Source organism: Rhizobium sophorae, from assembly GCF_013087515.1.
GTDB lineage: Bacteria > Pseudomonadota > Alphaproteobacteria > Rhizobiales > Rhizobiaceae > Rhizobium > Rhizobium sophorae.
The window spans coordinates 57,672-113,413 of sequence record NZ_JABFCN010000012.1 but is presented as its reverse complement, the minus strand read 5'-3'; the positions used below and the strand labels follow the sequence as shown (position 1 = coordinate 113,413).

Annotated in this window: 57 protein-coding genes and 1 riboswitch (1 of these 58 only partly in view); of the genes, 22 read left to right on the top strand and 35 right to left on the bottom strand. The window is 62.3% G+C overall.

All coding sequences use genetic code 11. The annotated features are described in order from the left end of the window. Positions 1-100 precede the first annotated feature (100 nt). The 8 genes from G9X64_RS07730 to G9X64_RS07695 all read right to left on the bottom strand — a co-directional run bounded on the left by G9X64_RS07730 (position 101) and on the right by G9X64_RS07695 (position 8,135). Complete coding sequence (locus G9X64_RS07730; RefSeq protein ID WP_171376304.1) at positions 101-865, bottom strand: fumarylacetoacetate hydrolase family protein; 765 nt, start codon at positions 863-865, stop codon at positions 101-103. Positions 866-944: 79 nt separating this feature from the next. Further along, positions 945-2,324, bottom strand: a complete 1,380-nt coding sequence (locus G9X64_RS07725; protein WP_171376303.1) for an FGGY-family carbohydrate kinase — start codon at positions 2,322-2,324, stop codon at positions 945-947. Then, entirely contained in the window at positions 2,321-2,641 is a 321-nt protein-coding gene (gene rhaM, locus G9X64_RS07720; RefSeq protein ID WP_171376302.1) for an L-rhamnose mutarotase, read from the bottom strand. The genes G9X64_RS07725 and rhaM overlap by 4 nt, the downstream gene beginning before the upstream one ends. After that, positions 2,638-3,645 carry an ABC transporter permease gene (locus G9X64_RS07715; protein WP_171376301.1) on the bottom strand — a complete coding sequence of 336 codons (1,008 nt, stop codon included), beginning with the start codon at positions 3,643-3,645 and terminating at the stop codon, positions 2,638-2,640. The genes rhaM and G9X64_RS07715 overlap by 4 nt, the downstream gene beginning before the upstream one ends. Further along, a complete protein-coding gene (locus G9X64_RS07710; protein ID WP_171376300.1) occupies positions 3,642-4,643 on the bottom strand; it encodes an ABC transporter permease in 1,002 nt (333 codons plus the stop codon). The genes G9X64_RS07715 and G9X64_RS07710 overlap by 4 nt, the downstream gene beginning before the upstream one ends. Positions 4,644-4,668: 25 nt before the next feature. Further along, positions 4,669-6,204, bottom strand: coding sequence for a sugar ABC transporter ATP-binding protein (locus G9X64_RS07705; protein ID WP_171376299.1), 1,536 nt, complete (start codon positions 6,202-6,204; stop codon positions 4,669-4,671). Positions 6,205-6,278: 74 nt separating this feature from the next. Further along, positions 6,279-7,274, bottom strand: a complete 996-nt coding sequence (gene rhaS, locus G9X64_RS07700) for a rhamnose ABC transporter substrate-binding protein (RefSeq protein ID WP_018497178.1) — start codon at positions 7,272-7,274, stop codon at positions 6,279-6,281. A 48-nt stretch (positions 7,275-7,322) separates the two neighbouring features. Then, positions 7,323-8,135, bottom strand: coding sequence for a DeoR/GlpR family DNA-binding transcription regulator (locus tag G9X64_RS07695; protein WP_171376298.1), 813 nt, complete (start codon positions 8,133-8,135; stop codon positions 7,323-7,325). Between the two features lie 198 nt (positions 8,136-8,333). On the opposite strand from G9X64_RS07695, the gene G9X64_RS07690 reads away from it, so the two are divergent. Next, the gene (locus G9X64_RS07690) at positions 8,334-10,430 is read left to right on the top strand and encodes a bifunctional rhamnulose-1-phosphate aldolase/short-chain dehydrogenase (RefSeq protein ID WP_171376297.1); all 2,097 of its coding nucleotides are present in this window, start codon (positions 8,334-8,336) and stop codon (positions 10,428-10,430) included. Between the two features lie 63 nt (positions 10,431-10,493). Here G9X64_RS07690 and G9X64_RS07685 read toward each other — a convergent pair whose 3' ends face one another. Next, positions 10,494-10,652 carry a YqaE/Pmp3 family membrane protein gene (locus tag G9X64_RS07685; RefSeq protein ID WP_017958027.1) on the bottom strand — a complete coding sequence of 53 codons (159 nt, stop codon included), beginning with the start codon at positions 10,650-10,652 and terminating at the stop codon, positions 10,494-10,496. Between the two features lie 76 nt (positions 10,653-10,728). On the opposite strand from G9X64_RS07685, the gene rhaI reads away from it, so the two are divergent. Beyond that, on the top strand, positions 10,729-12,021 hold the full coding sequence (gene rhaI, locus G9X64_RS07680; RefSeq protein WP_171376296.1) for an L-rhamnose catabolism isomerase: 1,293 nt from the start codon (positions 10,729-10,731) through the stop codon (positions 12,019-12,021). Positions 12,022-12,115: 94 nt separating this feature from the next. Here rhaI and G9X64_RS07675 read toward each other — a convergent pair whose 3' ends face one another. Continuing rightward, positions 12,116-12,574, bottom strand: a complete 459-nt coding sequence (locus G9X64_RS07675; RefSeq protein ID WP_171376295.1) for a carboxymuconolactone decarboxylase family protein — start codon at positions 12,572-12,574, stop codon at positions 12,116-12,118. Between the two features lie 108 nt (positions 12,575-12,682). Between G9X64_RS07675 and G9X64_RS07670 the strand changes: the two genes are divergently transcribed. Together G9X64_RS07670 and G9X64_RS07665 are read left to right on the top strand one after the other, a co-directional pair. After that, complete coding sequence (locus G9X64_RS07670; protein ID WP_168312213.1) at positions 12,683-13,552, top strand: sigma-70 family RNA polymerase sigma factor; 870 nt, start codon at positions 12,683-12,685, stop codon at positions 13,550-13,552. Positions 13,553-13,757: 205 nt separating this feature from the next. After that, positions 13,758-14,966 carry an amidohydrolase/deacetylase family metallohydrolase gene (locus tag G9X64_RS07665; RefSeq protein ID WP_168312214.1) on the top strand — a complete coding sequence of 403 codons (1,209 nt, stop codon included), beginning with the start codon at positions 13,758-13,760 and terminating at the stop codon, positions 14,964-14,966. A gap of 23 nt (positions 14,967-14,989) precedes the next feature. Here the strand turns inward: G9X64_RS07665 and G9X64_RS07660 are convergent, their stop codons facing one another. Next, positions 14,990-15,838: an IclR family transcriptional regulator gene (locus G9X64_RS07660; RefSeq protein WP_168312215.1), complete on the bottom strand. Its 849-nt coding sequence runs from the start codon at positions 15,836-15,838 to the stop codon at positions 14,990-14,992. A 247-nt stretch (positions 15,839-16,085) separates the two neighbouring features. Here G9X64_RS07660 and G9X64_RS07655 point away from each other — a divergent pair, with 247 nt between their 5' ends. Then, positions 16,086-16,943, top strand: coding sequence for an SDR family oxidoreductase (locus G9X64_RS07655; protein ID WP_129419120.1), 858 nt, complete (start codon positions 16,086-16,088; stop codon positions 16,941-16,943). Between the two features lie 179 nt (positions 16,944-17,122). Here G9X64_RS07655 and G9X64_RS07650 read toward each other — a convergent pair whose 3' ends face one another. Next, positions 17,123-17,338, bottom strand: coding sequence for a hypothetical protein (locus G9X64_RS07650; RefSeq protein WP_168315086.1), 216 nt, complete (start codon positions 17,336-17,338; stop codon positions 17,123-17,125). A gap of 127 nt (positions 17,339-17,465) precedes the next feature. On the opposite strand from G9X64_RS07650, the gene G9X64_RS07645 reads away from it, so the two are divergent. Both G9X64_RS07645 and G9X64_RS07640 read left to right on the top strand, forming a co-directional pair. Beyond that, positions 17,466-18,089, top strand: a complete 624-nt coding sequence (locus tag G9X64_RS07645) for a TetR/AcrR family transcriptional regulator (protein WP_168315087.1) — start codon at positions 17,466-17,468, stop codon at positions 18,087-18,089. 82 nt (positions 18,090-18,171) lie between these two features. After that, positions 18,172-18,360: a hypothetical protein gene (locus G9X64_RS07640; protein WP_003547852.1), complete on the top strand. Its 189-nt coding sequence runs from the start codon at positions 18,172-18,174 to the stop codon at positions 18,358-18,360. A gap of 41 nt (positions 18,361-18,401) precedes the next feature. On the opposite strand, the gene G9X64_RS07635 is transcribed toward G9X64_RS07640, so the two are convergent. Both G9X64_RS07635 and G9X64_RS07630 read right to left on the bottom strand, forming a co-directional pair. Continuing rightward, positions 18,402-18,842 (bottom strand): DUF1810 domain-containing protein, encoded by a 441-nt coding sequence (locus G9X64_RS07635; RefSeq protein ID WP_168312218.1) that lies wholly within the window; start codon positions 18,840-18,842, stop codon positions 18,402-18,404. Between the two features lie 72 nt (positions 18,843-18,914). Continuing rightward, positions 18,915-19,193 carry a hypothetical protein gene (locus G9X64_RS07630; protein WP_062940326.1) on the bottom strand — a complete coding sequence of 93 codons (279 nt, stop codon included), beginning with the start codon at positions 19,191-19,193 and terminating at the stop codon, positions 18,915-18,917. 274 nt (positions 19,194-19,467) lie between these two features. Here G9X64_RS07630 and G9X64_RS07625 point away from each other — a divergent pair, with 274 nt between their 5' ends. Both G9X64_RS07625 and G9X64_RS07620 read left to right on the top strand, forming a co-directional pair. Next, entirely contained in the window at positions 19,468-20,838 is a 1,371-nt protein-coding gene (locus G9X64_RS07625) for an amidase (protein ID WP_168315088.1), read from the top strand. 66 nt (positions 20,839-20,904) lie between these two features. Further along, entirely contained in the window at positions 20,905-21,765 is an 861-nt protein-coding gene (locus G9X64_RS07620) for a TIM barrel protein (protein WP_168312220.1), read from the top strand. Between the two features lie 18 nt (positions 21,766-21,783). On the opposite strand, the gene betC is transcribed toward G9X64_RS07620, so the two are convergent. Further along, positions 21,784-23,298: a choline-sulfatase gene (gene betC / locus G9X64_RS07615; RefSeq protein ID WP_171376294.1), complete on the bottom strand. Its 1,515-nt coding sequence runs from the start codon at positions 23,296-23,298 to the stop codon at positions 21,784-21,786. Between the two features lie 143 nt (positions 23,299-23,441). Between betC and G9X64_RS07610 the strand changes: the two genes are divergently transcribed. The 4 genes from G9X64_RS07610 (at position 23,442) to G9X64_RS36980 (ending at position 26,299) form a co-directional block, all read left to right on the top strand. Continuing rightward, entirely contained in the window at positions 23,442-24,344 is a 903-nt protein-coding gene (locus tag G9X64_RS07610; RefSeq protein WP_171376293.1) for a choline sulfate utilization transcriptional regulator, read from the top strand. A 120-nt stretch (positions 24,345-24,464) separates the two neighbouring features. After that, complete coding sequence (locus G9X64_RS07605; RefSeq protein WP_168312223.1) at positions 24,465-24,668, top strand: hypothetical protein; 204 nt, start codon at positions 24,465-24,467, stop codon at positions 24,666-24,668. A gap of 99 nt (positions 24,669-24,767) precedes the next feature. Then, entirely contained in the window at positions 24,768-25,562 is a 795-nt protein-coding gene (locus tag G9X64_RS07600; RefSeq protein ID WP_168312224.1) for an HpcH/HpaI aldolase family protein, read from the top strand. 110 nt (positions 25,563-25,672) lie between these two features. Further along, positions 25,673-26,299, top strand: a complete 627-nt coding sequence (locus G9X64_RS36980) for a CatB-related O-acetyltransferase (protein ID WP_171376292.1) — start codon at positions 25,673-25,675, stop codon at positions 26,297-26,299. A gap of 20 nt (positions 26,300-26,319) precedes the next feature. On the opposite strand, the gene G9X64_RS07590 is transcribed toward G9X64_RS36980, so the two are convergent. From G9X64_RS07590 to G9X64_RS07500, 19 genes are all read right to left on the bottom strand, one after another. Then, the gene (locus G9X64_RS07590; RefSeq protein ID WP_168315091.1) at positions 26,320-26,997 is read right to left on the bottom strand and encodes a spermidine synthase; all 678 of its coding nucleotides are present in this window, start codon (positions 26,995-26,997) and stop codon (positions 26,320-26,322) included. A 69-nt stretch (positions 26,998-27,066) separates the two neighbouring features. Then, positions 27,067-27,966, bottom strand: coding sequence for an ABC transporter ATP-binding protein (locus G9X64_RS07585; protein ID WP_171376291.1), 900 nt, complete (start codon positions 27,964-27,966; stop codon positions 27,067-27,069). Then, complete coding sequence (locus G9X64_RS07580; protein WP_168315093.1) at positions 27,963-28,766, bottom strand: ABC transporter ATP-binding protein; 804 nt, start codon at positions 28,764-28,766, stop codon at positions 27,963-27,965. Before G9X64_RS07580 ends, G9X64_RS07585 begins: the two co-directional genes overlap by 4 nt. Next, positions 28,763-29,641, bottom strand: a complete 879-nt coding sequence (locus tag G9X64_RS07575) for an ABC transporter permease (RefSeq protein WP_033183630.1) — start codon at positions 29,639-29,641, stop codon at positions 28,763-28,765. Before G9X64_RS07575 ends, G9X64_RS07580 begins: the two co-directional genes overlap by 4 nt. A 1-nt stretch (position 29,642) precedes the next feature. Continuing rightward, the gene (locus tag G9X64_RS07570; protein ID WP_168315094.1) at positions 29,643-30,620 is read right to left on the bottom strand and encodes an ABC transporter permease; all 978 of its coding nucleotides are present in this window, start codon (positions 30,618-30,620) and stop codon (positions 29,643-29,645) included. A 55-nt stretch (positions 30,621-30,675) separates the two neighbouring features. Beyond that, the gene (locus tag G9X64_RS07565) at positions 30,676-32,319 is read right to left on the bottom strand and encodes an ABC transporter substrate-binding protein (protein WP_171376290.1); all 1,644 of its coding nucleotides are present in this window, start codon (positions 32,317-32,319) and stop codon (positions 30,676-30,678) included. A gap of 43 nt (positions 32,320-32,362) precedes the next feature. After that, positions 32,363-33,385: a glycoside hydrolase family 3 N-terminal domain-containing protein gene (locus tag G9X64_RS07560; protein ID WP_168315096.1), complete on the bottom strand. Its 1,023-nt coding sequence runs from the start codon at positions 33,383-33,385 to the stop codon at positions 32,363-32,365. Between the two features lie 24 nt (positions 33,386-33,409). Then, positions 33,410-33,889, bottom strand: a complete 480-nt coding sequence (locus tag G9X64_RS07555; protein WP_171376289.1) for a GNAT family N-acetyltransferase — start codon at positions 33,887-33,889, stop codon at positions 33,410-33,412. Between the two features lie 219 nt (positions 33,890-34,108). Continuing rightward, the gene (thiD, locus tag G9X64_RS07550) at positions 34,109-34,918 is read right to left on the bottom strand and encodes a bifunctional hydroxymethylpyrimidine kinase/phosphomethylpyrimidine kinase (protein ID WP_171376288.1); all 810 of its coding nucleotides are present in this window, start codon (positions 34,916-34,918) and stop codon (positions 34,109-34,111) included. After that, a complete protein-coding gene (thiE, locus tag G9X64_RS07545; protein ID WP_168315099.1) occupies positions 34,915-35,550 on the bottom strand; it encodes a thiamine phosphate synthase in 636 nt (211 codons plus the stop codon). Before thiE ends, thiD begins: the two co-directional genes overlap by 4 nt. After that, entirely contained in the window at positions 35,547-36,350 is an 804-nt protein-coding gene (gene thiM, locus G9X64_RS07540) for a hydroxyethylthiazole kinase (RefSeq protein WP_168315100.1), read from the bottom strand. Before thiM ends, thiE begins: the two co-directional genes overlap by 4 nt. A gap of 49 nt (positions 36,351-36,399) precedes the next feature. After that, a riboswitch (TPP riboswitch) is annotated at positions 36,400-36,496 on the bottom strand. Positions 36,497-36,655: 159 nt separating this feature from the next. Further along, positions 36,656-38,344, bottom strand: coding sequence for an ABC transporter ATP-binding protein (locus G9X64_RS07535; RefSeq protein ID WP_171376287.1), 1,689 nt, complete (start codon positions 38,342-38,344; stop codon positions 36,656-36,658). Next, entirely contained in the window at positions 38,341-39,285 is a 945-nt protein-coding gene (locus G9X64_RS07530) for an acetamidase/formamidase family protein (protein WP_168315102.1), read from the bottom strand. The genes G9X64_RS07535 and G9X64_RS07530 overlap by 4 nt, the downstream gene beginning before the upstream one ends. 66 nt (positions 39,286-39,351) lie before the next feature. Further along, a complete protein-coding gene (locus G9X64_RS07525) occupies positions 39,352-40,971 on the bottom strand; it encodes an ABC transporter substrate-binding protein (protein WP_168315103.1) in 1,620 nt (539 codons plus the stop codon). A gap of 25 nt (positions 40,972-40,996) precedes the next feature. Further along, entirely contained in the window at positions 40,997-41,917 is a 921-nt protein-coding gene (locus tag G9X64_RS07520; RefSeq protein WP_024320038.1) for an ABC transporter permease, read from the bottom strand. Next, complete coding sequence (locus tag G9X64_RS07515) at positions 41,917-42,765, bottom strand: ABC transporter permease (protein ID WP_168315104.1); 849 nt, start codon at positions 42,763-42,765, stop codon at positions 41,917-41,919. Before G9X64_RS07515 ends, G9X64_RS07520 begins: the two co-directional genes overlap by 1 nt. Continuing rightward, positions 42,765-43,346 (bottom strand): ANTAR domain-containing response regulator, encoded by a 582-nt coding sequence (locus G9X64_RS07510; RefSeq protein WP_168315105.1) that lies wholly within the window; start codon positions 43,344-43,346, stop codon positions 42,765-42,767. Before G9X64_RS07510 ends, G9X64_RS07515 begins: the two co-directional genes overlap by 1 nt. Next, the gene (locus G9X64_RS07505; RefSeq protein ID WP_168315106.1) at positions 43,343-44,476 is read right to left on the bottom strand and encodes a transporter substrate-binding protein; all 1,134 of its coding nucleotides are present in this window, start codon (positions 44,474-44,476) and stop codon (positions 43,343-43,345) included. Before G9X64_RS07505 ends, G9X64_RS07510 begins: the two co-directional genes overlap by 4 nt. Positions 44,477-44,700: 224 nt before the next feature. After that, entirely contained in the window at positions 44,701-45,285 is a 585-nt protein-coding gene (locus G9X64_RS07500; RefSeq protein WP_168315107.1) for a DUF1349 domain-containing protein, read from the bottom strand. Between the two features lie 228 nt (positions 45,286-45,513). On the opposite strand from G9X64_RS07500, the gene G9X64_RS07495 reads away from it, so the two are divergent. The 6 genes from G9X64_RS07495 to G9X64_RS07470 all read left to right on the top strand — a co-directional run bounded on the left by G9X64_RS07495 (position 45,514) and on the right by G9X64_RS07470 (position 52,630). After that, positions 45,514-47,040 (top strand): ABC transporter substrate-binding protein, encoded by a 1,527-nt coding sequence (locus tag G9X64_RS07495; protein WP_168315108.1) that lies wholly within the window; start codon positions 45,514-45,516, stop codon positions 47,038-47,040. 80 nt (positions 47,041-47,120) lie between these two features. Continuing rightward, positions 47,121-48,062: an ABC transporter permease gene (locus tag G9X64_RS07490; RefSeq protein WP_168315109.1), complete on the top strand. Its 942-nt coding sequence runs from the start codon at positions 47,121-47,123 to the stop codon at positions 48,060-48,062. Continuing rightward, entirely contained in the window at positions 48,062-48,931 is an 870-nt protein-coding gene (locus tag G9X64_RS07485) for an ABC transporter permease (RefSeq protein WP_168313079.1), read from the top strand. The genes G9X64_RS07490 and G9X64_RS07485 overlap by 1 nt, the downstream gene beginning before the upstream one ends. Positions 48,932-48,981: 50 nt before the next feature. Further along, on the top strand, positions 48,982-49,494 hold the full coding sequence (locus G9X64_RS07480; RefSeq protein ID WP_168313080.1) for a RidA family protein: 513 nt from the start codon (positions 48,982-48,984) through the stop codon (positions 49,492-49,494). A gap of 68 nt (positions 49,495-49,562) precedes the next feature. Beyond that, the gene (locus tag G9X64_RS07475) at positions 49,563-50,759 is read left to right on the top strand and encodes an aminotransferase class V-fold PLP-dependent enzyme (protein ID WP_168315110.1); all 1,197 of its coding nucleotides are present in this window, start codon (positions 49,563-49,565) and stop codon (positions 50,757-50,759) included. Between the two features lie 35 nt (positions 50,760-50,794). Beyond that, positions 50,795-52,630 carry an ABC transporter ATP-binding protein gene (locus G9X64_RS07470; RefSeq protein WP_168315111.1) on the top strand — a complete coding sequence of 612 codons (1,836 nt, stop codon included), beginning with the start codon at positions 50,795-50,797 and terminating at the stop codon, positions 52,628-52,630. Between the two features lie 31 nt (positions 52,631-52,661). Here G9X64_RS07470 and G9X64_RS07465 read toward each other — a convergent pair whose 3' ends face one another. Next, the gene (locus G9X64_RS07465; RefSeq protein WP_168315112.1) at positions 52,662-53,876 is read right to left on the bottom strand and encodes a polyhydroxyalkanoate depolymerase; all 1,215 of its coding nucleotides are present in this window, start codon (positions 53,874-53,876) and stop codon (positions 52,662-52,664) included. A gap of 123 nt (positions 53,877-53,999) precedes the next feature. On the opposite strand from G9X64_RS07465, the gene G9X64_RS07460 reads away from it, so the two are divergent. The 3 genes from G9X64_RS07460 to G9X64_RS07450 all read left to right on the top strand — a co-directional run. Continuing rightward, on the top strand, positions 54,000-54,653 hold the full coding sequence (locus tag G9X64_RS07460) for a glutathione S-transferase (RefSeq protein ID WP_168315289.1): 654 nt from the start codon (positions 54,000-54,002) through the stop codon (positions 54,651-54,653). Between the two features lie 117 nt (positions 54,654-54,770). Next, positions 54,771-55,589, top strand: a complete 819-nt coding sequence (locus G9X64_RS07455) for a bifunctional allantoicase/(S)-ureidoglycine aminohydrolase (RefSeq protein ID WP_168315113.1) — start codon at positions 54,771-54,773, stop codon at positions 55,587-55,589. A gap of 16 nt (positions 55,590-55,605) precedes the next feature. Continuing rightward, a protein-coding gene (locus G9X64_RS07450) for a GNAT family N-acetyltransferase (RefSeq protein ID WP_168315114.1) crosses the window boundary here: on the top strand, positions 55,606-55,742 show its 5' end (the start). The gene runs 397 nt beyond the window's last position; the window shows 137 of its 534 coding nt (coding positions 1-137); it begins with the start codon at positions 55,606-55,608; its stop codon lies off the right edge, out of view.

Below are 55,742 nucleotides of genomic sequence, written 5' to 3'. Positions count from 1 at the left end.
GTTAAACTTTCAAATAATACTCAAGTTTATTACCGCAGGCGGAAGCGGATGGCAATTCCCAATCCGGCACCAGATCGGCCCGAATCCGGGGAAAGCGGCGTCAAATCGAATCCTTCGACACAGAGAAGCTGAGGTGGGCATTGCCGAGCATGATGTCTATCTCGCCGGGTTCGGTCAGTTCGATCGCGCCGCTCAACGTGCCCGTCGTGATCAGCGCACCGGCCATTAGCGATGTCTCGGGGCGCACGCCGTCATTGGCATAATCGACGAGCCAGGTGAGAACGTCGCCTTTCGGATGCTGCGCCGGACCATCATAGATCGTGCGGCCGGCATGGGTGACCTTGAGCGGTGTGCCGGCGGCAGTATCGACGACGCTTTTGTCGACCTCCGGGCCGAGCACGTAGCCGCTGTTGCCGAGCCGGTCGGCGACGAACAGCAGAAACGAAACGCTGCCGCTTTCCTTCACGGCGCTGACCAGCAGCTCGGCGCCGAGATAAACAGCGGAAATCGCCTCGACCACCTCGGCGCGGCTGTAGGGAACACCCGCGCGGACCGGCAGGTCGCCGCCGAGACGGACGGCGATCTCGGTCTCGAATTTCAGGCCCGGATACCAGGGAATGTCAGCGCCCGAGACGGCTTTGGCATAGGGATACAACGGAGCGGTGACCGCCTGGCCCTGCGGCGAGACCGTGACTTTCCAGGCATTACTCGAAATATGGTCTGCAGCAGTGAGCAAATTCTGCGCCTCCATCGCCTGATGGAGATCGGCGGGCAGCGCGAAAGTGTCCGTTGCCTCCTGCCGGCCGGCCTTTCGCAGGCTGTGAAGCCTGGCTGCAAGGGTGCGCGGATCGAATCTCTCTGTCATGCTATCTCCTCGACATGATTTTCGAGGTGCCACACTAACGAGAAGGCAGGGACGAACAAGGTCGCTTTTGGAAAGACTCCTATTCCATCGCCGCGTACCAGCGGGTGCGATAGGCGGCCAGCCCCGGGATATCGGTCGGCGGAATATGCGTTTCGGCGCCCGATACCGGCCGGATGCCGGTGAGAAGGGCCGCCCCCTGGCTGGTGCCGGTCGAGCCCGGAAGGGCCATGACTTCGCGGCCGGTCAGGGCGGCCAGCAGCTTGAGATAGGTCCCATTCAGCGCAAAGGGCCCTTCGACGATAATTGCCCCCTTGGCGCTGACCAGTCCGAGGCAGGCATCGGTCATCAAGGCGAGATAGAGACGGGCAGCGGCAGAGCGCTCCTCGCGGCTTGCCTCTTCGGCGCCGATCCAGCGGCTTGCCTTTCCCGGAAAAGGCCCGGAACCGGAGGCGATATTCGGCAGCAGCATCATGCCCTTGCCGATGACGGGACCGATTGCCGCCTGAGCGGCTTTTTCGTCGGCAAGGCCGATCTCGGCCGACAGGATCTCGAATTCCCGGCCGCCCATGAAACGGGAAGAGGGGACGGCCCGGCCATAGGCATCGACATTGGCGAGCGTATCGCGGCTCGGATCGAGATGATCGAGATCGCCGCCGACGCCGAAATTGATGACCCATGTGCCGGTGGAGACGACGGCGAAGGGTGCTTCCCGATGGACCAGATGCGGCAGCAGCGAGGCATTGGAATCGTGAATGCCGCAATAGACCGGCACGGGTGCGGCGAGGCCGAGCTCCGTGGCGATATCCGGCAGGACCGGGCCAAGCGCATCGAAAGCGGAACGGATCGGCGCCATGAGGTCGCGAATGCCAAGCCTGTCGACGAGCGAGGAATAGTGGCCCTCCCTCGGGTTCCAGAGGTCTGTATGGCAGCCGAGCGAGGTCAGCTCATTGGCGGTGACGCCGGTCAGCCGCGCCGTCCAATATTGCGCATAGGTGAGGATGGTCGCCACCTCGGCGAATTCCTCGGCAAACGCGGTCTTCTGGTAGTGCAGCTGCGCACCGACATTGAGACCCATCGCGAGGCGCGGTGAGAAGGTTTCGTCGAAGGAGGGGCGCAGCCCCGTATAGGCGTCGCGGATTTCCTGCGGATATTCGTGTTCATAGTCGATCACCGGCATGGCAAGCACACCGTCTCGGCCAAGGAGTGCTGCGGAAGCGCCATGGGTGGTGATCGAAATGGCGTCGAAGCCGGGCTCGCGCGCAAGGCTCTTCAGCGCATCGAGCGCAAAGGACCAGAGAGCCTCTACGTCGTAATGCGGATAGGGACCGGATTTGATCGCGATGTTCGGCCGTTTCAGGACGGCGATCTCGGCGCCCGTCTCGCTGTCGAGCACGACGACCTTGGCATTGGTCTTGCCGATGTCGAGGACGGCGATGCGGCGATAGGAGGTGGCGTTCATGGCATATGGAAGACGGTGACCAGGTCGCTCTGGACCGGCGAATTATCGGGATTGGTCGCCATGATATCGGCCATGTGAGCCCACCATTTTTTCATGACCGGATGGTCCGGCAGGCTCGCCATCGTGTGGTCGGTAGGCCGCGTCAGCACGCCGAACAACGTGTTGGTCTCACGGTCGAGATGAATGGAATAGTCGCTGGCGCCTGACTTGTGCAGGAGATCGACCAGTTCCGGCCAGATCTCGTCATGCCGCCTGCGGTATTCGGTTTCCATGCCGGGATTGAGCTGCATTTTGAAGGCGTGTTTTTCTAAAGTCATCGGGAGCTCATGACCTTGATGCGGCGGGCGATGATCGGGATGGCGATGGTGATGATCAGAAGCAGGCCGATGAAGATCGACATGACGATGCCGGGCACGTTCAGCAGGCCGAGGCCGAAGGTGACGAGGCCCATGACGAAGGCGGCGATGACGACGCCGACGATCGTGCCGGAGCCGCCGAGGATCGAGATGCCGCCGAGCACGACCATGGTGACGACCTCGAGTTCCCAGCCCTGGGCGATCGACGGCCGGGTCGAGCCGAGGCGTGAGGTCAGGCAGACGGCGGCAACGCCGCTCATGACGCCGGTCAGCAGGAAGAGGATGAATTTGACGCGCTCGACCGGGATGCCGGAGAAGCGGGCCGCGAAGTCATTGTTGCCGATCGCATAGACCTGCCGGCCAAAATTCGTCGCATGCAGCAGCACGGCGAAGAGGATCGCCAGCACGATGAAGAGCACGAATTCGAAGGAGAACACCCAGACGACATAACCCTGGCCGAAATAGGCGAAATCAGCCGGGTATTTGCCATAGGCCTGGTCGCCGAGCACGATATAGGAAATGCCGCGGAAAAGGCTCATCGTGCCGATGGTGACGACGATCGACGGCAATTTCAGCACCGAGACCAGCACGCCGTTGAAGATGCCGCAGGCAAGGCCGGTGCCGATGCCGATCGCGACCAGGCCCGGTGTGCCGATGCCGGCCTGCGCAGCCGCGCCCATCGCCGTCGAGGCGAGCGCGATGATCGCAGCGACCGAGAGGTCGATCTCACCCGATATGACGAGCAGCGCCATGGCGAAGGCGATCATAGCCTTTTCGGTGAAATTGAAAGTGGCGTCCGAGAGGTTCCAGGCGTCGAGGAAATAGGGCGAGGCGAGCGAATTGAAGATGAAGATCAGCACGGCGACGGCAAAAAGCAGCACTTCCCAGCTCGCGAGGATGCGGCGGAAGGGCGTGCCGAGGCGGTCGGGGATGATCCGCTTTTCGTGTGTGGACACGGTGCTCATGCTGCGGCCTCCGCTCTGATCTCGGCTGCGGCGCGGTCGCGCAGGATGATGCGGCCGCGGTTGCGCTCGCGCCTGGCATTGAAGGCGACGGCGAGAATGATGACGGTTCCGGAGATCGCCATCTGTGTGAAGGGTGAAATGCCGATCACCGGCAATGCATTCTTGATGACGCCGAGGAAGAGCGCGCCGAGCACGGTGCCGGCGACCGAGCCGACGCCGCCGGCAATCGAGATGCCGCCGATAACGCAGGCCGCGACGCTGTCGAGCTCGAAGCCGTTGGCGATATCGACATAGGCAACAGCATAACGCGACACCCAGAGATAGCTCGCAAGGCCGGCGAGCGCACCCGACAGAACGAAGGCCAGGAATTTCGTCCAGCCCGTATCGATGCCGGCATAGACGGCCGCAGTCGGATTGCCGCCGGTCGCATAGGCCGAGCGGCCGAACTGGGTGTATCGGAGCAGGACATACATCAGAAGCACGATGACGATGCCGACCCAGCCGAGAACGGGCAGGCCGAGGATCGGCGTGCGCGGCACCGACAGAAAGACCGGCGTCATCTGGTGGGCGTTGACCCACGCTCCGCCCGAGAGCACGAAGGCCATGCCGCGATAGATGGTGAGCGTGCCGAGCGTGACGACGATCGGCGGGATTTCGAGCGCCCAGACCAGGAAGCCGTTGATGGCGCCGAGGCAGGCGCCGATGACGATCGCGGCAAGGATCAGCACGACGAGCGGCAGGTCGGGATAGGCGGCATTCATCATCGCGATCGCCATGCCGGTGAAGGCGAGGTTGGCGGCGACCGACAGGTCGATCGATTTCGTCAGGATAACCGTCATCTGCGCGAGCGCCAGGATGATCAGGATGGAGGTATCGTTGAAAATGCCGGCGAGATTCTCCGGCGTTGCGAAATCGGTAGCGCGTGTCGAAAAGATCGCGATCATCACCACGATGATGAGGAACAGCAGGGTTTCGCGTTTTCTGATCAGTCTTGCCATGCTCTTACCTTATGCATTGCGGGCCTCATGCATTGCCGGTGGCGGCGCGCACCAGCGCTTCCGGCGACAGCTCGGCGCGGTCGAAAATTCCGGCGGCGAGACCTTCCTTCATCACCAGGACGCGGTCCGACATGCCGATGATCTCGGGCAGTTCGGACGAGACCATGATGATCGACAGGCCCTCGGCGGCGAGTTCGCTGATGAAGCCGTGTACGGCTGCCTTCGAACCGATGTCGATGCCCTTTGTGGGTTCATCGAGGATGATGACCTTCGGCGCCGTCGCCAGCCATTTGCCGATGACGACCTTCTGCTGGTTGCCGCCGGAGAGCGTGCCGACCGGGACGGAAAGGGCCGCGGCGCGTAAGTCCAGCCGCTCGGCATATTTGCGGGCGAGCGCGAATTCTTCTGCCGCCCTGAGGAAGCCCCGGCGCGAGGTGCGGGCGAGCGAGGGCAGCGTCATGTTCTGGAAGATCGGCATCGGCAGCGCCAGCCCGTGGCGGCCGCGTTCCTCCGGCACATAGACGATGCCGGCGCGGATCGCATCCTGCGGCGAATGGATGATGATTTCGCTGCCTTCGAGCATCATGGTGCCCGAGAGCGGCCTGGTAATGCCGAAGAGCGATTGGGACAGTTCCGAACGCCCGGCGCCGATCAGGCCGTAAATGCCGAGAATCTCGCCCTGGCGGAGCGTGAAGGAGATGTCGCGGAATTCGGTGCGATGGCTGTAATTGCGGATCTCGAGAACCGGGCCGCCGATGACGACATCGACCTTCGGAAAGGCATTCTCGACGTCGCGGCCGACCATCATGCGGACGATCTCGTCCTGCGGCGTTTCCTTGAGCCGGCCCTGGCCGACAGCGCGGCCGTCGCGGAAGACGACGAAATCGTCGGCGATCTCGTACACTTCGTCGAACTTGTGGCTGATGAAGAGGATCGCCTTGCCTTTTTCCTTCAGGCCACGGACGATGCGGAAGAGATCGTCGATCTCCTTGCGGGAAAGGGCTGCCGTCGGTTCGTCCATGATGACGATGCGGGCCTCGATCGACAGCGCGCGCGCAATCGCCACCAGATGGCGCTGCGCGATCGAGAGGTCCTTCAGCCGGATCGTCGGATCGATATTGCTTTCGAGCGCGGTCAGCAGCGCCTTCGCGCGGCTGTTCATCGCCTGCCAGTCGATGGTGCGCAAACGTGTGCGCGGCGCATGGCCGAGGAAAATGTTTTCGGCAACCGTCAGCTCGTCGAACAGCACGGTTTCCTGATGGATGGCGGTGACGCCGGCGTCGATTGCGGCCTGGGCGCTGGCAAAGGTCACCGGCTGGCCGTCGACCAGGATCTCGCCTTCGTTCGGCCTGTAGATGCCGGTCAGGATCTTGACGAGCGTCGATTTGCCGGCGCCGTTTTCGCCAATCAGCGCGGTGACCGTGCCGGGATGCAGCGCGATGCTGACATTGTCGAGCGCCTTCACGCCCGGGAAGATCTGGGAGATGCCGCGCATTTCCAGAATGGCGGGCGCATCACCGGTTTTGCTGTCCGTGGCGGTTTGTTGAAAGGCGGCGTTCATCAAGCTTCTACCAGTGTCGAATGAGAAATCCCGGCGGCCATCGGGCCGCCGGGCTTTTATGGGTCGGCTCCGGATCAGAAGACCTTGGAGAACTGGTCGATATTCGAAGCATTGTAGACGAAGGGATCGGCCATGGCGGCTTCACCGTTGTCGCCGACCTTGATCTTGCCCATGCGGCCGGCTTCGATCTCGCTGCCCGGCTTGCCGTCGGTCTCGCCCTTGACGAGGCGATAGGCGATCTGCGTTGCGGAGTAGCCGAGATCGATCGGGTTCCAGATGGCGAATTCCTTCGTGGCGCCCGACTTGATCGCGCCGGCCATTTCGGACGGCAGGCCGAGACCGGTGACGTAGACCTTGCCGACCAGGCCCTTGTCTTCGACGACCTTCGATGCGGCGAGAACGCCGACCGTCGTCGGAGCGACGATGACCTTGATGTTCGGGTTTGCCTTCAAGAGGCCCTCGGCTTCACGATAGGACTTGTCCGAGAGGTCGTCGCCATAGACCGTGGTGACGAGGTTGAGACCCGGGAAATCCTTGAGCTGCTTCTTCATCTGGTCGATCCAGATGTTCTGGTTGGTCGAGGTGGTCGTTGCCGACAGGATGGCGAAGTCACCCTTGCCGCCGTCGAGATGGTCCTTGACGAGCGTCAGGCACATCTTGCCGATCAGCTCGTTGGACGACGGGTTGAGCTGAAGGATACGACCTTCAGGTGCGACGCCGGAATCCCAGGAGATGACCTTGATGCCGCGCTGCGTAGCCTTCTTCAGCGCCGGAACGAGCGCGTCGGGATCGTTGGCCGAAACGGCGATGGCGCTGACGCCCTGGGCGATCAGCGAATTGATGACTTCGATCTGGCCTTCGGCCGTCGTCGTCGTCGGACCGGTATAGATGACCTCGACGCCGCCGAGTTCCTTGGCGGCTTCCTGTGCGCCCTTGTTGGCGGCATCGAAGAAGCCGTTGCCGAGCGACTTGACGACGAGACCGATCTTGATGTCGGCAGCACTTGCCGTGCCGGCCATCATGGCGACGGCAAATGCCACGCCGATTGCAAGTTTCTTTGCGAGTTTCATGCTTTCATCCTCCCACTTGATTGACACTCTTCACACCTGGCCGGCGCCTTATGCGACCGACGAGGAATCCTCCTTGATTGCCTGGGTGACCGGGCTCGCGACGATGAGCCTGATGCCGGCATTCTCGATCATCCTGACGGCTTCCTCTGGAATGCCGTCATCGGTGATGATTGTAGACACACGATCGAGCGGGCACAGAATGAGGCTCGACCGGCGATGGAACTTGCTGGAATCGGCCATGACGACCAGTTCGTCGGCCTGATGCATCAGCTTCTGCTCGCTCTGGATGATCAGCGCGTCGGCTTCCATGATGCCGAGCGGGCCGACGCCCTGCGCGCCGATGAAGAAGCGGCGAGCGTAGAAATTGCGGATCGCGTCATTGTCGAAGGGGGAGAGGATCAGGCTCTGCTCGCGATAGATCGCGCCGCCCGGCACCGTTACCGTGTTCTTCGAATGCTTGACCAGATGTTCGGCGATGGCGAAGGAATTGGTCATCACCTGCAGGCGGTGCGCCGCCATGAAATGCACCATCTGGAAGGTGGTCGTGCCACCGTTGATGATGATCGCATCGCCAGGATCGCAAAGCTCGACCGCCTGGCGGGCGATTGCGCGTTTCTTGTCGATGTTGACCGATTCCGAAACGCGGAAAGGGCGCCCGGCGAGATTGCCGAGCTGCGGCGGATGCACGGCCTCGGCGCCGCCGCGCACACGGCGGATCTTGCCCTGAACATGAAGAGCCGCGATGTCGCGCCGGATCGTCGCCTCGGAAGCCTCGGTCAGTTCGGAAATATCCTGAACCGTCACGACGGACTTTTCCTGAACGGCGCTCAGAATGATGCGATGGCGTTCGCGTTCGTGCATGGGGCTCCTCCTTCGATCGTTTATTTCGCACATATGACAATGTGTCAATCAAAAACGATCATAAATTTTCATATTGCGCTGCACAATAATCGAATTTGATCGTTTTCGATTGACAACCTCCGTTTTGATGAGCGATACCGTCAGCGAAAAGCGGCGCGAACTTTGCGTCTCGATGAAGATTTCATATGGGAGGATGACATGGCGGCGAACGTCCGGCTTCTGGAAAACCGGTGGGATGATGCTTACGCGGCAGGCCTCGATGAGCCTGGCAAGCTGCTCTATCGTTCCAACCTGCTCGGCGCCGACAAGCGCATCACCAATTATGGCGGCGGCAACACCTCGGCGAAGGTGCTGGAAACCGATCCGCTGACCGGCGGCAAGGTGAAGGTACTCTGGGTCAAGGGCTCGGGCGGCGACGTCGGCACGATCAAGCTCGACGGTTTCGCGACACTCTACCAGGACAAGCTGGAGTCGCTGAAGGGCATCTACAAGGGTGTCGAGGACGAGGACCGCATGGTCGGCTTCCTGCCGCACTGCACCTTCAACCTGAATGCCCGCGCTGCCTCGATCGACACGCCGCTGCATGGTTTCGTGCCTTTCACTCATGTCGACCATATGCATCCCGACGCGATCATCGCGATTGCCGCGTCGAAGAATTCGAAGGAATTGAAGCAGCAGATCTTCGGCGACGAGATCGGCTGGCTGCCCTGGCGCCGTCCCGGCTTCCAGCTCGGCCTCGACCTCGGCGCTTTCGTTGCCGCAAACCCGAATGCCAAGGGCGTCGTGCTCGAGAGTCACGGCCTCTTCACCTGGGCGAACGATGCCAAGGCCTGCTACGAACTGACGCTCGATATCATCAACAAGGCAATCGTCTGGTTTGTCGAAAAGACCGAAGGCAAGACCATTTTCGGCGGCGCGATCACTGAGAGCCTGGCCGTTGCCGAACGCCGCGCCATCGCCGCCCGGCTGATGCCGGAGATCCGCGGTCGAATCGGCAAGCAGGAGCGCAAGCTCGGGCATTTCGACGATCAGGACGCCGTGCTCGAATTCGTCAATTCCAGCGATCTGCGCCCGCTCGGCGCGCTCGGCACCAGCTGCCCTGACCACTTCCTGCGCACCAAGATCCGCCCGCTGATCGTCGATTTCGACCCGGCGAAGCCGGATGTCGACGCGATCGTCGCTGGTCTCGACAAGGCGCTGGAAGACTACCGCGCCGACTACGCCCGCTATTATAACGACTGCAAGCACGACAATTCGCCCGCCATGCGCGACGCCAATCCGGTCATCTTCCTCGTGCCCGGCGTCGGCATGCTGTCCTTTGCCCGCGACAAGGCGACGGCTCGCATTGCCAGCGAATTCTACGTCAACGCCATCAACGTCATGCGCGGCGCCTCGACGGTCTCGCAATATCAGGGCCTGCCGGAGCAGGAAGCCTTCGACATCGAATACTGGCTGCTCGAAGAAGCCAAGCTGCAGCGCATGCCGAAGCCGAAGAGCCTTGCCGGCCGCGTCGCCTTCGTCACCGGCGGCGCCGGCGGTATCGGCCGGGCGACCGCCGCACGCCTCGTCGGCGAAGGGGCCTGCGTGGTGCTTGCCGATATCGACCAGGCAGCGCTCGAGGGCACTGAAGCCGATTTCGTCAAGAAGTTCGGCGCCGACGCCGTGCGCAGCGTCCGGCTCGACGTCACCAAGGAAGATGCGGTGATCGCCTCCTTCGCGGAAACCTGCGTCGAATTCGGCGGCATCGATATCCTCGTCTCGAATGCCGGCATTGCCTCCTCCGCGCCGATCGAATTGACCGAACTGGCGACGTGGAACCGCAATATCGATATTCTCGCCACCGGCTATTTCCTCGTCTCGCGTGAAGCCTTCCGCCTGTTTCGCCGTCAGGCACTCGGCGGCAACGTCATCTTCGTCGCTTCGAAAAACGGTCTTGCCGCCTCACCGAACGCGTCGGCCTATTGCACCGCAAAGGCTGCCGAAATCCATCTCGCCCGCTGCCTGGCGCTGGAAGGCGCGGATGCCGGCATCCGCGTCAACACCGTCAACCCGGATGCCGTCCTGCGCGGTTCGAAGATCTGGAGCGGCGAATGGCGCGAGCAGCGCGCTGCCTCGTCGAAGATCGAGGTGGACGACCTCGAGGAACATTACCGCAAGCGTTCGATGCTGAAACTCAACGTGTTTCCGGAAGATATCGCCGAGGCGATCTATTTCCTCGCATCGGACCTTTCGGCAAAATCGACCGGCAACATCATCAACGTCGATGCCGGCAACGTGCAGAGTTTTACGCGCTAGAGCAATTCCAGCAACAGTGTGCAGCGGTTTTGCGTCCGGAACGCGTAAAGCAAACGGATAGAGCTATTTCCGGAGGATCACCCATATTGCGTGGATGATCCCCGGCAGATAGCCGCAGAGTGTCAGCAATATATTGAGCCAAAAATGCAGGCCGATCCCGACCTGCAAGAATACGCCAAGGGGCGGCAGGATGATCGCAAGAAGAATGCGGACAACGTCCATCGTAGCTCCTTCGTTGAAGACATTTAAGCGTTTGAACGCGAACCGTGCCCTATGGTTCGCGACCAGGGAGGAATAGATGACAGATTCCAGGATTGCGCCAGATCTGGTCGCGACGGATAACGACACGCGGGCAACCGCGCTGAAAGCCGATTACGAGGCACTGGGCGCGACGCTTGCCCGTCGCGGCGTCGATATCGAGGCGGTCACCCGGAAGGTTGCGGAATTCTTCGTTGCCGTTCCCTCCTGGGGTGTGGGCACCGGCGGCACGCGTTTTGCCCGTTTCCCCGGTACCGGCGAGCCGCGCGGCATCTTCGACAAGCTCGACGATTGCGCTGTCATCAATCAGCTGACGCAGGCGACCCCGAACGTCTCACTGCATATTCCCTGGGACAAGGCGGATGCTAGCGAATTGAAGGCCAAGGGCGAGGCGCTCGGCCTCGGCTTCGATGCGATGAATTCGAACACCTTTTCCGATGCGCCCGGCCAGGCCCATTCCTACAAATACGGCTCGCTCAGCCACACCGATGCGGCAACAAGGGCACAGGCAGTCGAGCACAATCTCGAATGCATCGAAATCGGCAAGGCGCTCGGCTCCAAGACGCTGACAGTCTGGATCGGCGACGGTTCGAACTTCCCCGGCCAGAGCCATTTCACCAAGGCTTTCGAGCGTTACCTTGCCTCGATGGCGGACATCTACAAGGCGCTGCCCGACGACTGGAAGCTGTTCTCCGAGCACAAGATGTACGAGCCGGCCTTCTATTCCACCATCGTGCAGGATTGGGGCACCAACTACCTGATCGCTCAGACGCTCGGCCCCAAGGCCTATTGCCTCGTCGATCTCGGCCACCATGCGCCGAACACCAACATCGAGATGATCGTGGCCCGGCTGATCCAGTTCGGCAAGCTCGGCGGCTTCCACTTCAACGATTCGAAGTATGGTGATGACGATCTCGACGCTGGCGCGATCGATCCCTACCGGCTGTTCCTCGTCTTCAACGAACTGGTGGACGCCGAGCAGCGCGGCGTCAACGATTTCAATCCGGCCCACATGATCGACCAGTCGCACAATGTCACCGACCCGATCGAAAGCCTGATCAACAGCGCCAACGAAATCCGCCGCGCCTATGCGCAGGCGCTGCTCGTCGACCGCCGGGCGCTCGCGGGCTATCAGGACGACAATGACGCGCTGATGGCGTCGGAAACGCTGAAGCGCGCCTATCGCGCCGATGTCGAGCCGATCCTGGCCGAGGCCCGCCGCCGCGCCGGCGGCGCGATCGACCCGATCGCTGTCTTCCGCGCCAGCGGTTATCGCAAGATGGTAGCGGCCGAACGCCCTGCCTCCGCTGCCGGCGGCGGCGGCATCATCTGAACACCCGATTGTTTCGCATGGCCTGAAGCCATGCTGATTAGGGATGGTGGTTGCCGGCAGCGCAGGGGTGACGCGCTGCCGGCAACTTCGCCGTTTACGGCTTCCAGGCCCCGGCGATCTGGCGGGTGGCGATGTTCAGCCGGTTCCAGACATTGATGTTGGCAATGGCGATGACGAGTGCTGCAAGGCTCCTGCCGTCATAATGCCGGGTCGCTTCGTCCCAGACATCATCCGGCACAGGGTCGGCGCGGTCGCTGACGCGGGTCACCGCCTCGGTCAGCGCAAGGGCTGCCCGCTCGGCATCGCTGAAATAGGGCGAGTCGCGCCAGGCGCCGATGGCGAAGAGCCGTTCGTCGGTTTCACCGAGCTTCTTTGCGATGCGGGGATGCCCGTCGACACAGACGCTGCAGCCGTTGATCTGGCTGGCGCGCAGGTTGACGAGTTCGAGCAGCTTGGGCGAAAGGCCGGTTTCGGCCGGCATCTTGCTGAGAGCCGCCAGCGCCTGCATGGCTGCGGGAAGGACGAGGGCGGGATTTCCCATTCTCTCCTGCATGATAAGTCTCCTCTACAGGTTTACTGTTTGACGATCCGCCGGCGCTGTCACATCGGCCGGGGTTCATTCGTCATGGCCTTGACGGGATGCAGCGGAGGAATGTGACAAATGGACGAGAAAAAATGGCTGACCGAAGAGTTCGAGGCGAACAGAGCGCATCTGAGGGCCGCAGCCTATCGCATGCTCGGCTCGGGCAGCGAGGCGGAGGATGCCGTTCAGGAGGCCTGGCTGCGGCTTAGCCGCACCGATACGACAGGGGTCGGCAATCTCGGCGGCTGGCTGACGACGGTGGTGGCGCGCATCTGCCTCGACATGCTGCGTGCCCGCAAGACCCGGCGCGAGGAGCCGCTGGAGGCGCCTGTTCACGCTGGGATCGCCGATCCGGCGAACGATCCCGAGCGCGAAGCCGCCTTTGCCGATTCGGTCGGGCTGGCGCTGCTCGTCGTGCTGCAGACGCTGGCGCCCGCCGAACGTGTCGCCTTCGTGCTGCACGACATGTTCGACCTGCCCTTCGACGAGATTGCGCCGATCATCGGCCGTTCGTCCGCCGCGACCCGCCAGCTCGCAAGCCGCGCCCGCCGCCGAGTGCAGGGGGTGGACGAAGCGCCGGATGTCGATTTCGGCCGTAAACGGACGATCGCCGAGGCCTTTCTGACGGCGTCGCGCAATGGCGATCTGGAGGGATTGATCGCGGTGCTTGCCCCTGACGTCGTCTTCCGGCCGGATGCGACGGCCGCCCGCTTCGGCACCATTGGCGAAATGCGCGGCGCAGCTCACGTGGCCGAAGCCTTCAAGGGGCGGGCGCAGGCGGCAGAAATCGCCATCGTCGACGGTGAGCTTGGATTCGTCGTGGAGATCAAGGGCCAGCTCCGCGTCGTTGTGGCGCTGACGATCGCTGATGGCAGGATCGCCGCGATCGACGCCATCGCCGATCCGGATCACCTGGAACAGCTCGATTATTCGATCCTTCGGAATTGAAAACACACGCGAATTTGCCGGACCTTCGATATAGGCGTGCTTTAGAAGGAGCGCCCCGCTGACATTTCCTGAGCGGTGTCGCCCGCGTCATTTTTCTTGACAGCAGCATCCTCGGCTTTATTCTATTATAAAGATTTATATAACATAACTATGGAATTTTGACCGAGGAGCGATCCCGGTCCGAGACTTCGAAAGGAATGCATTCATGTCCGGCGACCAGGCGAAGAAGCCGCTTCTTCTCACCAATGTCAAACCGATCGCTTTCGGCTCTGACGCAGCAGAGGGGGCGATCGACATTCTCGTCAATGCCGATGGGAGGATCGCCGAGATCGGTTCTTCGCTTTCCGTCTCGCAGGATGTGACGCGCATCGACGGCAAGGGGGCCTTCATTTCGCCGGGCTGGGTCGATCTGCACGTGCATATCTGGCACGGCGGCACCGATATTTCCATCCGCCCGTCCGAATGCGGCGTCGAGCGCGGCGTCACCACGCTGGTCGATGCCGGCTCGGCCGGTGAGGCGAATTTCCATGGCTTTCGGGAATATATCATCGAACCGTCGCGCGAGCGCATTAAGGCTTTCCTGAACCTCGGCTCGATCGGCCTTGTCGCCTGCAACCGCGTCGCCGAACTCAGAGATATAAGAGATATCGATCTCGACCGCATCCTCGAAGTCTATGCCGAAAACAGCGAGCACATCGTCGGCATCAAGGTGCGCGCCAGCCATGTCATCACCGGGTCCTGGGGCGTCACCCCGGTCAAGCTCGGCAAGAAGATCGCCAAGATCTTGAAAGTGCCGATGATGGTGCATGTCGGCGAGCCGCCGGCGCTCTATGACGAAGTGCTAGAGATCCTCGGCCCCGGCGACGTCGTCACGCATTGCTTCAACGGCAAGGCCGGGTCGAGCATCATGGAAGACGAGGATCTCTTCAATCTCGCCGAGCGTTGCGCTTCCGAAGGCATCCGTCTCGACATCGGCCATGGCGGCGCCTCCTTCTCCTTCAAGGTCGCCGAGGCGGCGATCGCCCGCGGGCTTCTGCCGTTCTCGATTTCGACCGATCTGCACGGCCATTCGATGAACTTCCCGGTCTGGGATCTGGCGACGACGATGTCTAAACTCCTCAGCGTCGGCATGCCTTTCGACAAGGTGGTGGAAGCCGTCACCCATGCGCCGGCATCCGTCATCAAGCTGTCGATGGAGAACGGCCTAGCGGTCGGCTCGCAAGCGGAATTCACTATTTTCGATCTGGTCGATTCCGATATCGAGGCGACGGATTCCAACGGCGACGTTTCGGTCCTCAATAAGCTGTTCGAGCCGCGCTATGCGGTAATGGGCGCCGATGCTTTCGCTGCCAGCCGCTATGTGCCGCGGGCGCGCAAGCTGGTGCGCCACAGCCACGGCTATTCCTACAGGTAGGATCCGCGGGCCGGGCGCAATGCTCAGCGGTTGCGCCAGCCCATCAGCTTTTCGATCCGTTCCGCTGAACTGCGCACATGCGCCGTATAGTGGTTCTCGTCGGAAAACGCCTTCTGTTCCGGCAGCACGATGGAAATGGTGGCGACGCACTGGCCATCGCGATCGCATATCGGCGAGGCGATGCAGGCAACCGCATAATCCGATTCCCCTGCCTGGATCGACAGGCGCGACTCGAAGGCCTTGCCGGCGGCTTCCGACAGCGTGCCCGGATCGATCTCGGCGCGGCCGGTCGGTGAAGAGCGGGCGCAGCGCTTGAACAGTTCGATGCGCTCCTCCTCGGCCAGGTGGCCGACGAGCAGGCGGCCGGAGGCCGTCCAGTTCAGTGGGACCCTTGTGCCGACGCGGGATGCCACCTGAAAATGGCTCGGGCCGTCGGCCATGGCCAACACCAGCATATAGTCGCCGTCGCGGCCGCAGACCTGCACGGTTTCGCCGGCCTGGCGGCAGAGATCGTGCATTTCGTGGGTGGCGATGCTCATGAAATCCAGCGACCTGGCATAGGCAAGGCCGTAATGGTAGAGCCGCGCGCCGAGCCAGATCGAGCCGTCCGCCTGGCGTGTCAACATGTTCTTCTCGACGAGATCGTCGACGATGACGTAAACGGTCGACAGCGGCGCCTTCACCGCCTTTGCGATGGCATAGACGCCGGCGGGCGATCCGGTTTCATAAAGATGATCAATCACCTGAAGCGCCCGGTCGATGCCGCTGACGCGCGCGCGGCGCGCACCCTTGCCACCGATCTCGCCGGTAACGCCCTCATCTTCGGAGTAAACTGCGGCTGATGTCTTTCCGTCCAATTCCACGCACCTCATGAAAACGCGATTATGTTACATTACTATGGCATAGCTGTCGCTGTGGCAAATGGCAACATTTCGCGGGTTGCTAGTCGGATTGAGCCGACCAGATGAAGCTCTGTTTTCAATATCACCGGAAATTTAGGATGTGGCGACGACCGCGAGCGTGCTCAGCGCGCGCGGTTGCTCGAGTAGTCATTCCGCGGCGAGACTTGGAACAACAAGCATCAGCCCGAGTTTGACCCCCTGAACCCAGGAGGTCACCATGCCAAATTATCCCACACCGCCTTTCCCATCCCAGAAACAGCCGATGCCAGGTTTTACCGCGCAGATGGACCCTGTCCCCGACCACGGCGAAAAGAGCTATCGCGGTTCCGAGCGGCTGAAGGGCAAGCGGGCGATCATCACCGGCGGCGATAGCGGCATTGGACGGGCTGTGGCAATCGCCTATGCCAGGGAAGGTGCCGATCTGGTGCTCTCCTATCTCGACGAGGATGAGGATGCCGACGAGACGAAACGGCTGGTCGAGCAGGCCGGCCGCAAGGCTATCCTCGTCAGCGGCGACATCCAGGATCCGGCCCACTGCCGGCAGATCGTCGAGACGGCGGTCAAGGAGCTCGGTGGTATCGACATTCTCGTCAACAACGCCGCACATCAGGCGAGCTTCAAGAGCATTGACGAGATCAGCGATGAAGAGTGGGAACTGACCTTCAAGGTCAATATCCATTCGATGTTCTACCTGACCAAGGCAGCCGTCGCCCATATGAAACCCGGCAGCGCCATCATCAACACCGCCTCGATCAATTCGGACAGTCCAAACCCCACGCTGCTTGCCTATGCGACGACCAAGGGCGCGATCCAGAATTTCACCGCTGGCCTTGCGCAGCTTCTGGCCGAGAAAGGCATTCGCGCCAATGCGGTGGCGCCCGGGCCAATCTGGACACCGCTCATCCCTTCGACACTGCCTGAAGAAAGCGTCAGCAATTTCGGCAAGCAGGTGCCGATGAAACGGCCGGGACAGCCGGCCGAGCTTGCGACAGCCTACGTGATGCTGGCCGATCCCTTGTCGAGCTATGTCTCCGGCACGACAATCGCGGTTACCGGCGGCAAACCTATTCTCTAAAGCGCGTCGCGATCGTTCGACCCCTTGCGCTTAAGTCTTTGTTTGACGCTTGCCGTTGTCGCAAAACCGCTGCACACTTTTGCGCGACATGCTTTAAAGCGGCAAGGGCCGCCGTCTGGTTTTGACGGCAGCCCTTGACGGGGGCAGGGAGAGATCCCCAAGCTGTTCAGGTGGCTTCTTCAGCCGAAGCAGGGCACTGCCGGCAGATTGGCGCGGCTTGCGAGTGCTCCGATCATATTGCCCACCGATTTCGAGCGCGGTTCGCGCTTGCGGGCGGCCGTCTCCAGGAGTTGCTTGAAGTCTTCAAGCTTTACGCCGTCGGCGCGCAACACCATGGCGATCAGGGGGTCGCGAAGGGCTTCGGATATCGTCAGGTCATCTCTGGTCTTTGTCATGGTTGTCCTCCTTTCGTGGGCGGTGGCCCGTGTTCCACTTTCCGCTGCCATGCCCTCGGCATTGACTTTCGCGTTTCGTGGTGTTACCGGTAAGTAACAATGCATTTGTTACCGATCGGTCACATTGATGTCAAGGACTACGTCCGCAAAAAAATCAGAAACTTCGAATGAAATCTCCGCAGCCGTTCCAGAAGATCGCATCCCGCCGCGGGAGCGTATCGTCTCGACCGCCTCGGAGCTTTTCCGCGAGCGCGGCATTCGCGGCATCGGCGTCGATGCCATTGCCGATGCGGCTCTGACCAACAAGATGACGCTCTACCGGCATTTCGGCTCGAAGGACGAACTCGTCTGCGAAACGCTTCGCCGCGCCTCCGAAAAGGCGGGTGCCATCTGGCGCGATCTGGAGACGGCCTATCCCGGCAATCCGCGCGCCCAGCTGGACGCCTGGGTGGAGCTGCGGGCGCAATGTCTGAACGGCGAGCCCGCCGGCTGCGATCTCGCCAATGCCGCCATCGAGCTGAAGGGCGAGGGCCATCCAGCCCACGAAATGATCGAGCGGCACAAGGCCGAACAGCGTGATCGCCTGGCCGCGCTCTGTTCGGCGGCCGGCGCGCGCGAACCCCAGCTTCTTGCCGATACATTGACGCTGCTGCTCGAGGGCGCACGTGTCAGCCGTCAGGCCATGGGCGCTGCCGGCTGCTGCGGTCATTTCGCCAAGGCCTGCCACGCGGCGATCGCTTCTTTCGCCTGACCACCGCAAGTGTGTGGGAGGGGAACCTTACCGCTTCCATGCCGTTTTCACACTAACCCGAGGGCAATGTGGAGGCAGGGAGATGAACTACGTCTATCTCAAACGCCTATATGCCAAGCGCGCCGAGCTCGAAGCCAAGCTGGAGCTCCATGATGCGCGCTATTGTTTCGGCGAGGAAGAAGTCGATGACGGCACCGACAGCGATCTGCGTCAGCGGCTGAGCGAAATTTCCGAGGAAATTGCCACGCTGGAGAGCAGGCCGGGCCGATAACTATTTAATTTGCAACAGATTTTAAGCCGACCGGCATAAAGTCAGTCTGTGCTGGCGCTAAGGATTTCCATCGTCCGTTCGTCGAATATTCCCTGATAGAAATGCTCGATCACCCTGTGGAAGGGCGAACCATGGTCGCTGATCGCGGCAAACAAGGTCATCGACGAGCGCAGCTTGAGGTCGTCGGGTGAACCCAGGATTTCGTGCGCCGATCGGCCGTCCACCGACAGGATCGCCTCGACGCAACGCAGCAGCCGGCTTGAGAGAATGGGATCGGCGAGATAGGCGGCGGCTTCCTCGGCCGAGCGGATCGCATATTTTTCGGCCATCGCGGACGTACCGAGACCGGCGATCTGCGGGAAGATGAACCACATCCAGTGGGACGTCTTGCGTCCGGCCTTCAGCTCTAAGAGCGCCCGCTCGTAGACGCCGTTCTGGGCGTCGATGAAGCGGTGAAGCTTGTAGTCGATGTCGCCGGCCATGGTCCTTTTCCCTTTTCCTGCTGTCGATGCAGCCTGGGCAAAGGTTTCCACGCCCGGCAATATGTTTTGCTATCAGCAAACCCTCTCAGCGTAGGGGCTGCTATCGCGGCAATGGCCGTAGGCCGGATGCGGCGGCATGTTATCGCCGGCCGGGGCGGCAATGGCCGATGTTGTCATCGGGTCCGTATTGCCGGAAGAATATGCGGCAAAACCCGCAAAGCTCAAGAGAACCAGCGCTCCGACCACGACAATGCGCTCGAAGGCCGAAAGTTTCTGGGCGCTGACATGATCTACATAATCGCGCTCGCCTAAACCGGCGGTTTCGTCCTCTTTTACATGGAGGGTCACCATATCCTGGCGACGGCTTAAAGTTTCACAATCTGTCATTTTAATTACTCCTGCAACACATGCGCAGCCGAGTTCTCAGAGCAAACTCTCACCCTCATGCCGAACCGGCTTCGCATGCGGGCAGCATGTGTGTCTTCGATCGTGGCAATTGAAGGGGCGATATCCAAACTCAGTGTTCAAGAAATCGTACCAATAAATGCAAAATATCGTGAAGCTCTGGTTCACCGGAATGATCCGGGGTAGTCCAGAGAGGAACATCTCTCTTCTGGACAGTCCCATGAGCAAATCCTTCGGCGCGATGTCGGTCGCGCAGCTTTCCGTCCTCATTCAAGGTGGCGCGGCCGATCCGGTCGAAGTGGCCGAGGCGGTCTTCGATTCCATCGCGAATTATGCCGACAAGGCGGTCTTCACCACATTGCTCGAAAGCCGGGCGATGGAGGAGGCGCGCGCCTCCTCGAGACGTCTGCGGGAAGGGCGCTCGCTTGGATTGCTGGACGGCATTCCGATTGCCTGGAAGGATCTCTTCGACATTGAAGGCTTGCCGACGACAGCGGGTTCCGTCGTTCTGGCAGAGGATATGCCGGCCAAGCGCGACGCGGCTGTCGTAGCTTTGCTCAGGCAGGCGGGCATGGTCGCCGTCGGACGCACCAATATGAGCGAATTCGCCTTTTCCGGCCTCGGCATCAATCCGCATTACGGCACGCCGGTAAATCCGCGAAGCCTCGATCTCCCGCGCATTCCGGGCGGCTCATCCTCCGGCGCCGGTGTCGCCGTCGCGGCCGGACTGGTGCCGGTCGCCATGGGCACCGATACCGGCGGCTCGGTGCGGATTCCCGCCGCCTTCAACGGCATCGTCGGCTACAAGGCAACGCGCGGCCGCCACGCAATGGCAGGCGTCTATCCGCTGGCAAAGAGCCTGGATTCGCTGGGGCCGCTCTGCCGCAGTGTCAGGGACGCGGTCTGGATCGACGCGGCAATGCGCGGCCTGACGGCGCCCGATGTCGTTGCGCATCCCCTGCAAGGGCTGGAACTCATCGTACCTGAAAATATCGTCTTCGATGGCGCTGAAGTCGGTGTCGTCGCCGCGTTCGAGGCGGCTTTGGGACGTCTTCAAAAGGCCGGCGCCAAGGTTGCCCGCACCATCATTCCCGCCTTCAACGAAATATTCGATCTGATGACGAGATATGGTCCGCTGGTGACGGCGGAGGCTTTCGCACTTCATCAGGAACGCTTGGCCGGACCGGACGCGGACAGGATGGACCACCGCGTCGTCATGCGCACCCGTCTCGGAAGCAAGACGACGCTGCCGGATTACCTAGCGATCCTCGAGGCGCGCAGCCGCCTGATCGCCGATGTCGAGCGCCTCGTCGGCGACCGGCTGCTCGCCTTTCCCACTGTTGCCCATGTCGCTCCGCCGATCGGGCCGCTGGCGCAGGATGACGAGCTGTTCTTCGCGACGAACAACAAGACCTTGCGCAACACCGCGCTCGGCAATTTCCTCGACTGGTGCGGCGTTTCCATTCCCTGCGGCACGGGTGTATCAGGCATGCCTGTTGGACTGCTGCTTTCGGCCACTGCCCATCGCGATGAGGCGCTGCTGGGGATCGCCCTTGCGGCCGAGGCGGTCATCCGCGACAATTTTGCCTGAATTGGCAATTGAACCGCCGGGATTTAGTTGCCATTGATGGCATGAGGAGATCCCGGAGGAAAGCACGTGCAGGTTTTGCAAAACGGACGTTTCGCGGTTTCGACATGGTCGCTGCATCGGCTGCTCGGCGCCGTTCATGCCTATAGTCCCGATCCCGAGAAAAGTGCAGCGGCGAAGGAACCCTATGGCCCCGGCGCCGCGGCGCTGATCGACGTGCCGGCGGCGCTCTCGGCACGCGGCGTCAACCGGCTGGAGGTCTGTTCCTTCCATCTGCCGAGCCTCGACGCCGCCTATATAAGCGAATTGCGCGATGCGATGGCGGCCTCGAACGTACTGTTCCAGACGCTACTCGTCGAGGACGGTGATCCGAGTCATCCGGAGACGGCCGAACGCGACGTTGAATGGATGGCGGAGTGGATCGACATCGCCGCAACCCTTGGGGCTGAGAGGATGCGCGTCATTGCCGGCAAGCAGAAGCCGACGGAGGAAAACCTTACCCGCGCCGCGCGCCATCTGAGTTGGCTGGCCGGAAAGGCCGAAGGCAGCGGCGTGCGTGTTGTCGTCGAGAACTGGTTCGACCTGCTGCCATCGCCCGTCGAAATGAACTGGCTGCTGGACCGGCTGGACGGCAAGGTCGGTCTCAACGGCGACCTCGGCAACTGGGCGGCGCCAGCGAAATACGAGGGCCTTGCCGATATCATGGGCCGGGCGGAAATCTGCCATGCCAAAGCCGATTATGGCACTGCCGGCCTCGATGCCGAGGATTACCGCACGTGCCTGGAGATGTGCGAGAGAGCCGGTTACGACGGTCCCTTCACGCTGATCTACGACTCGCCCTTCTTCCCTGACGAATGGGACGGCATCCTGCTGCAGAAGGCGTTCATCGAGGATTTCCTGCGCGAGGCGCCGGCGCGCAAGACGGCTTAAATCAGCAGCGCTTCTTGCTCATTCCTGGCGCGGGAACCTTTGGTTTTCCTCCAGCACGTTCAGATCCATGTGGTTGCGCATATAGCGCTCCGAGGCTTTCTGCAGCGGCTGGTAGTCCCATGGATAATAGGCCCCATTGCGCAGCGCCGCATAGACCACCCAGCGGCGCGCCTGGCTCTCGCGTACGGCTGCGTCGAAATCGGAAAGGTTCCAGCGCCGGCCGGCCTGTTCGGCAAGCCTTGCCAAGATCTCGGCATGCGCCGGGTCGGCCGCCAGATTGTCGAGCTCCTGTGGATCGGCCTCGAGATTAAACAGCATCGGCGGGTCCTTCTCGCAGAGCGAGAGTTTGTATTGGCCATCCCGAATGCAGACGAGCGGCGCTTCGGAACCCTCTGCGGCATATTCCATCGGCACCGGGCTGCGGCTGCCGGTGCCTTCGGCAAGCGCTGCCAGATCTTCGCCCTCGGTCCACGGCTTCAGCGAGGCGATATCGATCCCGGCAAGACCCGCCAGCGTCGGCGTCACGTCGAGCGTGGAGACAGGCTGATCGATCCGTCTGGGCTTCCAGCCGGGTGCTGCGATCATCAGCGGAACGCGGGCCGATCCTTCGAAGAAGTTCATCTTGAACCAGAGACCGCGGTCGCCGAGCATGTCGCCATGGTCGGAGGCAAAGAGGATGATCGTGTTTTCAGCCATGCGGGTCCGTTCGAGGACGCCGAGAATGTCACCGATCTTCTCGTCGACATAGGAAATATTGGCGAAATAGCCCCGCCTTGCCCGCCTGATCTGCTCATCGCTGATGTCGAAGCCGGCGTGATCGCAGGCTTTCATCAAACGTTGTGAGTGCGGGTCCTGCCGCTCGAAGGCAATCGGCGCAACCGCAGGGTCCAGTGCCGGGCAATCCTCATAGAGGTCCCAGAATTTGCGGCGCGCGACATAGGGGTCGTGCGGGTGGGTGAAGCTGACGGTCAGGCACCAGGGGCGCTCGTCATGACCGCGCGAGAGATCGAACAGTTTGCGGCCGGCGTGGTAGGCGACCTCGTCGTCATATTCCATCTGGTTGGTGATCTCGGCAATACCGGCGCCGGTGACCGAACCCAGATTGTGATACCACCAGTCTATGCGTTCGCCCGGCTTGCTATAGTCAGGCGTCCAGCCGAAATCGGCCGGGTAGATATCCGTCGTCAGGCGTTCCTCGAAGCCATGCAACTGGTCAGGGCCGACGAAATGCATCTTGCCGGAAAGTGCTGTCTGGTATCCTGCAGCGCGCAGATGATGCGCATAGGTCGGAATGTCCGAGGCAAATTCCGCCGCATTGTCATAGACGCGGGTTCGACTCGGCAATTGTCCGGACATGAAGGAGGCCCGCGCCGGTGCGCAGAGCGGGCTTGCCGTATAGGCGTTGGTGAAGCGCACGGAACGCTCTGCCAGTGATTTCAGATGCGGCGCATGCAGAAAATCGGCAGGGCCATCGGGAAAGAAAGTGCCATTCAACTGGTCGACCATCAGGATGAGGATATTCGGACGCACCATGCGAAATTGTCTCCTGTGGTCTCAAAGGCGGGGGAAGGTCTTGCTGGAAGTCGACGCCCACTGCTATTTGCAGATCTTATCAAAACCACTATCATCCTGCTTGTAAAGATGGCTTTTTTTGATGCTTACCAAAAGGAATTTTTATGCCAGACCGTCGGCCTGAGCTGGGATGGATGCGCGTCTTTGCGGAGGTCGCAAGGCTCGGCAGCTTTTCGGCCGCGGCGGCAGTTCTCGGCCTCACGCAGCCCGCCGTCAGCTATCAGATTCGGCGGCTGGAAGAGCAGTTCGGCGTCGCCCTGCTGCGTCGACAGCACCGCGGCGTCGAGTTGACTGAGGAGGGCGAACGCCTTTTCCAGGTCGCGGCCAAGACGGTTGGTGACATCGATGCCCTGGCGCGCAGTTTCCGCGCTGAGGCTCAAAGGCCGGTCGTCAGACTGAGAACCGACTATGCCTTTTCGGGGCTTTGGCTGATCCCGCGCATGCACGGCTTTCGCCTCCTTCACCCCGAAATGGATATACAGATCGTCGCGACCCAGAGGCTTGAGCCCGGCTTTCGTGACGACGCAGATGTGGGGGTGGTTTTCGGCACAAAGGCGGAATTCGGCGCTATCGGATCGCTTCTGCTGAAGGAAGAAGTCGTGCCCGTCTGCACGCGAGGCTTTCTCGATCGCAACGGCCCGTTCGACGATCCGCAGCAGCTTGCCAAGTCGATCCTGATCCATCTCGACTCGCCGATGCCATCGCCCTGGTTCGACTGGCGAAGTTATTTTGCTGAATTCTCCGTCACTCGCGATCTCCATGCCGGCCGCGGTGATGTCAGCTTCAACACTTACTCGCTGGTCGTCCAGGCCGCTCTCAGCGAACAGGGCGTGGCGATCGGCTGGATGGGGCTGGTCGATACGCTTCTGTCCACGCACATGCTGGTGGAAGCCGGGCCGGTTATCGAGGCCCGCGACCGCGGTTACTGGCTGATACCGCCGCGATCGGCAAATGTTGATAGCGAAAGGCTCAGCAACTGGCTGGTGGATGAAGTCGGCAGGACATGACATTCGGACGGAGGCCGGCGCGTCATTGCATCCGGAATATGTTCGCGCTCAGGAGAGAAGCCTTGTCATGACCGACGCCGATCGACATTGTGGCATCGATTCATAGGGAAGGGGCGAAGCATGTCGCGAAGCGTCGGATACGTCGTTGGACTGCTCATGATCCTGTTGGGACTCATCTGGATCGCCCAGGGAAGCGGCTATTTTCCCTATCCCGCGTCCAGTTTCATGATCAACCAAAGCATCTGGGTTCTCTGGGGAATAATAATGGCTGTCGCGGGGCTCGCTGTGACAATCATTGTTTCACGGCTGCGCCGGAGAGGATGAGCCGGCAATCGTCCATGGCTTTGAGGGAATTCGACATCGACAAGTTCCTCGAGCAGAAATATCTGGCGGCTAACGGCCTGTCGAATTGAGGAGAATGGCATGAGCGCAGCTGAAATAGACGGCTTTGCGGACCGGATCAGGCACCACCGGGGCGGCATGATCTCCGCCTGGATCGGTATTCCCGACGCCACGCTCGCCAATCACCTGGCGCAGGAGGCCTTCGACGCCATCGTGCTGGATATGCAGCACGGCATGTGGGACATGCCCTCGGCAGCGAACGCCGTCGCCCAGGTGCGGCTTGCCGGCAAGCCGGCGCTGGCGCGCATACCAGTCGGTGATTTCGCCTCCGCCTCGCGCCTGCTCGATGCCGGCGCCTCCGGCATCATCGCGCCGATGATCAATTCGGTTGAAGACGCGCAAGCCTTCGTCAAGACCACAAAATACCCGCCTCTTGGCGAGCGCAGCTGGGGACCGTCACTGGCGCTCAACCATACAGGGCTGTCGGCCGATGATTATCTGAAGAACGCCAACGCGCTCACCGTTGCCATCGCCATGATCGAGACCCGGGCTGCACTCGAGGCGATCGACGGCATCCTCGGCGTTGCCGGCATCGATGGCATTTTCATCGGTCCTTCCGACCTTTCGATCGCACTCTCGAACGGCGACCAGGTGGCGCCGAACGCCGCCGAGATCGACAGCGCGATGCAGCATGCGGTTTCGCGCTGCCGCGCCCACGGCAAATTCGCCTGCGCCTTCGCCGGCGACGGCGAGCGGGCCGGCGAACTGCTGAAATTCGGCTTCGATCTGGTCATTGCCGGTGCCGAGACCGCGCAGCTGCGCTCCGGCGCCCGCCGCGCCATCAATGCCGCCCGCAGGATCGCTTCGGGAAGTTAGTCGGAGCGCGCTTCATTGCGCAGTTCCCTACCTGACACGCATTTGTTGCGTCGACCCAAGCTTCGCGAAAGCTTTGCCCGGCACAATCTCCCGCAATTGGGGGACCGTCTATGGATGATGCAGTAGCTGAGGATCGCGTACTCGAATTCGGGGCGAGCCGCGTATATATCGGAAAGTATTCCTACGGCGTTTTGGGGACCAAGGTGTTCACCTACGACCAGGGCGCGTCGTTGCGGGTCGGCAGGTTCTGCTCCGTGGCCATGGATGTGAGTATCCTGCTTGGTGGCGAGCATAAGACCAACTGCTTCACGACCTATCCTTTCGGACATGCGAAATTTTTGTCGCAACTCGGCGGCGAGGGGATCAAACAGCCGAGCGGCACGAAGGGCGACGTTGTTATCGGCAACGATGTCTGGATCGGCTTCGGAGCCACCATCCTTTCGGGCGTTACCATCGGCGATGGCGCGGTCATCGCCGCCCGCTCGCATGTTTATAAGGATGTCGAGCCTTTCGAGATCGTGGGCGGTAATCCGGCTCGGCACATAAGATACCGCTTCAATCCTGAAATCCGCGATCTCATGATGCAGCTCAAATGGTGGGAGCTGCCGGATGAGAGCATCAAGCAGATTTCTGAAATCCTCTTCTGCAGCGAGCCCACCAAGGAGCTTCTCGACCTCATGCTGCAGGCATTCCGGGGACAGGGCACCGACGGTGATCGGCAGACGGACGCCGCCTGAAGTTTCTGTCAGGCATTCCATCAGCCGCCCGATTTGACTGCCAGCCAGATCACATGCCGGGCGCCGCGTTTGCGGTTGGCGCGGGTATTGACGACCTCGACGGTAAAGCCGCTATCCTTGAGACGCCGCGTGAAATCGGGGTCCGGACCGGACGACCAGACGGCGAGCACGCCGCCGGGGCGAAGCGCGTCGCGGGCGGCGCGAAGGCCGGCGAAATCGTAGAGCCGATCGTTGGATTTGCGGGTCAGGCCATCAGGGCCGTTATCGACATCGAGCAGGATTGCGTCATAGGCGCCTTTGCCGGCACGGATCGCCTCGCCGACATCGCCCTGATGGATGCCGACGCGCGGATCGTCGAGACAGCCCTTGAAGACCTCGGCCATCGACCCGCGTGCCCAGGCGATCACGGCAGGCACCAGTTCGGCGACGGTGACGCCGGCGTCTTCCGGGAGGACGGCTAGAGCGGCGCGCAGGGTAAAGCCCATGCCGAGACCGCCGATCAAGATCCTTGGCTTCGGATTCATTTTGATCCGATCCCAGGAAAGGCTCGCCAGCGCTTCCTCCGAGCCGCTGAGGCGGCTGTTCATCAGCTCGTTGGCGCCGAGCATTATCGAGAACTCGCCGCCGCGCCGCTTCAGCCGCAATTCGCCGTTTTCACCGGGAATGGTCGCGGAATCGAGCTGGATCCAGGGCAGCATGACGGTATCGCCTCATATGAAAGAGACCGTCCCTAGCATGGGGCGCCAGAAGAGGCCAGCAAGCCGGCCTCAGATCATCCGCATGAAATGATCCTGCTCTAATTCGACGATGTCGTCCTGCGGAACGGCCGAACGGCGGCGAATATCTTCCACCTCATCGGGCCTCAGCCGGGCCTTCGGGTCGTCGAAGCGAACCTCCGGATCAGGCACGGCCGAGAGCAGCAGACGGGTATAGGGATGCAGCGGATTGTCGATCACCTTGGCGACGCTGCCCCATTCGACGATCTGGCCGGCATACATCACGGCGATGTCCTCGGCGACATAGCGGGCGGTGGCGATGTCATGGGTGATGTAGAGCAGGCCGAGATTCATCTCCTGCTTCATCTCGTTCAAGAGGTTCAGCACGCCGAGGCGCACGGAGACGTCGAGCATTGAGGTCGGTTCGTCGGCGACGATCACCTCCGGCTTGACGGCCAAGGCGCGAGCGATGTTGACGCGCTGGCGCTGGCCGCCAGAGAGCTCATGCGGATATTTCGGCGCAACGAGATCAGGGTCGAGCCTGACACGTTCAAGCAGTTCGCGGACCGCGACGTCGATCTTGGCCCCTTTGATCTCCGGGCGATGTAGCTTCAGCGGCCGCCGGAGATGATGGGTGATGGTGTGGGCCGGGTTGAGGGAAGCGAAAGGGTCCTGGAAGATCATCTGCACCGAGCGGCGGTAGCGGGCGATCTCGGCGGATTTTGCCGCCTCGACAGGCCGGCCCTTGTAGAGAATTCGGCCCGATGTCGGCAGATATTCGCGCATCGCCATGCGGGCGCAGGTGGTCTTGCCGCTGCCGGATTCGCCGACGAGTGCCAGCGCCCGGCCGGCATGCAGAGAAAACGAGATGGCGCGGGCGGCATGTACGGCCCCGGAACCATGGCCGAAGGTCTTCGTCACCTTGTCGAGTGCGAGAATGGCGTCGGTCATAACAGCACTCCTCCATGCAGCGAGGGGAAGGAAGCCCAGAGCTTTTTCGTGTAGCCATGCTTGGGCGTCCTGTAGATCGCCTCGGCCGTGTTCTGCTCCACCAGCTGGCCTGACAGCATGATGCCGATGCGGTCGCAGAATTGCACCATCAGCCCGAGATCATGGGTGATGAACAGCACGGAAAAACCGAAGCTGCGGCGCAATTCATTGATGCGCTGCAGGATTTCGCGCTGGACGACGACGTCGAGCGCCGTCGTCGGTTCGTCCATGACGACGAGCTTCGGATTGAGCGCCATGCAGATGGCGATGACGATGCGCTGGCGCATGCCGCCGGAAAACTGGTGCGGATAATCGCGCATGCGGTCCGGCGCAATGTCGACGAGCGTCAGCATCTCGGCGGTGCGCTCGCGGGCTGCAGCGCGGCTCATGCCCTTGTGGGTGCGCAGCATGTCGTAGAATTGCGCCTCGATGCGCAGCACCGGGTTCAGCGAGTTCATCGCGCTCTGGAAGACCATGGCGACCTCGCGCCAGCGGAAGGCGCTGAGCGCCTGCCGGTCGAGGCCGAGCACATCGCGGCCGTCGAGCAGGATGCGGCTCTCCTTGCGGATCAGCGCGGGCGGCTTGTGCAGGCGGCTGATGGCAAAAGCGATGGTGCTCTTGCCGCAGCCGGATTCGCCCGCAAGGCCGAAGACCTCGCCGGGCGCGACATCGAAGCTGACATCGCTAACGGCGCGGAAATCTTTCTCCTCGCCGATATAGTCGATGGTGAGGTTCCTCACCGAGAGCAGCGGCTGCGTCACAGGCGGCCCTCCCCTGTTCGAACGAGCAGGGACCAGCGCTTCAGGTGATTGCCGGTGCGCAGCCGCGGATTGGCGATTTCGTCGACGGCGAAGTTCAGCAATGACATGCCGATGCCGAGGAAGGCGAGCGCGAAGCAGGGGGTGAGAATATCCCACCAGGCGCCGACAGAAAGGGCCGAGGCCTTCTGCGCATTGTAGAGCATGGTGCCCCAGGAGATCGCTCTCGGATCGCCGAGGCCGAGGAATTCCAGTGTCGCCTCGGTGATGATCGCGAAGATGACGCTGCCGATGAAATTGATGCCGACGATTGAAATCACGTTGGGAAAGATTTCGAATGTCATGATGCGCCATTGCGGCTCACCCATCATCTCGGCCGATTTGACGAAATCCTTCTGCTTGACGGAGAGCGTTTCGGCACGAGTGACGCGCGCGCCCCATGCCCAGGAGGTGGCACCAAGGATAAGGGCGATGACGAGAGGGCTTGCCTGGCCGATGAAGGCGGCGAGGACCAGCAGAAGCGGCAAGTTCGGAACGACCAGCACCATGTTGGTGAAGAAGCTGATGATCTCGTCGGTCTTGCCGCCGCGATAGCCGGAGATGATGCCGAGTGCGGTGCCGACGAGTGTAATCAGCAGGCCGGCGCCGAAGCCGACGGCAAGCGAAGTCCGGGCGCCGTAGATCAACCGGGCGAAGACATCCTGGCCGATGCGGGTGGTGCCGAGGATATGATCGAGCGATGGCGGCTGGTGCGGCCGCCCGGTGCGGGCGGCGGGATCGTACTGTGTCAGCAGGGGCGCTGCGATCGCGACGAGGACGATGAAGGCGATGATGACGAGACCGACGAGCGCCTTGCGGTTTCGAAGCAGGGTCTTCATCTCACGCTCCCTTCAGCCGCGGGTCGAGCAGCACATAGCTGACGTCGACGATAAAATTGGCGATCAGCATGGTCGCGGTCATGATGAGCAACTGGCCCTGGATGACGGGGTAATCGCGGGCGAGGATCGCCTGGTAGAGAATGTTGCCGAGGCCGGGGTAATTATAGACGACCTCCGTCACCAGCGAGCCGCCGAGGATGGTGCCGATGGCGATGGCAAGGCTGGAGACAGTTGGCAATAGGGCGTTGCGAGCTGCGTACCAGAGCATCACATGCCGGTCGGAAAGGCCCTTGGCGCGGGCCATGACGATATAGTCCTCGCCGAGCAGGTTGATCATGTTGTTGCGCATGGTGACGGTGAAGCCGCCGATCAGCACGGTGCAGAGCGTCACCATCGGCAAGACGCCGTGATAGGCGAGGCTGCCGATATATTTCAGGCTGAAGGCCGGATCGAGCGCTGGGTCGGCGGCATAACCATTCGGAAACCAGCCGAGCGTGAAGCCGAAGACGAAGAGCACGATCAGCGAGGTGACGACGGCCGGCACCGAGGTCGCGAAGATCGCGCCGACGGAGACGATGACGTCGAACTTGCTGCCGCGGCGCCAGGCGGCGACGATGCCGAGAAAGGTGCCGAGCGCGAAGCTGACGATCGTCGCCGTGCCCATCAGGCCGACGGTCCAGACGAGCGCATGGCCGAGCACCGAGGTGACGGGCAGCGGGAAATACTTGATCGAGCGGCCGAGATCGCCGGTGAAGATGCTGCCGAGATAGGTGAGGTACTGCTGCCAGAGCGGCCCGTCGACGAAACCGAAGGTGAGCTTCAGCGCCTGCAGGCTTTCCGGCGGCAATTCGGTGCCGGCGCTCGAGAACATGATCTGCACGGGATCGCCCGGCATCAGACGCGGCAGGAAGAAATTGATCGTCGCTGCCGCGATGAAGGCTGCCACGTAGAAGACGAGGCGGCGAAGCAGGAAAGCCATGGGGACTCCGTCGTGACGGAGCGGCGCTGTACGCCGCTCCCGAGGATTGCGATGCTTACTTGACCGGCTCGAGAGCAAGCAGGTTCAGCAGGCGTGCCGGATTGGTCCGCGAGATCGACGGATTGACGAAGGGGTTTTCCTTGGTCGACCAGCCGGTGAAGCGCTTGGTGTTGTATTGATACCAGTTCGGATTGTTGAACACCGGAATCATCGGCATGTTTTCGGCGACGATGCGCTGCGCCTTGTTCATGGCGTCCTTCTGCTTGGCAAGGTCGGCGGTATGAGTGAACTCGGTGACGAGTTTTTCGACCTCCGGATTGAACCAGCGCTGCGCGGTGAAGCGGGTCTTGCCCTTGTCCGAGGCGCTGAAGGCGCGCTTATAGGGGTAATAGGGCGAAGCCGATGCCGGCAGGCTGTTGATCGCCGCATCGAAGGTGCCGTTGATGAGGTTGCCGGTCCAGACCGCTTCCTCCGGCGTTTCGATCTTGGCGTCGATGCCGACGGCCTGCATGCCTTCCACGGCGATGTTGACTGTGTCGACCCAGTCCGTCCAGGAGTTCGGGACAATGATGGAGAAGGAGATCTTGCTGCCGTCGGGATTGTCGCGGAAGCCGTCGCCGTCCTGGTCCTTGTAGCCCGCCTCGTCGAGCAGGGCCTTGGCGGCATCGGCATCATAGGTTGCGAACTTGCCGAAGTCGGCCTTGACGGATGGGTCCGCCCAGCTCTTGTAGAGCTCGCCCATCAGGCCGGGGTCTTCGTTCAGCGTCGGATAGCCGTAGCCGGCGACGTCGATCATCGTCTTGCGGTCGAGCGCCATGCCGACGGCACGGCGGAATTTCAGGTCGTTGAAGGCCTTCTTGTTGTTCTCGTTCGCCGTTTCCAAGTTGAACAGAAAGGCGACCATGCTGCTCGGCGAATACCAGTAATGGAAGTGCGCCGGATCCTTGGAAACATAGACATTGTCGATGTCGGGAATGAAGGAGACGCCCCAGTCGAGCGTGCCGTCGGCCGTTGCCGTCAGGATCTGGTTGTTGTCGGCAAGCTGCGGGAAGCGCATGCAATCGACTTTCAGATGGGCATTGTCCCAATAGTGCGGGTTGCGGCACTGGTCATAGGTCTGGCCGGTGAAGCGTGGCACTTCCGTCAGCGGGCCACTGCCGACCGGGGTTTCGTTGGCGAAGGTGACCGGGTCGGAGATGTCCTTCCAGACATGTTCCGGAACGATCGGCAACTGTGAGATCTGCTCGGCGGCAAGCGAGCTCGGATTGGCGAGCGTGAAGCGCACCGTCTGACCGTCGACGGCCTGCACGTCGGTGACGAAGGTCCAGATGCTGACGAAGTCGAGCGCCGGGAATTTCTTCAGGTAATCATAGGTGAACTTGACGTCGGCCGCCGTCAGCGGCTTGCCGTCAGACCATTTCAGGTCTGAGCGCAGCTTGAATTCGATGCTCTTCAGATCATCAGAGAGCTTGAAGCTTTCGGCCAGGCGATAGACCGGCTTGTTGCTGTCGAAGCGGTTGAAGACGACCAGCGGCTCGTAGATGAAATCGAGCGTCGACTGGCGCGCCGAGGTCTGGTTGAACGGGTTGAAGTTGCGAACCCAGGTCGTCGCCGGTTCGATATTCACTGTGAGGACCGTCTGCGCCATGGCCGATCCCGAAAGCAGCGTCAGCGCGGCGGCAAGAAGATATTTTTTCATGTTCTATTCCCCTTTTCTTATGCGGTGAGAGTTGGCGCGCCGGTCAGGAGACCAGCGCGCTTGCAAACATGTTTTCGACTTCTGCGTGGGCGGCGCGGACATCGATCTTGAGATTGCCGAGGCGCGCCTTGCCGGCGACGATCCGCTGCAGGGCGGCGTCCGTCAGCGGGCGGGCGGCCTTGGCGGCGGCTTCGCTTTCCGGGATATCGCCGTGGCTGTGGAGCGCGATGTCAAAGCCTGCGTCGAGCACCTGTTTGACGCGCTCCGGCAGGGTGCCGGAGAGCGACTCCATGAAGATGCAGTCGGAAATCAGCACGCCGTCATAGCCCATATCGTTGCGGATCACGTCGTGCATGATCGGCGAGACCGACGCCGGCAGCTCCGCGTCATAGGCCGAATAGACGACATGGGCGACCATCGCCCATGGCGTATCCTTCAGCGCCACGAAGGGCTTGAAATCGGTGGCGGTAAGCGTCTCGCGGCTGGCATTGACCACCGGACGTTCCTTGTGGGAGTCGAGCGTCGCACGGCCATGGCCGGGAATATGCTTGATGACAGGCATATTGCCGGTCTCGAGCAGGCCATCGACCACCTCGCGGCCGAGGGCAGCGATGAAATCGGGATCAGGGCCGAAGGAGCGGGCGCCGATGACCGCACTCGTCGTCTCGAAGACGAGGTCGAGAACGGGCGAGCATCCGCTGGAAAGACCGAGTTCCGCCATCATCGCGCCCATGGCCTGGGAGGAAAGGCGCAGTGCTTTTTTGCCGAGATCGAAATCGCGGCGTGCAAGTTCGGCAAACTGGCCGAAGCTGCGGAAGAGCGGCCAGGGGCCGGCATCGAGATGCTGAACGCGGCCGCCTTCCTGGTCGGTGAAGACAGGCGCGTCGTCGCGACCGACGGCTTCGCGGAAACGCTCGATCAGCCGCTTCGTCTGCTCCGGCTCGCGCTGATTGCGCCGGCCGACGAACAGGCCGAGCGGATTGGTTTCCCGAAAGAGGGCGAATTCATCATCCGAAATAGTGGGATTCGGAAGGCCGACGAAAAGGGCGAGCGGGGTCGAGGACAATTCTGGTGCTCCGGTATCAAACGGTCATTTCGGCGCGCTTCTCAGCATGCCTTCGTAGATGCCCTTATCGAGGGCGGGGATGATGGTTGCGCCTGCAGTCTTGGAGTAGAAATCGACCGGCCCGGCATCGCCGATGAAGGCATAGGCGTGGCCGAGCGTTTTCATGGCCTGAAGGCAGGCGGAAAAGAGGGCGAGCCCGATGCCCTTGCCGCGGGCGTCGGGATCGACGCCGGTGGGGCCGAAGAAGCCCCGCGCCGTCGTGTCATAGCAGGCAAAGCCGAGCAGCTTGCCTGCTTCAACGGCGATCAGGCAGGCAACGGGCTGGCGGGAGAAGGCGACGGCGACTTCGCTCGCCCAGTTCTCGCTGAACCGTTCGCGAACCCAGCTGACGATAAGATGCAGTTCTGGGGGGAGGGCCGGACGGATGGAGACGCCGACATCGTCGGCTTTGCGTTTCAGGTCGGCGAGCTCAGTGGAATATAGGCTCACAAGCAGGTTTGGCACCTGTCACTCCTCCAGTTATTCCTTTATTGCGGAATATATCCCCTTTTAGTGTCATAGACTTGGCCATCTGGCCGGGCTTGTCAACAAGGTTTTTCAAACGGCCAAAGGCACGACCCGCCGCTGTCCCCAGGGTTTCAACGCAAAGTAGGTGCCGAACGCAAAAACGGCCCGGAAAGACCGGGCCGTTTTCGATTGGCGGAATATTGGTGGAGCGAGCGCCTATTCGCCGTCCTTCCAAAGCGCATGAAAATGCTGCACCGGGCCGTGGCCGGAGCCGACGGTGAGGTGTCCGGCAGCCGCGACCGCGCCGGCGAGGTAATCCTTGGCGATGGCGACGGCCTCCCGCGCCGAGGCGCCCTTGGCGAGCTCGGCCGCCAGCGCGCTGGAGAGGGTGCAGCCGGTGCCGTGGGTGTTCTTGGTCGGCACGCGCCTGGCTTCAAACCAGTGCAGGTCGGCGGCCGTGGCAAGCACGTCAGGGCTCTCGTCGCTGTCGAGATGGCCGCCCTTGACCAGCACTGCGGCCGGGCCAAGCGCCCGCAGACGCTCGGCCTGTTCCGCCATCTCAGCCCGGCTTGTCGCGAGCGGCTGGTGCAGCAGGGCGGCAGCTTCCGGAAGGTTCGGGGTCAGCAGTGTTGCCAGTGGCAGCAGCCGGCGAGTCAATACGTCGACCGCTTCGGGCGCCAGCAGGGCGGCACCACCCTTGGCGATCATGACAGGGTCGACGACGATCGGAATGTCGCGGTGGTCAGTCAGCGCGCCGGCAACAGCGTCGGCGATGCCGGCATTGGCGATCATGCCGATCTTGACGGCATCGACGCGCACATCGGCAAAGACGGCATTGATCTGGTCGGCGACGAATTGCGGCGGCACCAGGTGCACGCCGCTGACGCCTTGCGTGTTCTGGGCCGTCAGCGCGGTCAGCACCGCCATGCCGTAGACGCCGCGGGCGGAAAAGGCCTTGAGATCGGCCTGGATGCCGGCGCCGCCGGAGGGATCGGAGCCGGCGATCGAGAGAACGTTGCGGATCATGCGCGAGCCTTTCGAATTTCTGCAGCGATGCGGCGCGTGGCCGCTTCCGGATCGGGCGTGCCGCAGATGGCGGAAACGACGGCAAGCCCCCTGGCGCCTGCAGCAAACACCTCGGCGACATGATCCGCCTTGAGCCCGCCGATCGCGACCGATGGCACCGGCGAGGCCTTTACCAGCCTTGCAAGGCCGTCAAAGCCGATCGGCTGCTTGTGATCGGCCTTGGTCGGTGTCGCAAACACCGGCCCGACGCCGGTGTAATCGATGAGATCAGGATCGACGGCGTTCGCAAGCACCTCGCTCTCGACCGAAAGACCAAGGATCATCTCGGCACCGACCATCGCCCGCGCTTTGCGCGCATCCATATCCTCCTGGCCGATATGGAGGCCGTCGGCGCCGATGGCGATTGCCGCCTCGACATCATCGTTGATGATGAGGAGGGCGCCGGTCCCATCCAGCGCCTGTTTCAAGGCGCGGCCGGTCTCGATCATCCTGATGGTGCCGGCATGTTTGTCGCGCAGCTGCACCATGGTCGCGCCGCCGGCAACGGCAAGGCGTGCGGTCTCCACCATGCCGATCCCCGCGCAGAGATCGGGGTCGAGGACGAGATAGAGCGAAAGGTCGAAAGCCCTCATGCGGCTGATATCCTTGCCCTGGCGTCAAGCGTTTCGGCGTCGAGCGCAGCCAGCGCATCGAGGAAGCGCCAGGAGAAGGACCCAGGCCCGGCCGCTCCGAGTGCGGCCTCCTCGCCGGCGATGGCGAAGGTTGAAAGTGCTGCGACCGTCGCGCCGAAGATATCATCCGGCACTGTGGCGGCAAAGGCGCCGACGAGGCAGGTGAGCGAGCAGCCGAGCGCGGTAACTCGCGGCATCAAGACCGATCCGCCTTCGATGCGCACGGCCCGCTCGCCGTCGGTGACGAAATCCACGGCGCCGGTAACGGCAACCACCGCTCGCTGACGCTCGGCGAGCCATCGCGCCGAACTTTCCGCCTGCTCGACCGGGTCGCGGCTGTCGACGCCCTGGCCGCGGCTCTCTCCGCCGGCCAGCGCGATGATTTCGGAAGCGTTGCCGCGGATGATGGTCGGACGCAGCGCTAGGAGATCGGCGACCGCATTGCGGCGGAAAGCCGTCGCATAATGCGCGACAGGATCGAGCACCCAGGGCTTGCCGGTTGATGTCGCCACCTTCGCAGCCGCCTGCATGCCGTCGATCCATTGCGTCGACAGCGTGCCGATATTGATTGTCACAGCACTTGCGATCCCGGCGAATTCGCCGGCTTCTTCGGCGGCATGCACCATGGCGGGCGAGGCGCCGGCGGCAAGCAGAACATTCGCGGCGATATTCATGGCGACGTAATTGGTGATGCACTGAACGAGCGGCGGCTTTTCGCGCATCGCCTTCAGCATCGCTCCTGGTGTGGTCCTGGTCTGCATATGGCCCCTTTCAGGCGGGGCGAGCACGGGGCGGTTCGTGCGGGCGATGCCGCGGCCCCGAGCGACTCCCTCCGCCGGCATTATCCGGTTCAGGTTCGAAGGGTGCTTCTCAGCCCGTCTGTCGACGAACGCCCCTGTCTCTCATCGCGATTCTTTTCGCAGAGAACGGAGGTGATGTCATCCCGAAAATGATCGACGCGGCGCAACGATTGTCGACGATTTGAGAAAGGCGATCAGCCGACGATCTGGCCAGCCGCCGCCGACATCCTCGTTCGCGACATTTTAGTCATGTCTCAACCCTTCAATCACGCATGCGCTTCCCTACCGCGATAGACCTCCGGATCGGGGATCGGAACCGCGGCGATCAGTGCGCGGGTGTAGTCATCCCTCGGGTTCTCGAAGATATCCCGCCGTGTGCCGGTTTCGATTATGCGGCCAGCGCGCATGACGGCGACATTGTGCGACATGCGCTCGACCACCGCCATGTCGTGGGAGATGAAGAGATAGGCGAGCCCCATCGTTTCCTGCAGTTCGAGCAGCAGGTCGAGCACCCGGGCGCGGACGGAGACATCAAGCGCTGCGACGCTTTCGTCGGCGACGATCAGCTTTGGCTCAAGCGCGAGCGCCCGGGCGATGCAGATGCGCTGGCGCTGGCCGCCTGAAAACTCGTGCGGGTAGCGCGTCGCCGCATCAGGCGTCAGGCCGACCCGGCGCAGCAGTTCGGCGACGCGGTCCTGCCGTTCACTGTGGTTGCCGATGCCGTGGATGACCATCGGTTCGCCGATCGCCTTGCCGACGGCCATGCGCGGGTCGAGCGAGGCATAGGGATCCTGGAAGATCATGTGCGCCGAGCGGCGCACCGGCCGCATCTCACGCTGGCTGAGGCCGGCGATATTGCGGCCGTCGATCAGAACGTTGCCCTGGAAGGGGATGAGACCGAGCACCGCCTTGCCGGTCGTCGATTTGCCGGAGCCGCTTTCGCCGACGAGGCCGAGCGTTTCACCCGGCAGGATATCGAAGGAAACGCCGTCGACGGCCGCGACCGGCGGTTTGCCCTTGAAAAACCGGCTTGCGGCATTGCCGTAGGTGACGGTGAGGTCGCGCACGTTCAGGACCGGCGTGCGGTCCGGATGCAGCGTCTCGACGGCGCGCTGGGTGATGCGGGGCGGACGGTCGGTGCCTGCAAGCGCGCCGAGCCGCGGGACGGCGGCGAGCAATTGCTGCGTATAGGCCTCCTTCGGCCGCTGGAAGACGGCGAGCGCCGTTCCTTGCTCGACGATCCTGCCATTCTGCATGATGACGACGCGATCGGCCATTTCGGCGACGACGCCCATGTCGTGAGTGATCAGGATGATCGAGGCGCCGAATTCGCGCTTCAACTCGCGCATCAGCCTGAGGATCTGCGCCTGTACGGTGACGTCGAGTGCCGTCGTCGGCTCGTCGGCGATCAGCACCTTCGGCCGGCAGGAGAGCGCCATGGCGATCATCACCCGCTGGCGCATGCCGCCGGAAAGCTCGTGCGGATATTGCTTCAGCCGCCGGGCCGGCTCGGTGATCTGCACGGCATCGAGCATCTTCAGCGCCACCGCCTCGGCATTGTCGCTGCCCTGGTGCGCGCGGATTGCCTCGGTCAGCTGGTTGCCGACCGACATGACCGGGTTCAGCGAGGTCATCGGCTCCTGGAACACCATGGCGATATCGCCGCCACGGACGCTGCGCATGGCCCGGTCGGAAAGTGTGAGCAGGTCGCGCTCGCCAAGCAGCACGCTGCCGGAGGCGACCCGCAGCGAGGCTTTCGGCAAGAGCCCCATGATCGACAGCGAGGTGACCGACTTGCCGGAGCCGGATTCGCCGGCAATGCAGAGCGTTTCGCCGCTTGCAAGCGCGAAGCTGACATCCTGGAGCACCGGCTTGCGGCCTTCGGGCGTGCGGGCATCGACGCTCAGCTTGCGAAGGCTGAGCACCGGTGCTGCGGCGGGCATGGCTTCGTTCACGCGAACACGATCCTCGGGAAGTAGAAGGAGACCACCCAGTTCGGCTGGTCGACGATCTCGCTGATCCGGAGATCGCCGCAGACCGAGCAGAGCAGGTAGGCATCGACGGCGCTCATGCCGTGTTCGGCGCCGAGAAGATCGATCATGCGCATGACGCTTTCGCGCGCCCCGGTCATCAGATCAGGGCCGATGCCTGTCGTCACCTCGTAGCCGGCGCCGTCGAGGTGGCGGGTCACCGGTTCGGTCGTGGTGAAGCGCGGCGTCTGCAGCTTGGCGTCCTTGACGAGCTCGATCGTCGCTTCGACGTTCATCTGGCTTTCGATCGCCGTGCCGCAGACTTCGCCATCGCCCTGGGCGGCATGGGTATCCCCGATCGAGAAGAGGGCGCCTTCGACTTCTATGGGCAGGTAGAGTGTGACACCCGCCGTCAGGTCGCGAATATCCATGTTGCCGCCGACGCGGCGCGGGGGAACGACGGAGTGGGTGCCGGGCTCGGCTGGTGCGACACCGATCGTGCCGGCAAAAGGCTTCAGCGGCACGCGGCCGCCCGGGCCGTAAAGGGCGGGCACCATGCTGGTCGCGTCGTAGGACCAGACATGCAGCGCCGGATCCGTGAAATGGTCGGCAAGCAGGCCGAAGCCCGGAATATTGGCCGTCCAGCCGACGCCCGAGGGAATGAACTTGCGCAGCGTCACCTTCAGCGCATCGCCAGGTTTGGCGCCTTCGATATAGACCGGGCCGGAGACCGGGTTGATCTTGCCGAAATCGAGCGCGTTCAGCGTTTCCAGGGTCGCGTCGCTTCCGAGCTGGCCACCCGATGAATCCATGCATTCGAAGTGGATCGTCTCTCCGGGTTTGGCGACGACGGCGGGGGTGAAATCCTTGTTCCAGCCGAAATTATGCTGGGCGCGGTGGATGGTGTGGGTGCAGGCGATGCACATGTCATGTCTCCCTCGATTTTATGACGCCTTCCCGGCGTGGACCGGGAAGGCATTGTTTCTTAGGGCTTATTGCTTCACGTAGATCGCGTCGTAATTGATAACGCGGGTCGGATCGATGTAGATGTTGTCAGCACCGCCCATGCGCAGCGACTTGGCGACGACGCGGCGTTCGTTGATGACAGGGATCCACGGCGCATCGGCCATGATATCGGTGAAGATCTTGCCCCAGGCGGCGGCGCGCTCGGCTGATTTTGCCGGATCGGACATGGAGTCGGCGGCAACGGCGCGCTTGTCGAGATCGGCGTTGCAGTACCACGACCAGTTCCAGCCGCCCGGAACCGCGCCGGCACAACCGAGGATCGGGCCGTAGAAGTTGGACGGATCCGGGAAGTCGGCGATCCAGGCCATGCCGCCCGACCAGATCATCGGCGCTTCGCCTTCCGTGCCGCCTGCCGAGATGACGTTTGCCTGGGCGAGCGCCCGGACTTCGGCCTTGACGCCGACGGCGGCCAGATCCTGCTGGATCGCCTGGGCGATACGCGGCTGCGGATCGGTGTTTGTGGAGTAGAGCACGGTCTCGAAGCCATCGGGATAGCCGGCTTCGGCAAGCAGCGCCTTGGCTTTCGCCACGTCATAGGCATAGCCGGTGAAGGACTTGTCGTAGCCCGGCATCAGCGGCGGTAGCGGCTGGTTGGCAGGCGTTGCGCGGCCGTTGAGGATGCGGGTGATGCGCTCCTTGTTGATCGCCATGTTCAGCGCCTGGCGAACCTTGACGTTATCGAAGGGCTTCACCTTGGTGTTCAGGGTGATGTAGCCGGTGTGCAGCTGTTCGCCGTCGACGATCATCTGAGCGCCGTCGGCCGAATTCTTGATTTCGAGGAACTTCGCCGGCGGAATGCCGTCGCCGGCGATATCGACCTCGCCCTTCTGCAGGCGCAAGAGCGCCACCAGCGGCTCCTGGCCGACCTCGACCTTGAAGCTGTCGATATAGGGAACACCCTTGACGAAATAATCCTTGTTGCGTTCGAAAACGAGCTGCTGGCCGATCGTCCAATCCTTCAGGATGAAGGTGCCGGAGCCGACGGGCTTCTTGCCGAAGTCGCCGGCGGCCGCCTCGACGGCTTCCTTCGGCACGACCGAGGCGAAGTTGATGGCAAGCACGTGCAGGAAGGTGGCGTCTGGGCGCGAGAGATTGAAGATGACGGTGCTATCGTCAGGCGTCTCGATGCCGGAGAGCGTCGTCGTCTTGCCGCCGGTTTCATCCTCGAAGCCCTTGATGGCGCCGAAGAAGCCGGCGCCGGGGCCTTGCGTCTTCGGGTCGACGGCGCGTTCGATCGAATACTTCACGTCGGAGGCGACGACCTCGCGGCCGTTCGAGAACTTCACGCCCTTGTGCAGCTTGAAGGTATAGGTCAAGCCATCGGGCGAAACGGTGAAGCTTTCCGCAAGCGAGGGAACCGGGTTCGGCGTGCCGGGCGCATAGTCCATCAGGCGGGAATAAAGGCTCTTGATCATCGACCAGTTGACCCAGTCGTAGCCGATCGCCGGGTCGAGCGTGGTGATGTCGTCCTTGTAGGTGACGACGATATCGCCGCCCTGCTTGGGCGTTTCCTGCGCCATGACGGACAGTGGAGCGAGCGCCACCATCGTTGCCATGGTCGTCTGTTGCAGCCAGCGTTTGAACATCTTGGTTCCCCTTCTTTGGTTGCTGTCAGCGTGTGCGGATGCGCGGATCGATGACCGGCGCGACGAGGTCGGCAAGCAGGTTGCCGATGATGATGGCAAGCGCCGAGGTCAGCGTGACGCCCATGATGATCGGAATGTCGACCTGCTGAATCGCCTGCCAGGCGAGCTGGCCGATGCCGGGCCAGCCATAGACCGCTTCGACCACGACCACGCCACCCATGAACTGGCCGATATCGATACCGATCATGGCGATGATCGGCAGCACGGCATTGGGCAGCGCATGCCGCAGGATGACGCGCTTCGAGGAAAGGCCCTTGGCGCGCGCCGTGCGGACATAATCCTGGTTCAGCACGTCGATCATCGACGAGCGCACCATGCGGGCGTACCAGCCGGCGCCGCAGATGCCGAGTGTGACGGCAGGCAGGACGAGATGCGAGAAGCTGCCGTAGCCGCTCATCGGAAACCAGCCGAGCGTTGCCGCCAGCAGGTAGAGTAGCAGCAGGGCGACGAGAAACTGCGGCGCCGAGGTGCCGACAAAGGAGGCCATCATCACCAGCCGGTCGACGAAGCCGCCACGGCGCACGGCAGCGATGGTGCCGAGCGTCAGGCCGAGCACCACCTCGACGAAGATGCCGGCAAGCATCAGCGTCAGTGTTGCCGGCAGTCGGGCGGCGATCAGCGTCCAGACATCGGTCTTCTGCGCATAGGAGCGGCCGAGATTGCCATGCAACAGATTGCCGAGATAGGTGCCGAACTGGACCAGCAGCGGCTGATCGAGGCCGAGTTCATGGCGGATGTTGGCGACCGTCTGGGCGGTGGCGCTGCGGCCGGCGATCATGCGGGCCGGATCAGCCGGAAGGGCGTAGAGCAGCACGAAGGTGATCGCCGCGACGCCGAGCAGGATGAGGGCCGCCTGCGCCAGCCTGCGGAGCATGAGCGACGCCATCAGCCCCTCCCGCGCTGGGTCGGGTCGAGAATGTCGCGCAGCGCATCGCCAACCAGATTGAAGGAAAGCGCCGTCAGAAGGATGATCGCGCCCGGAATGAAGACCAGCCAGGGGGCGGCCTGGAAATAGCTTTGGCTCTCGAAGATGATGTTGCCCCAGGAGGGCTGCGGCGGCTGGACGCCGACACCGAGGAAGGAGAGTGTGGCCTCGAGCAGCACGGTGGTGGCGATGCCGAGCGTTCCCCAGACGATTGCCGTCGGCACGAGATGCGGCAGGATATGCATGAAGAGCACGCGCATATGGCCGGCGCCCAGCGACCGTTCGGCCATGATGAAATCGCGCTCCACCAGGCCGCGAGTCTCGGTATAGACGATGCGGGCGACCTGCACCCAGTTGACGAGCGCGATCACCATGGCGACGATCCAAAGGCTCGGCTTCAGCAATGCGGCGAGCACGATGGCGAGCAGCAGCGCCGGAAAGGCCATCATCAGATCGGTGAAGCGCATCAGGATGTTGCCCGCCAGTCCGCGGAGATAGCCGGCAACGATGCCGACGATGAGGCCGATCGTCACCGCGATGCCGTTGGCGACAAGGCCGATGATCAGCGAGGTGCGGGCGCCGAAGAGCAGGCGCGAGTAGAGGTCGCGGCCGAGCGTGTCGGTGCCGAGGAGATAGGGGCCTCCCGGCGGCAGCGGCGCGCCTTCGAGCGAAAGACCGTCAAACATCTGCTCGTCTGGACTGAACGGCGCGATCCAGGGCGCTGCGATGGCGAGACCGATGACGAGCGTGACGACGATCAGGCCGAAGAGGGCCGTCGGCTGGCGGATCATCTGTTTCAAGACATGCATCAGCCCGCCTCCGGCAGAGGTTCCGCGCCCGCCAGGATGAAGGCTGATATCTGCTCCATCGGCAGGCGGCGGCGCATGGCGCAATTGCGCAGGATTGCGTAAGCGCTCTCCTCGTCGATGCCGTGTGCGGCCTGAAGCTTTTCGACGGCGGCGTGAACGAGCGGCCGCAGCCGGACGCGCTCTTCGAGATATTGCAGCTTTTCCGCAGTCGTCTTGCGCTCCCGATGAATGGAGACGGCCATGACAAGCGCCGGATAGACGGCCGAGGTGGCGATCGGCTTGGCGATGATCGCGCCGGCGCCCTGTCCGAGCGCCCAGGCGATGCGGCCGGGCGCTTCCGAACCAAGCAAGGCGACAACGGGGCAGGCCGGCGTTTCGCCGTTCCAGGGCAGCAGATCGTCCCAGCCCTGGTCGGCATCGACGATGACGAGATCAGGCAGCACCGCGGCCGAAAGCGGCGCCCATTGCAGCGTTGCGTGGATGCCGAGCAGGCGAAGCTGACGGATCAGCCTTTCGGTGTTGCCGTCCTCGCGATGCAGGACCGTCGCCTGCCAGCCGGTGAAATTGGGTGTCTCTCTCATGACACCACCCTCAGCCGCGGAAAGGCCTGCCGGTTGCGGCCGGTCAGATAGGGGTCGGCAGCGAGCGGCGGCCGCGAGGCGACGACATCGAAGCCGTTGTCGGCGTTGATCCGGCCGAGATGGAAGGGCAGGGCGGCATGATTGGTCTCCCGGTCGATCGCCAACGCGCCGAACAAGGTCGGCCAGGACCGATTGTGGAGCTCGCGCCGGACGGCGTCGGGATCGTCACCGCCGGCAGCGACGATCGCGTCGACGCAGAGCCGGACGGCCGTATAGGCGCTGGCAAAGACGCTGGAGACACGCCGCTCGGCGCCGTGACGCTCGGTGACACGTGCCTTGAAGGCGGCATTTTCGGGGGTCGCGATACTGTCGAAATAGGAGGCGGCGCAAAGCTGGCCGGCGGCAGCACCTGCGGCGATATCGTCGAGTTCGCATTCCATCAGGTCGCAGCTGACCACCGGGCAGTTTTCCGCGCGAAAGGCAGGGTCGCGATCGCCGAGGGCCTTGATCGCCTCCAGGAAGGCGTAGCTCGAGGGACCGATCAGATTGTTGAGGATGAAGCTCGGGCGGCGCTGCGCGATCTCGGCGACGATGCGTTCGACGGCGGTCTCCTCGAGCGGAAGATAGCGTTCGCCCAGCACCTCGCCACCGGCATTGGTAATGAGCTCGCGGGCCAGCCGGTTCATCTCCCAGCCCCAGACGTAGTTGGCGCCGACGAGATAGGGCCTTGCGCCGTAACGCGGGATCAGGTGCTCGAAAAGCGGCAGCAGATGCTGGTTCGGGCAGCCGCCGACATAGATGACATTCTCGTTGGCCTCGAAACCTTCATAGGGGCACATGTACCAGAGCAGGCCATCATGTTTCTCGACCAGCGGGATGACTTCCTTGCGCGCCGCAGACGTGATCGTGCCGACGATATGGCGGCAGTTGGCGCGCAGAAGATGGCGCGCGCCGTCGAGATAGGCGGCAAGATCGGCATGCGGGTCGAAGAAGACGGGCTCGATCGCCAGCCCTTCGACGCCGGCATATTCGGCCATCGCGAAATCGGCGCCGTCGCGCGCGTCACGACCCATCGAGCCGTAGGGCCCGGTGGTTGAAAAGAGGATGCCGATTTTCAGCGCGTCGTTCATGAAGTGACCATATCAAAAACCCCACGACGCTGGTCCCATCGAGCGATGAGGCGTCATGGGGCGAAACTGCCCAGAGACTATCGGAGTCATGTCAACGCGGCCGGCCTTCTGCCTAATCCGCAGGCTTGAGTAAAATACAGGCAGCTTGTCTTTGTCAAGTGTGCTGCGCTGCACTCGCAGTCATTTGATCTTGTTCTCTCAGTAGAGCCGCGAAGGACGATCTTCTAGCTCAAATCATGCAGATCCTTGGTGATCGCCGGGCCGATCGAGAATTCTGAAAAGCGGACCGTCAGGCCACTGCGTTCCGGCGTGCAGGCGGTCGGTCCGACCTCGTAATGCGCTGCTGCCGGGAAGGGCGCTAGCCGCAGCAGCGGCCAGAAGCTGCCGTCGCGCGAGGCCTGGATGCGCATCGCTCCGTTTGCAACGGTGACGCGGATGCGGAAATCCTCCAGTTCCTTGAAGGGTTGTGCCACGGACCAGTCGGACTTGCCGTCGGTGACGACGGTGCTGAGGAAGGCTTCGCCGTCGGTGAACTCGACGCCTGTTTTCACCCAGCGCCTCTCGTCGAGACGCACCATCAGGCCGGCCTGATCATAGAGGGTGCGGAATTCGCCCTGGACGCGGATCTGCGCGGTGAAGCCGTCGGCTGTGGGAAAGCCGAGGAAATGGCCGCTGTCGCGGGTGAAGCCGTAATGGGTCTCCCGCCAGAAATCGGTTTTCTCATCGGTGGTCAGGGTGAGGGCGGCTTCGGTCGCCTGCCAGTGTGCCGGCTCGTTCAGCCATTTTCCTTCGTTGAAATCGATGCTCATGCTGTTTTCCCGTTCCGCTAAAGCCTGACCGCAGGGTGATCGCCTCATCTTGGCATAATGCGCGGCCGTGGTGCAGGCGGGCGCAGCCGAAGATTGTGGGTTTTTGCGGCGTCCCGGTATCCGCCCCCAAGCATAATCCGTCGGTCGTGCTTGACAGGATCGATCCATCTCCTATTCTGTTACAAAAAGATGAATTACATAATTGTGGAACTAAACGGGAGCCCTCATATGAAAACACTGGTCGCATTCCTTCTCGGCACCGCGCTCGTCGCCCTGCCTTCGACGCTCCTTGCCCAGGAAAAGGGCGGCGTCATCAATGTCGCGACGATCGGCGAGCCGCCGACGCTCGATCCGATGTCGTCGACGGCCGATCTCGTCGGCATCGTCACGCAGCACATTTTCGAAACGCTCTACACCTTCGACAAGAGCTGGAACGTCACGCCGCTTCTCGCCGAAAGCCTGCCTGAGATCAGCGCCGACGGCAAAACCTATACGATCAAGCTCAGGACCGGCATCAAGTTCCACGACGATACCGACATGACCTCGGAAGATGTCGTCGCTTCGCTTGGCCGCTGGATGAAGATCGCCTCGCGCGGCAAGCAGGTGGCCGGCTTCATCGACAAGGTCACCGCCGCCGATCCGGCAACCGTGACGATCACGCTGAAGCAGCCCTATGCGCCGCTGACCTCGCTGCTCGCCTTCAACAATTCGGCCGCGATCATCATCCCCTCCGAAAAGCAGGACGAACCGATGAAGGACTTCATCGGCACCGGTCCCTATATGCTGAAGGAGCGCAAGGCCGACCAGTATATCCAGCTCGTCCGCTTCGACGGCTACAAGTCACGCGAAGGCGACAGCAATGGTTATGGCGGCGCCCGCCGCCAGTATCTCGATGAGATCCGCTTCGTGCCGGTGCCGGATCCGAACACCCGCGTCGAGGCAGCCGTTTCCGGCCAGTATGATTATGTCGACTCGATCCCGGTCGAATCCTACGACAAGCTGAAGGCCTCCACCGCCTCGCAGCCGATCATCCTGAAGCCCTTCGGCTATCCCGTCTTTGTCTTCAATACGAAGGAAGGTATTGCCGGGAATGTCGAGGTCCGCAAGGCGATCCGTCAGGCGCTCAGCATGGAAGACATGCTGGCCGCGGCCTTCGGCAGCACGGATTTCTACGCGCTCGACGGCGCCATCTATCCAAAGACCTTTGCCTGGTCGACGGATGCCGGCGTCGAGGGCGCCTATAACGTCGCCGATCCGGAAGGGGCGGCCGCTGCCGCCAAGAAGGCCGGCTACAATGGTGAGCCGATCCGTATCCTGACCAGCCGCCAGTATGAGTTCCACTACAAGATGGCGCAGGTCGCCGCCGAATATCTGAAGCTTGCCGGCTTCACCGTCGATATGCAGGTTGTGGACTGGGCGACGCTGACGCAGCGCCGCACCGATCCGAAGCTCTGGGATATCTACATCACCCATAGCCCCTTCCTGCCGGAGCCGGCGCTGATCGGCTCGCTTTCGACCAGCTCGCCCGGCTGGTGGGATACGCCGGCCCGCAAGGCCGCCGTCGATGCCTTCACCTCGGAAGTCGATCCGAAGAAGCGCGTGGCGCTCTGGGCCGATGTCCAGAAGGCGATCTATGCCGACGCCCCCTTCATGAAGATCGGCGACTTCAACGCCGTTTCGGCAGTGTCGGCCAAGCTTGAAGGCGTCGATCCGGCTCCGTGGCCGTATTTCTGGAATGCTTCGATCAAGAAGTAAGCATCGCCACCGATACCGGCCATTCCTGGTCGGTATCGGTCTTCTTTTTTGCCGCATCTGCAAAGGTTTGCCAGGGATTCATGATACGCTACATCCTCCAGCGCCTGTTCGGCATGATCGTCGTGATGTTTCTCGTCGTCACGATCGTCTTCGTCATCGTGCGGGTGACCCCGGGCGATCCGGCCGCCGTCATGCTCGGGCCGGATGCGACGCCGCAGGATATTGCCGACCTCAGGTCCCGGCTCGGCCTCGATCAGTCGCTCGGCCTGCAATATGTCTATTATCTCGGCCAGATGCTGAGAGGTGATCTCGGCCAGTCGATCTTCCTCAACATGCCTGTCACCTCGGCCTTGCTCGATCGGGCCGAGCCGACCTTCTTCCTGACTTTGTTTTCGCTCGCCATTGCCAGCATCATCGCCCTGCCGATCGGCATCTATGCCGCCTATCGGCGCGGTTCCTTCGTCGACCAGGCGGCAACGACGCTCGCCATGTTTGCAGCCAGCATTCCGAGCTTCTGGCTCGGTCTCATTCTGATGCAGTTCTTCGCCGTCAGGCTCAACCTCTTCCCGGTTTCGGGTTATGGAGGTCCGGGCTCGACCTTTCTCGAGCGCATGTATCACCTGACGCTGCCGGCCTTTGCACTCGGCATTGTCTCCTCGGCGCTGATCCTGCGCTTCACCCGAGCGTCGATGCTCGATGTGCTCGGCGACGATTATATCCGCACGGCCCGCGCCAAGGGGCTGATCGAGCGCCGGGTGATCCTCAAGCACGCGCTGAAGAATGCGCTGATCCCGATCCTGACGGTGATCGGCCTGACGGCAGCAGTGCTGATTTCAGGCGCCGTCGTCACCGAGACGGTCTTCGGCCTGCCGGGTGTCGGCAATCTCGTCGTCTCGGCGGTGCTGCGCCGCGACTATCCGGTCATCCAGGGCGCGCTGCTCGTCATCGCCGCCCTCTACGTGCTGATCAATTTTGCGATCGACATGCTCTATCTGCTGATCGATCCGAGGGTGCGCTACTGATGGCCGATATCGCAATCAAATCAGTCGAAGGCGAAGGCAGCAAATTCGTCAAGCGCCTGCTGAAGCGCAAGACGGTCGCCTTGGGTCTGCTGATCCTGACGATCTTCGTGCTTCTGGCGGTCTTCGCGCCTGTTGTCGCGCCCTATTCGCCGTCGAAGCTTTCCATCGTCAACCGGCTGAAGCCGCCGAGCGGCGCCTTTTTCTTTGGCACAGATGAGTTCGGCCGCGACGTCTTCTCGCGGACGATCTTCGCCGGCCGCCTGTCGCTGCTCGTCGGTGTTGCGGTCGTGACGCTCTCGGCCATAATCGGCGTGACGCTCGGCCTGCTTGCCGGCTTCTTCCAGAAGCTCGACACGCCAATCGCCCGGCTGATCGACGCGATGATGGCGTTTCCGGATATTCTGCTGGCGATCGCGCTCGTCGCCGCCCTCGGCCCGTCGCTGACGACCGTCATCATCGCGCTGTCGATCGTCTATGCGCCGCGCCTTGCCCGCATTGTCCGCGCGTCGACGCTGGTCATTCGTGAACTTCCCTATGTCGAGGCGGCGAGGGCGCTCGGCATTTCCACGTTTCACATCATGACACGGCATGTGCTGCGCAATCTGCTGTCGCCGATCCTGGTGCAGGCTACCTTCCTCTTTGCCAGCGCGATGCTTGCCGAAGCCGGCCTGTCTTTCCTCGGCCTCGGCGTCAGCCCCGAAATTCCGACCTGGGGAACGATGATCGCCGCCGGCCGGCAGTATATCGGCCAGGCCGACTGGATGACGCTGTTCCCGGGTGTCGCCATCATCCTCTCCGTGCTGTCGCTGCAGATGGTCGGCGATGGCCTCAGGGACATGCTCGATCCAAGACTTCGCAAGGATCTTTAATCCGCCGGCCAAGCGTCGGCCCAATCGAAATTCGCCTAATCGAAAATTGCATGACAGGAGTTTGCGTGAATCAGTTTCCCACCGCCGCCGGCAAGGTCGAGAACTCGCCTTACGAACGGCTTGCCGCCCTCGGCATTGCGCTTCCGCCGCCGCCGCCGCCGATCGCCAATTTCGTCACGCATGTGATCGAAGGCAATATGCTTTATCTCTCCGGCCAGGGCCCGCGTGAGGCTGACGGCTTCATGCATGCCGGCAAGGTCGGCGGTGGGGTCAGTGTCGACGAGGCCTACGGCCATGCGCGGCTGACCGGCATCAACCTGCTTGCCGTCATGCAGGATGCGCTGGGTGATCTCTCCCGGGTCAAGCGGGTGGTCAAGCTGCTCGGCATGGTCAATGCCGTGCCTGATTTCGAGGATCATCCAAGCGTCATCAACGGCTGCTCGGATCTGCTGATCGCAGTCTTCGGGCCGGCCGGCGAACATGCCCGCTCGGCCGTCGGCTTCGGCTCACTGCCCGGCAACATCACCGTCGAGATCGAGGCGATCGTCGCCTTGCACGGCTGACGGGAGCTCGACACACTTGATCGACCGCACCATGTTTCGTTTTTCGACCCAGAATTCTGGAGATCTCCATGTCCACTGATATCCGCCCGTCGCTTGGCCTTCGCCCTGTCATCAATGTATCGGGCACGATGACCAGCCTCGGCGCCTCCATCGTCGTTCCCGAAGCGATCAGCGCGATGGCATCGATCCTGCCGCACTTCGTTGAGATCAACGACCTGCAGCGTAAGGCCAGCGCCGTCATCGCAAGGCTGACCGGCGGCGAGGCGGGCTTCGTCACCGCCTCCTGCTCGGCCGGCATTTCGCTGGCCGTCGCCGGCGCGATCACCGGCAACAATCTGTTGGCGATCGAGAGGTTGCCGGATGTCGTGCCGGAGAAGAACGAAGTGCTGGTGCAGATGGGCCATGTCGTCAGTTACGGCGCCCCGGTCGACCAGGCGATCCGGCTTGCCGGCGGCAAGGTCGTGCTTGTCGGGCAGGCGACCTCGACGCATCGCTTCCACATGGAAAACGCCATCACCGACAAGACCGCAGCCGCCGTCTATGTCGTCTCCCACCATGTCGTCGATTACGGCCTTTTGAATCTCAAGGAATTCGTCGAGATCGCCCATGCCAAGGGCGTGCCCGTCATCGTCGATGCGGCCTCGGAATATGATCTCAGGATTTTCCTGGAGCAGGGGGCCGATATCGCGCTTTACTCCGGCCACAAATTCCTCGGCGGTCCGACTTCGGGCATCGTTGCCGGCAAGAAGGAGCTGGTGCGTCATGCTTTCCTGCAGAATATGGGCATCGGCCGCGGCATGAAGGTCGGCAAGGAGAGCATCTTCGGCGTCATGGCGGCGCTCGAAGCCTGGGAAAACCGCGACCATGCCGGCATCCGGGAACGCGAAACCAGCTATCTCAACCTGTGGAAGCGCACGCTCGACGGTCGCCCGGGCCTCACCGCGATGATCGAACCCGACCCGACCAACAATCCCCTCGATCGGCTGCGCCTGATCGTCGATCCCGAGCAGGCCCATATTACCGCCTGGGATCTGGCCGATGCGCTTGCCAAAGGCAGCCCGCCGATCATCGTGCGCGATCATGAGGTGGAGCACCGCTATTTCTACCTCGACCCCTGCAACCTGCACCCCGGCGAGGAGACGATTGTCGCGGAGCGCCTGGCGCAGGAACTCGACAAGGCACGTGCTTCCAACGAGATCATCGCAACGCCGATCGAGAACCGCAGCAGGCACCGCTTCGACGGTGCGCTGCGCTGGCCGGATTGATCCGCCGCCGCTCATCTGTCGCAAGAGGAACCACTATGGCCACTGCCCAAGCGCAACCGATTGAGATGACGACCGACGTTCTTTCCGTCGAAAGGCTGACGACATCCTTCCTGGTGGATGGCGTCTGGAAACCGGTCGTGCGCGATGTTTCCTTCACCGTCGCTCCGGCGGAGACGGTGGCGATCGTCGGCGAATCCGGCTCGGGCAAGAGCGTCACCTCGCTCTCGATCATGCGGCTGCTGCAGGCGGATACGAGCCGCGTCGAGGGCCGTGTCATGCTCGGCGGGCGCGACCTCTTGGCCTTGCCGGAAAATGCCATGCGGCAGGTGCGCGGCAACGAGGTGGCGATGATCTTCCAGGAGCCGATGACATCGCTCAATCCGCTCTTCACCATCGGCGACCAGATATCCGAGGCGCTGCTCTGCCATTCCGATATGACCAAGGCCGATGCCAAAGCCGAGACGATAAGGCTGCTGGAAAAGGTCCGCATCCCTTCGGCCGCCTCGCGCTTCGGCGAATATCCGCATCGCTTCTCCGGCGGCATGCGCCAGCGGGTGATGATTGCCATGGCGCTCGCCAGCCGGCCGAAACTCTTGATCGCCGACGAGCCGACGACGGCGCTCGACGTCACCATCCAGGGCCAGATCCTCGATCTCATCAAGATGCTGCAGGACGAGGAGGGGACCTCCGTTCTCTTCATCACCCATGACATGGGCGTCGTTGCCGAGATCGCCGACAGGACGGTGGTGATGTATCGCGGCGAACAGGTGGAAAGCGGCGCCACCGCCGATATCTTCCACCGCGGCAAACATCCCTATACGAGAGCGCTACTATCAGCCGTGCCGGTGCTCGGCTCGATGCAAGGCCGGCAAAGGCCGCTGCGCTTTCCCGTGGTCAATACCGCAACGGGTGAATCAGACATTCCCGCCGAGGTCACCGATACGGTGGCAGCAACGCCTGTGCTGCAGGTGAAGAACCTCACCAAGCGTTTCGACATCCATTCCGGCCTGTTTGGCCGGCTGACCAGCCGGGTGCATGCCGTCGAAAACGTCTCCTTCGATCTTCATGCCGGTGAGACGCTGTCGCTCGTCGGTGAATCCGGCTGCGGCAAATCAACGACCGGCCGCGCCATCATGCGCCTCATCGAGCCCCAGGCCGGTTCCGTTCTCGTCGAGGGCAGGGAGGTGCTCGGCCTCGACAGGAAGGATCTGCGCGAGATGCGCAAATCCGTGCAGATGATCTTCCAGGATCCCTTTGCCAGCCTCAATCCGCGTATGACGGTCGGTGCTGCGATCGCCGAACCCTATCTCGAACACAGGATGGGCACCGCAAAGCAGGCGAAAGATGTCGTCGCCGATCTGCTGGTGAAGGTCGGTCTCTCCTCGGAGATGGCGGCGCGTTATCCGCATGAATTTTCCGGCGGCCAGCGCCAGCGCATCTGCATCGCCCGCGCGCTCGCCCTGCAGCCGAAGGTCATCGTCGCCGATGAAAGCGTCTCGGCGCTCGACGTCTCGATCAAGGCGCAGGTCATCAACTTGATGCTCGATCTGCAGCAGAGCCTCAACCTCGCCTTCCTGTTCATCTCGCACGATATGGCGGTGGTCGAACGTGTCAGCCACCGTGTGGCAGTGATGTATCTCGGCGAGATCGTCGAGATTGGCCCGCGGGCCGCGGTCTTCGAAAATCCGCAGCATTCCTATACGAAGAAACTCATCGCGGCAGTGCCCGTGCCGGATCCCGACCGCCGCCATGAAAAGCGGATGGTGGCGAATGACGAGATCAAGAGCCCGATGCGCCCGGTCGACTATCAGCCTGCGAGCACTTCTTATCGCGAAGTCGGGCCGGGCCACCTGGTCATGGCCGATCGGTAGACTTGCCATCGCGTTTCGGATCTGACGGGCGCTATTCCATCGCCAGGATCATGTTGCGCACGACGGGGTAGATTTCCCCCTCCCAGCGGCGGCCGCTGAAGACGCCGTAATGTCCGACATTGGCCTGAAGATGATGGCGCTTCAGATGCGGGCGCAGTCCACGACAGAGATCGTGCGCGGCCGACGTCTGGCCGAGCGCGCAGATGTCGTCGCGGCCGCCCTCGACGGTCAAGAGCGCCGTGTTGCGAATCTGGCCCGGGTCGACCTTGCGGCCATGGTGGGTGAGGTCGCCGGTCGCGAGTTCCGCTTTCTGGAAGACGCGTTCGATGGTCTCGATGTAGAATTCCTCGGTGAGGTCGAGCACGGCGAAATATTCGTCATAGAAATTCTTGATCTTGCCGGCCTCGGCGGTCTCGCCCTTCGCCAAATGGTCGTAAAGCTTGCGATGAGCGTCCTGGTGGCGCTGCATGTTCATCGACATGAAGGCGACGAGCTGGAGGAAGCCGGGATAGACCCGCCGTCCCGCACCCCGATAACGCCAGGGAACGCCCGTGATCAGCGAGTTCTCGAACCAGGCGAGCGACTTCGATACGGCAAGCTCGTTGACCTTCGTCGGGCTTTCGCGCGGGTCGATCGGCCCGGCCATCAGCGTCATGGTCCGCGGGGTGGCGGGATGCCGCTCTTCCGACATCACGGCAACGGCGGCCAGCGCCTGCACGCAGGGCTGGCAGACGGCGAGGATATGAGCGCCCGGACCGATTTCCTCCAGGAAATGCATGATATAATCGACATAGTCGTCCATGCCGAAGCGTCCGGCCGACAGCGGCACGTCGCGGGCGTTCGCCCAGTCGGTAATATAGACGTCATGATCGCGCAGCAGGGTTTGCACCGTGCCGCGCAGGAGTGTGGCGAAATGGCCGGACAGCGGGGCGACGACCAGCACCCGCGGCCGCTTTGCATCGGTGTCCGTTGCAAAGCGCAGCAGCGTGCCGAAGGGCATGTCGAGTAAGGTCTCGACGGTGACAGGCACCACGCGATTGCCGATCATGACCGAGTCTATCGCGAAATCCGGACGTTGGTGGGTGATTTCGAAGCGTGAGATCATCTCCAGCGCGGCGGCGAAGTGCCGTCCCATTTCGCTGCCGGATCCCCAGAGCGCTGTCGCGGAGAAGATTTGCAAGCGCCGCGCCAGATCGCGGAGCGGCGCGATGAGATCATCCTGGAACTGATAGGCCTGGTAGAGCATGGCCGAAATCTCCCGCACTGCCGCATCGATGCGGCGGTGCAAAAAATGCTAGTGGAATATATCCTGCCATGCGAGAAGATTATCGAGGAAGAAGCAACATTGTCCGACAAGGATACGAGCCCGATGTCGCAAGCTGCACTGACGATTTCCTCGAAGAACTACTCTTCATGGTCTCTGCGCGGCTGGCTGCTGTGCCGGATGGCGGGGCTGGACTTCGCCGAAGTCCTTGTGGAGATGGATGACGAGGCGCGTCAGGAACTGCTTCTGCTCTCGCCGTCGGTTCTGGTGCCGAGGCTGACCCATGATGACGTGACGGTCTGGGACACGCTGGCGATTGCCGAATATCTCCATGAGGTCGTGCCGGATGCCGGGCTCTGGCCCACTGAGCGCGCGGCGCGCGCCCGCTGCCGGTCGGTCTCGGGCGAGATGCATTCGGGTTTCCATAACCTGCGCTCGGCATTGCCGATGAACCTCAAGGCGCGGCATGCGAGCTTCAAGATATTCTCGGGCGCGCGGCCCGATGTCGAGCGCGTCAAGGCGATCTGGACCGAATGCCTCGAGGCAAGCGGTGGGCCCTGGCTGTTCGGCACCACGCCGACCGTGGCCGATGCGATGTACGCGCCGGTCTGCACCCGCTTCCGCACCTATGCGGTGGAGCTCGAACCGCGGCTTGCAGCCTATGTCGAGACGGTGTTGTCCTGGCCGCTGATGGGTGAATGGACCGAGGGGGCGATGGCCGAGCCGGACGAGATCGTCGAACTGGAAGTCGAGTTCTGACGGAAACGCGGCCGGGCGACTCGACGTCGATTTTCACGGTCCGAATTAAGAGTTGCCTGGAGGATGAGCGGCGCATAAAGCAGATGCAGTGCCAAAAAAGCCGCGAAGCCTGGACCGATGAACAGAGATTATTATTCGAAACTCGGCGGACTGCCGCCGCAAACCGAGCTGCTTTCCAGCAAAGCCGTTTTCACCACGGCCTACGCGGTCATCCCGCGCAGCGTCATGACCGATATCGTCACCAGCGTCCTTCCCCATTGGACGGGGACACGGGCATGGGTTCTCTCCCGGCCGCTCTCCGGCTTCTCCGAGACCTTCTCGCAATATGTGATGGAGGTTCAGCCGGGCGGCGGAAGCGACCGGCCGGAGCCCGACAAGCGAGCCGAAGCGGTCCTGTTCGTCGTTGAAGGCGAGATGACGGTGGAACTCGACGGCGCCAGCCATGCGCTACGCTCCGGTTCGTTCGCCTATATTCCGGCGGGTTCGGTCTGGCGTCTGAAAAACGGTGGTTCGACGGCGGCAAAATTCCACTGGATTCGGAAGGCCTTTCAGGAGGTCGAGGGGCTGGAGCCGCCGCCGGCGATCTTCACGCATGAGGACCGGCACCCCATTTCGGCAATGCCTGATACCGATGGACGCTGGGGGACGACCCGGTTCATCGATCCGGCCGATGTCCGCTACGACATGCACGTGAATATCGTGACTTTGGAGCCGGGTGCCGTGATCCCCTTCATGGAAACCCATGTCATGGAGCATGGTCTCTACGTGCTGGAGGGCAAGGCCGTCTATCGGCTGAACCAGGATTGGGTTGAGGTCGAGGCCGGCGACTTCATGTGGCTGCGCTCCTTCTGCCCGCAGGCATGTTACGCCGGCGGCCCCGGTCGGTTCCGCTATCTGCTCTACAAGGATGTCAACCGTCACATGACACTCTGGTAGGACCGGCGAAGGGACGATGAAGCTCGAAAGCGAACGTCTGATTTTGAGACCCTGGCGACCGCAGGATCGAAAGCCCTTCGCTGCGATCAATGCCGAGCCCGACGTTGTCAGATATCTCAATCCTCTGACTCATGAACAGTCGGATGCGATGCT

Excerpts from the sequence above, each read along its gene's own strand:
- G9X64_RS07485 (WP_168313079.1), top strand. The coding sequence starts at position 48,062 with ATGGCCGATATCGCAATCAAATCAGTCGAAGGCGAAGGCAGCAAATTC.
- G9X64_RS07470 (WP_168315111.1), top strand. The coding sequence starts at position 50,795 with ATGGCCACTGCCCAAGCGCAACCGATTGAGATGACGACCGACGTTCTT.
- G9X64_RS07640 (WP_003547852.1), top strand. The coding sequence starts at position 18,172 with ATGAACTACGTCTATCTCAAACGCCTATATGCCAAGCGCGCCGAGCTC.
- G9X64_RS07510 (WP_168315105.1), bottom strand. The coding sequence starts at position 43,346 with ATGAGAGAGACACCCAATTTCACCGGCTGGCAGGCGACGGTCCTGCAT.
- G9X64_RS07590 (WP_168315091.1), bottom strand. The coding sequence starts at position 26,997 with ATGCTGCCCTGGATCCAGCTCGATTCCGCGACCATTCCCGGTGAAAAC.
- betC (WP_171376294.1), bottom strand. The coding sequence starts at position 23,298 with ATGGTGCGTCCGAATATCCTCATCCTGATGGTCGACCAGTTGAATGGC.
- G9X64_RS07730 (WP_171376304.1), bottom strand. The coding sequence starts at position 865 with ATGACAGAGAGATTCGATCCGCGCACCCTTGCAGCCAGGCTTCACAGC.
- G9X64_RS07465 (WP_168315112.1), bottom strand. The coding sequence starts at position 53,876 with ATGCTCTACCAGGCCTATCAGTTCCAGGATGATCTCATCGCGCCGCTC.
- G9X64_RS07670 (WP_168312213.1), top strand. The coding sequence starts at position 12,683 with ATGGACGAGAAAAAATGGCTGACCGAAGAGTTCGAGGCGAACAGAGCG.
- G9X64_RS36980 (WP_171376292.1), top strand. The coding sequence starts at position 25,673 with ATGGATGATGCAGTAGCTGAGGATCGCGTACTCGAATTCGGGGCGAGC.
- G9X64_RS07490 (WP_168315109.1), top strand. The coding sequence starts at position 47,121 with ATGATACGCTACATCCTCCAGCGCCTGTTCGGCATGATCGTCGTGATG.
- G9X64_RS07655 (WP_129419120.1), top strand. The coding sequence starts at position 16,086 with ATGCCAAATTATCCCACACCGCCTTTCCCATCCCAGAAACAGCCGATG.
- G9X64_RS07520 (WP_024320038.1), bottom strand. The coding sequence starts at position 41,917 with ATGGCGTCGCTCATGCTCCGCAGGCTGGCGCAGGCGGCCCTCATCCTG.
- G9X64_RS07710 (WP_171376300.1), bottom strand. The coding sequence starts at position 4,643 with ATGGCAAGACTGATCAGAAAACGCGAAACCCTGCTGTTCCTCATCATC.
- G9X64_RS07645 (WP_168315087.1), top strand. The coding sequence starts at position 17,466 with ATGTCAAGGACTACGTCCGCAAAAAAATCAGAAACTTCGAATGAAATC.
- G9X64_RS07530 (WP_168315102.1), bottom strand. The coding sequence starts at position 39,285 with ATGTGCATCGCCTGCACCCACACCATCCACCGCGCCCAGCATAATTTC.
- G9X64_RS07475 (WP_168315110.1), top strand. The coding sequence starts at position 49,563 with ATGTCCACTGATATCCGCCCGTCGCTTGGCCTTCGCCCTGTCATCAAT.
- G9X64_RS07515 (WP_168315104.1), bottom strand. The coding sequence starts at position 42,765 with ATGCATGTCTTGAAACAGATGATCCGCCAGCCGACGGCCCTCTTCGGC.
- G9X64_RS07495 (WP_168315108.1), top strand. The coding sequence starts at position 45,514 with ATGAAAACACTGGTCGCATTCCTTCTCGGCACCGCGCTCGTCGCCCTG.
- rhaS (WP_018497178.1), bottom strand. The coding sequence starts at position 7,274 with ATGAAACTCGCAAAGAAACTTGCAATCGGCGTGGCATTTGCCGTCGCC.
- G9X64_RS07665 (WP_168312214.1), top strand. The coding sequence starts at position 13,758 with ATGTCCGGCGACCAGGCGAAGAAGCCGCTTCTTCTCACCAATGTCAAA.
- G9X64_RS07455 (WP_168315113.1), top strand. The coding sequence starts at position 54,771 with ATGAACAGAGATTATTATTCGAAACTCGGCGGACTGCCGCCGCAAACC.
- G9X64_RS07525 (WP_168315103.1), bottom strand. The coding sequence starts at position 40,971 with ATGTTCAAACGCTGGCTGCAACAGACGACCATGGCAACGATGGTGGCG.
- G9X64_RS07505 (WP_168315106.1), bottom strand. The coding sequence starts at position 44,476 with ATGAACGACGCGCTGAAAATCGGCATCCTCTTTTCAACCACCGGGCCC.
- G9X64_RS07650 (WP_168315086.1), bottom strand. The coding sequence starts at position 17,338 with ATGACAAAGACCAGAGATGACCTGACGATATCCGAAGCCCTTCGCGAC.
- G9X64_RS07625 (WP_168315088.1), top strand. The coding sequence starts at position 19,468 with ATGAGCAAATCCTTCGGCGCGATGTCGGTCGCGCAGCTTTCCGTCCTC.
- G9X64_RS07610 (WP_171376293.1), top strand. The coding sequence starts at position 23,442 with ATGCCAGACCGTCGGCCTGAGCTGGGATGGATGCGCGTCTTTGCGGAG.
- rhaI (WP_171376296.1), top strand. The coding sequence starts at position 10,729 with ATGACAGATTCCAGGATTGCGCCAGATCTGGTCGCGACGGATAACGAC.
- G9X64_RS07660 (WP_168312215.1), bottom strand. The coding sequence starts at position 15,838 with ATGAGGTGCGTGGAATTGGACGGAAAGACATCAGCCGCAGTTTACTCC.
- G9X64_RS07690 (WP_171376297.1), top strand. The coding sequence starts at position 8,334 with ATGGCGGCGAACGTCCGGCTTCTGGAAAACCGGTGGGATGATGCTTAC.
- G9X64_RS07685 (WP_017958027.1), bottom strand. The coding sequence starts at position 10,652 with ATGGACGTTGTCCGCATTCTTCTTGCGATCATCCTGCCGCCCCTTGGC.
- G9X64_RS07600 (WP_168312224.1), top strand. The coding sequence starts at position 24,768 with ATGAGCGCAGCTGAAATAGACGGCTTTGCGGACCGGATCAGGCACCAC.
- G9X64_RS07575 (WP_033183630.1), bottom strand. The coding sequence starts at position 29,641 with ATGAAGACCCTGCTTCGAAACCGCAAGGCGCTCGTCGGTCTCGTCATC.
- G9X64_RS07585 (WP_171376291.1), bottom strand. The coding sequence starts at position 27,966 with ATGACCGACGCCATTCTCGCACTCGACAAGGTGACGAAGACCTTCGGC.
- G9X64_RS07460 (WP_168315289.1), top strand. The coding sequence starts at position 54,000 with ATGTCGCAAGCTGCACTGACGATTTCCTCGAAGAACTACTCTTCATGG.
- G9X64_RS07565 (WP_171376290.1), bottom strand. The coding sequence starts at position 32,319 with ATGAAAAAATATCTTCTTGCCGCCGCGCTGACGCTGCTTTCGGGATCG.
- G9X64_RS07635 (WP_168312218.1), bottom strand. The coding sequence starts at position 18,842 with ATGGCCGGCGACATCGACTACAAGCTTCACCGCTTCATCGACGCCCAG.
- G9X64_RS07605 (WP_168312223.1), top strand. The coding sequence starts at position 24,465 with ATGTCGCGAAGCGTCGGATACGTCGTTGGACTGCTCATGATCCTGTTG.
- G9X64_RS07715 (WP_171376301.1), bottom strand. The coding sequence starts at position 3,645 with ATGAGCACCGTGTCCACACACGAAAAGCGGATCATCCCCGACCGCCTC.
- G9X64_RS07500 (WP_168315107.1), bottom strand. The coding sequence starts at position 45,285 with ATGAGCATCGATTTCAACGAAGGAAAATGGCTGAACGAGCCGGCACAC.
- G9X64_RS07675 (WP_171376295.1), bottom strand. The coding sequence starts at position 12,574 with ATGCAGGAGAGAATGGGAAATCCCGCCCTCGTCCTTCCCGCAGCCATG.
- thiE (WP_168315099.1), bottom strand. The coding sequence starts at position 35,550 with ATGAGGGCTTTCGACCTTTCGCTCTATCTCGTCCTCGACCCCGATCTC.
- G9X64_RS07480 (WP_168313080.1), top strand. The coding sequence starts at position 48,982 with ATGACAGGAGTTTGCGTGAATCAGTTTCCCACCGCCGCCGGCAAGGTC.
- thiM (WP_168315100.1), bottom strand. The coding sequence starts at position 36,350 with ATGCAGACCAGGACCACACCAGGAGCGATGCTGAAGGCGATGCGCGAA.
- G9X64_RS07705 (WP_171376299.1), bottom strand. The coding sequence starts at position 6,204 with ATGAACGCCGCCTTTCAACAAACCGCCACGGACAGCAAAACCGGTGAT.
- G9X64_RS07570 (WP_168315094.1), bottom strand. The coding sequence starts at position 30,620 with ATGGCTTTCCTGCTTCGCCGCCTCGTCTTCTACGTGGCAGCCTTCATC.
- G9X64_RS07695 (WP_171376298.1), bottom strand. The coding sequence starts at position 8,135 with ATGCACGAACGCGAACGCCATCGCATCATTCTGAGCGCCGTTCAGGAA.
- thiD (WP_171376288.1), bottom strand. The coding sequence starts at position 34,918 with ATGATCCGCAACGTTCTCTCGATCGCCGGCTCCGATCCCTCCGGCGGC.
- G9X64_RS07725 (WP_171376303.1), bottom strand. The coding sequence starts at position 2,324 with ATGAACGCCACCTCCTATCGCCGCATCGCCGTCCTCGACATCGGCAAG.
- G9X64_RS07630 (WP_062940326.1), bottom strand. The coding sequence starts at position 19,193 with ATGGTGACCCTCCATGTAAAAGAGGACGAAACCGCCGGTTTAGGCGAG.
- rhaM (WP_171376302.1), bottom strand. The coding sequence starts at position 2,641 with ATGACTTTAGAAAAACACGCCTTCAAAATGCAGCTCAATCCCGGCATG.